The organism is Corallococcus sp. CA053C (assembly GCF_003611675.1).
Classification (GTDB): domain Bacteria; phylum Myxococcota; class Myxococcia; order Myxococcales; family Myxococcaceae; genus Corallococcus.
Genome location: NZ_RAWA01000002.1, coordinates 1 through 57671 on the forward strand (window position 1 = coordinate 1; position 57671 = coordinate 57671).

General features: G+C 71.2%; 41 protein-coding genes (1 of these 41 running past the window's edge). 25 read left to right on the forward strand and 16 right to left on the reverse strand.

The features are described 5' to 3' along the window. Positions 1 to 1780, reverse strand: a 1780-nt coding sequence (locus tag D7V97_RS00375) for a PAS domain S-box protein (RefSeq protein WP_233582424.1), incomplete at its 3' end; no start/stop codon positions are given. Between the two features lie 212 nt (positions 1781 to 1992). On the opposite strand from D7V97_RS00375, the gene D7V97_RS00380 reads away from it, so the two are divergent. The 10 genes from D7V97_RS00380 (at position 1993) to D7V97_RS00425 (ending at position 17083) form a co-directional block, all read left to right on the forward strand. Next, positions 1993 to 3381, forward strand: a complete 1389-nt coding sequence (locus tag D7V97_RS00380) for a serine/threonine-protein kinase (protein WP_120608569.1) — start codon at positions 1993 to 1995, stop codon at positions 3379 to 3381. Between the two features lie 348 nt (positions 3382 to 3729). Further along, a complete protein-coding gene (locus D7V97_RS00385; RefSeq protein ID WP_368668855.1) occupies positions 3730 to 4617 on the forward strand; it encodes a hypothetical protein in 888 nt (295 codons plus the stop codon). Between the two features lie 261 nt (positions 4618 to 4878). Next, positions 4879 to 5880, forward strand: coding sequence for a sensor histidine kinase (locus D7V97_RS44000; protein WP_147444621.1), 1002 nt, complete (start codon positions 4879 to 4881; stop codon positions 5878 to 5880). A gap of 25 nt (positions 5881 to 5905) precedes the next feature. Continuing rightward, positions 5906 to 6745, forward strand: coding sequence for a sterol desaturase family protein (locus tag D7V97_RS00395; protein WP_120608572.1), 840 nt, complete (start codon positions 5906 to 5908; stop codon positions 6743 to 6745). Positions 6746 to 6882: 137 nt separating this feature from the next. Further along, positions 6883 to 8406: an FAD/NAD(P)-binding protein gene (locus D7V97_RS00400; RefSeq protein WP_120608573.1), complete on the forward strand. Its 1524-nt coding sequence runs from the start codon at positions 6883 to 6885 to the stop codon at positions 8404 to 8406. Positions 8407 to 8565: 159 nt separating this feature from the next. After that, positions 8566 to 9852: a hypothetical protein gene (locus tag D7V97_RS00405; RefSeq protein ID WP_120608574.1), complete on the forward strand. Its 1287-nt coding sequence runs from the start codon at positions 8566 to 8568 to the stop codon at positions 9850 to 9852. Between the two features lie 238 nt (positions 9853 to 10090). Beyond that, positions 10091 to 12907 (forward strand): hypothetical protein, encoded by a 2817-nt coding sequence (locus tag D7V97_RS00410; protein ID WP_147444622.1) that lies wholly within the window; start codon positions 10091 to 10093, stop codon positions 12905 to 12907. After that, complete coding sequence (locus D7V97_RS00415; protein ID WP_147444623.1) at positions 12879 to 13412, forward strand: hypothetical protein; 534 nt, start codon at positions 12879 to 12881, stop codon at positions 13410 to 13412. Before D7V97_RS00410 ends, D7V97_RS00415 begins: the two co-directional genes overlap by 29 nt. 142 nt (positions 13413 to 13554) lie before the next feature. Continuing rightward, on the forward strand, positions 13555 to 15786 hold the full coding sequence (locus tag D7V97_RS00420) for a hypothetical protein (RefSeq protein ID WP_120608577.1): 2232 nt from the start codon (positions 13555 to 13557) through the stop codon (positions 15784 to 15786). A gap of 145 nt (positions 15787 to 15931) precedes the next feature. Next, positions 15932 to 17083: a bestrophin family protein gene (locus D7V97_RS00425; RefSeq protein ID WP_120608578.1), complete on the forward strand. Its 1152-nt coding sequence runs from the start codon at positions 15932 to 15934 to the stop codon at positions 17081 to 17083. Between the two features lie 9 nt (positions 17084 to 17092). Here the strand turns inward: D7V97_RS00425 and D7V97_RS00430 are convergent, their stop codons facing one another. After that, positions 17093 to 17881: a 2-keto-4-pentenoate hydratase gene (locus tag D7V97_RS00430; RefSeq protein ID WP_120608579.1), complete on the reverse strand. Its 789-nt coding sequence runs from the start codon at positions 17879 to 17881 to the stop codon at positions 17093 to 17095. A 195-nt stretch (positions 17882 to 18076) separates the two neighbouring features. On the opposite strand from D7V97_RS00430, the gene D7V97_RS00435 reads away from it, so the two are divergent. From D7V97_RS00435 to D7V97_RS45620, 8 genes are all read left to right on the forward strand, one after another. Next, a complete protein-coding gene (locus D7V97_RS00435; RefSeq protein ID WP_120608580.1) occupies positions 18077 to 19519 on the forward strand; it encodes an aldehyde dehydrogenase in 1443 nt (480 codons plus the stop codon). 16 nt (positions 19520 to 19535) lie between these two features. Continuing rightward, positions 19536 to 19964 carry a RidA family protein gene (locus D7V97_RS00440; protein ID WP_120608581.1) on the forward strand — a complete coding sequence of 143 codons (429 nt, stop codon included), beginning with the start codon at positions 19536 to 19538 and terminating at the stop codon, positions 19962 to 19964. A gap of 1 nt (position 19965) precedes the next feature. Further along, a complete protein-coding gene (nbaC, locus tag D7V97_RS00445) occupies positions 19966 to 20490 on the forward strand; it encodes a 3-hydroxyanthranilate 3,4-dioxygenase (RefSeq protein WP_120608582.1) in 525 nt (174 codons plus the stop codon). Continuing rightward, positions 20487 to 21503, forward strand: coding sequence for an amidohydrolase family protein (locus tag D7V97_RS00450; protein WP_120608583.1), 1017 nt, complete (start codon positions 20487 to 20489; stop codon positions 21501 to 21503). The genes nbaC and D7V97_RS00450 overlap by 4 nt, the downstream gene beginning before the upstream one ends. Next, positions 21500 to 22777, forward strand: coding sequence for a kynureninase (gene kynU / locus D7V97_RS00455; protein WP_120608584.1), 1278 nt, complete (start codon positions 21500 to 21502; stop codon positions 22775 to 22777). Before D7V97_RS00450 ends, kynU begins: the two co-directional genes overlap by 4 nt. After that, complete coding sequence (locus D7V97_RS00460; protein WP_120608585.1) at positions 22764 to 24161, forward strand: NAD(P)/FAD-dependent oxidoreductase; 1398 nt, start codon at positions 22764 to 22766, stop codon at positions 24159 to 24161. The genes kynU and D7V97_RS00460 overlap by 14 nt, the downstream gene beginning before the upstream one ends. Then, positions 24139 to 24876: an SDR family oxidoreductase gene (locus D7V97_RS00465; protein ID WP_120608586.1), complete on the forward strand. Its 738-nt coding sequence runs from the start codon at positions 24139 to 24141 to the stop codon at positions 24874 to 24876. The genes D7V97_RS00460 and D7V97_RS00465 overlap by 23 nt, the downstream gene beginning before the upstream one ends. Before the next feature lie 510 nt (positions 24877 to 25386). Beyond that, positions 25387 to 25965, forward strand: a complete 579-nt coding sequence (locus D7V97_RS45620; RefSeq protein WP_233582425.1) for a hypothetical protein — start codon at positions 25387 to 25389, stop codon at positions 25963 to 25965. 60 nt (positions 25966 to 26025) lie between these two features. Here the strand turns inward: D7V97_RS45620 and D7V97_RS00480 are convergent, their stop codons facing one another. Then, positions 26026 to 26376, reverse strand: coding sequence for a hypothetical protein (locus tag D7V97_RS00480; RefSeq protein ID WP_120608588.1), 351 nt, complete (start codon positions 26374 to 26376; stop codon positions 26026 to 26028). Between the two features lie 204 nt (positions 26377 to 26580). Here D7V97_RS00480 and D7V97_RS00485 point away from each other — a divergent pair, with 204 nt between their 5' ends. Then, the gene (locus D7V97_RS00485) at positions 26581 to 29781 is read left to right on the forward strand and encodes a TonB-dependent receptor (protein WP_120608589.1); all 3201 of its coding nucleotides are present in this window, start codon (positions 26581 to 26583) and stop codon (positions 29779 to 29781) included. A gap of 45 nt (positions 29782 to 29826) precedes the next feature. Further along, the gene (locus tag D7V97_RS00490) at positions 29827 to 30576 is read left to right on the forward strand and encodes a hypothetical protein (RefSeq protein WP_233582426.1); all 750 of its coding nucleotides are present in this window, start codon (positions 29827 to 29829) and stop codon (positions 30574 to 30576) included. Here the strand turns inward: D7V97_RS00490 and D7V97_RS00495 are convergent. Next, complete coding sequence (locus D7V97_RS00495; RefSeq protein ID WP_120608629.1) at positions 30548 to 31261, reverse strand: HAD family phosphatase; 714 nt, start codon at positions 31259 to 31261, stop codon at positions 30548 to 30550. The genes D7V97_RS00490 and D7V97_RS00495 overlap by 29 nt on opposite strands. A gap of 248 nt (positions 31262 to 31509) precedes the next feature. Here D7V97_RS00495 and D7V97_RS00500 point away from each other — a divergent pair, with 248 nt between their 5' ends. Next, positions 31510 to 33168 (forward strand): sigma 54-interacting transcriptional regulator, encoded by a 1659-nt coding sequence (locus D7V97_RS00500; RefSeq protein ID WP_120608591.1) that lies wholly within the window; start codon positions 31510 to 31512, stop codon positions 33166 to 33168. Positions 33169 to 33306: 138 nt separating this feature from the next. Next, the gene (locus D7V97_RS00505) at positions 33307 to 33663 is read left to right on the forward strand and encodes a hypothetical protein (RefSeq protein ID WP_120608592.1); all 357 of its coding nucleotides are present in this window, start codon (positions 33307 to 33309) and stop codon (positions 33661 to 33663) included. A 16-nt stretch (positions 33664 to 33679) separates the two neighbouring features. On the opposite strand, the gene D7V97_RS00510 is transcribed toward D7V97_RS00505, so the two are convergent. The 8 genes from D7V97_RS00510 to D7V97_RS00545 all read right to left on the reverse strand — a co-directional run bounded on the left by D7V97_RS00510 (position 33680) and on the right by D7V97_RS00545 (position 47538). Next, on the reverse strand, positions 33680 to 37180 hold the full coding sequence (locus D7V97_RS00510; protein WP_233582427.1) for a serine/threonine-protein kinase: 3501 nt from the start codon (positions 37178 to 37180) through the stop codon (positions 33680 to 33682). 178 nt (positions 37181 to 37358) lie between these two features. Continuing rightward, on the reverse strand, positions 37359 to 40382 hold the full coding sequence (locus D7V97_RS00515) for a DUF4215 domain-containing protein (protein ID WP_120608594.1): 3024 nt from the start codon (positions 40380 to 40382) through the stop codon (positions 37359 to 37361). 18 nt (positions 40383 to 40400) lie between these two features. Then, positions 40401 to 42173 (reverse strand): OmpA family protein, encoded by a 1773-nt coding sequence (locus D7V97_RS46570; RefSeq protein WP_120608630.1) that lies wholly within the window; start codon positions 42171 to 42173, stop codon positions 40401 to 40403. A 240-nt stretch (positions 42174 to 42413) separates the two neighbouring features. Further along, positions 42414 to 42830, reverse strand: a complete 417-nt coding sequence (gene rnk / locus D7V97_RS00525) for a nucleoside diphosphate kinase regulator (RefSeq protein ID WP_120608595.1) — start codon at positions 42828 to 42830, stop codon at positions 42414 to 42416. Positions 42831 to 43157: 327 nt separating this feature from the next. After that, the gene (locus tag D7V97_RS00530; protein WP_120608596.1) at positions 43158 to 44234 is read right to left on the reverse strand and encodes a nitronate monooxygenase family protein; all 1077 of its coding nucleotides are present in this window, start codon (positions 44232 to 44234) and stop codon (positions 43158 to 43160) included. A gap of 110 nt (positions 44235 to 44344) precedes the next feature. After that, complete coding sequence (locus D7V97_RS00535; RefSeq protein WP_120608597.1) at positions 44345 to 45289, reverse strand: serine hydrolase; 945 nt, start codon at positions 45287 to 45289, stop codon at positions 44345 to 44347. A 21-nt stretch (positions 45290 to 45310) separates the two neighbouring features. After that, entirely contained in the window at positions 45311 to 46513 is a 1203-nt protein-coding gene (locus D7V97_RS00540; protein ID WP_304988495.1) for a DUF819 domain-containing protein, read from the reverse strand. Further along, positions 46510 to 47538, reverse strand: a complete 1029-nt coding sequence (locus tag D7V97_RS00545) for a dipeptide epimerase (protein ID WP_120608598.1) — start codon at positions 47536 to 47538, stop codon at positions 46510 to 46512. Before D7V97_RS00545 ends, D7V97_RS00540 begins: the two co-directional genes overlap by 4 nt. 101 nt (positions 47539 to 47639) lie before the next feature. On the opposite strand from D7V97_RS00545, the gene D7V97_RS00550 reads away from it, so the two are divergent. Beyond that, a complete protein-coding gene (locus D7V97_RS00550; protein ID WP_120608599.1) occupies positions 47640 to 49034 on the forward strand; it encodes a M20/M25/M40 family metallo-hydrolase in 1395 nt (464 codons plus the stop codon). A 256-nt stretch (positions 49035 to 49290) separates the two neighbouring features. Continuing rightward, a complete protein-coding gene (locus D7V97_RS00555) occupies positions 49291 to 50187 on the forward strand; it encodes an aspartyl/asparaginyl beta-hydroxylase domain-containing protein (protein WP_120608600.1) in 897 nt (298 codons plus the stop codon). Between the two features lie 16 nt (positions 50188 to 50203). On the opposite strand, the gene D7V97_RS00560 is transcribed toward D7V97_RS00555, so the two are convergent. After that, positions 50204 to 50932 carry a class I SAM-dependent methyltransferase gene (locus tag D7V97_RS00560; RefSeq protein WP_233582428.1) on the reverse strand — a complete coding sequence of 243 codons (729 nt, stop codon included), beginning with the start codon at positions 50930 to 50932 and terminating at the stop codon, positions 50204 to 50206. Positions 50933 to 51174: 242 nt separating this feature from the next. Here D7V97_RS00560 and D7V97_RS00565 point away from each other — a divergent pair, with 242 nt between their 5' ends. Next, positions 51175 to 52206: a linear amide C-N hydrolase gene (locus tag D7V97_RS00565; protein WP_120608601.1), complete on the forward strand. Its 1032-nt coding sequence runs from the start codon at positions 51175 to 51177 to the stop codon at positions 52204 to 52206. Between the two features lie 30 nt (positions 52207 to 52236). Here D7V97_RS00565 and D7V97_RS46575 read toward each other — a convergent pair whose 3' ends face one another. The 3 genes in view from D7V97_RS46575 to D7V97_RS00580 are tightly spaced (each overlapping or abutting the next) and all read right to left on the reverse strand, a layout consistent with a single transcriptional unit that may run on beyond the window. Beyond that, positions 52237 to 55113 (reverse strand): HEAT repeat domain-containing protein, encoded by a 2877-nt coding sequence (locus D7V97_RS46575; RefSeq protein ID WP_120608602.1) that lies wholly within the window; start codon positions 55111 to 55113, stop codon positions 52237 to 52239. Next, entirely contained in the window at positions 55106 to 56320 is a 1215-nt protein-coding gene (locus D7V97_RS00575; protein ID WP_120608603.1) for a VWA domain-containing protein, read from the reverse strand. The genes D7V97_RS46575 and D7V97_RS00575 overlap by 8 nt, the downstream gene beginning before the upstream one ends. Beyond that, positions 56317 to 57671 carry the 3' portion of a DUF5682 family protein gene (locus D7V97_RS00580; RefSeq protein ID WP_120608604.1) on the reverse strand. The gene runs 958 nt beyond the window's last position, so 1355 of the gene's 2313 nt are visible here — the last part of the coding sequence; its start codon lies off the right edge, out of view — the gene reads right to left on this strand; its stop codon occupies positions 56317 to 56319. The genes D7V97_RS00575 and D7V97_RS00580 overlap by 4 nt, the downstream gene beginning before the upstream one ends.

Here is a 57671-nt window from a genome sequence, read left to right on the forward strand (position 1 = left end):
GCCCCGTGCCCACCCCCACCGCCTTGGTGGTGAAGAACGGGTCGAAGATGCGCCCCAGCACCTCGGGCGTCATGCCCACGCCGGTGTCGCGCACCTCCACCACCACCCGGCCGGGCTCGCCCTGACGGATGATGGCGCGAATTTCATGCTCCGTGACGGAGGTGGGGTCCTCCGGAATCGCCTGCGCCGCGTTGAGCAGCAGGTTCAGGAACACCTGGCACAGCCGCGCCTCGCTCGCCTCCACCGCGGGCACCGGTTCAAATTCGGTCACAAGCCGCGCGCGGTGACGGATGACGTTGTCCGCCATCTTGCACGCCAGCTCCACCGAACGGCGCACGTCCACCGGCATCGGCCGCGACTCCTGCTCGCCGCGCGCGAAGACCTTCAGGTCCCGCACGATGGTGGCGATGCGCTCGGCGCCCTCGGTCGTCTCGCGCACGAGCTGCTGGATGGCGGCCACTGGCTCCGCGGGCGCGCCTTGCGTCTCCAGCTTGTCCAGCCCCTCGCGGATGAGGTGCAGGTTCACCAGCATGTAGGCCAGCGGGTTGTTGATCTCATGCGCCACGCCCGCGCCCAGCGTGCCCACGCTCGCGAGCCGGTCCGCCACCACCAGCCGCGCCTGGAGCTGCCGGCGCTCGGACAGGTCGCGGTGCACCATGATGTTGGCGATGATGCGCCCCTCGGCGTCGCGCAGCGGCACCACCACCGACTCGCAGACGCACGCCATGCCGTCGTCGCGCCGGAACTCCAGCTCTCCGGACCAGCGCCCGTGCACCTCCAGCGCGGTGAGGATGGCGCCCGTCAGCCGGTCCGGCTCACCCGGGTGCAGCACGCTGAAGAGCGTCTGCCCCATGGCCTCCTTGCGGCTGCGGCCGAACATCCGCTCCGCGCTGGTGTTCCAGTCGATGACGCCGCCCGCGAGGTCCGTGATGACGACGCCGTCGGAGATGCTCTCGAAGATGAGCGCCTGCCGGTGCAGCTCCTGCTCCGCCTGCTTGCGCGCGGTGATGTCCATCACCGTGCCCGTCACCCGCGCGGGCTGCCCCGCCGCGTCGAGCAGCACGTCGCCCTTGCAGGAAATCCAGCGGTAGCCGCTGCCCGCGGGCTCGATGCGGTACTCCACGTCCACCTGCGACCGCTGCTGGAGCGCCGTCGCCAGCCCCGCGCGAAGCCTGGGCAGGTCCGCCGGGTGCACCACCTCCTCCAGGTCCATGGCGCGGCCGGACAGCTTGCCCACCGCGAGCCCCAGGAGCCGGTCCACGTGCTCGCTCCACGTCACCTGGCCGCTCTTCGCGTTCCAATCCCAGATGCCCACGCGCGCCGCGGACAGCGCCTGGCGCAGCTGCTCCTCGCGCTGCTCCAGCACCTCGCGCCGGGAGAAGCGGAACACCGTGACGGTGCCCACCTGGAGCCGGTCGCCCTCCTGCAGCTCCGCGGTGGACACCGGGAGGCCGTTGAGGAACGTGCCGTTGGTGGATTCCAGGTCGGTGACGTGACAGGTGCCGTCGGCGGCACGGCGGATGCGCGCGTGCTTGCGCGACACCCCGTGGTCGTCGATGCGGACCTCCGCCTCCGAGCCACGTCCGATGATGTGCTCGCCCGGCTCCAGCCGGTACGCCTTGCCGATGGCCGCCGGCGTCGTGGTGCTGATGAGGATGAGGCACGCCCCGGTCGAGGACGGGGCCGTCACCGACTGGCCCGCGCAGGTCGTGAGCTCGTCCAACAACGTCATCATGTATGCCAGCCCCCCGGCGTTCTCCTGCGCTCGGGCCGGCAACATCCTCGCCGCCTGTCGTGCATGACGCCGCGCTCCGTGAGGGCCTGAAGCCTCGGCCCGGGAAGCAACCATACCCCAACGGCCTCCAATGAACGTCCCTTCCACCTGGAGGGTGGGAGGGCTGACTGCTGGTGAACGGGCAAACGAGCAAGCAGGGGAGCAGCCGGGCGCGCTTCCCCGCGACCCACCCGGTGGATGGTAGGGTGGGCCCATTCATGGCGGCGGACTCCGAGAGCACCTTCCGCATCCAGGCGCGCGCGGCCGCGAACGCCACGGACAAGGCGCTCGACACACCCATCCGTTCCGAGCGCGGCCCCGGCACGCTCGCGGGCGAATACGTTCTCAAGTCGATGCTGGCCGCCGGCGGCCACGGCAGCGTCTATGAGGCAGAGCACCGCATCCTGGGGCGGCTGGCCGCGGTGAAGGTGCTGCACGCGCACCTGGCCGACCAGGGGGAGATGCTCCAGCGCTTCGTGCGCGAGGCGCGCGTGGTGAACCAGATCCACCACCCCAACATCGTGGACGTGTACGACTTCGGCCTGATGCCGGACGGCAGCCCCTACTACGTCATGGAGCTCCTGTCGGGGCGCACCCTGAGCCAGGTGGTGCAGGAGCGCGGGCGGCTGTCCGCGTCGCGCGCCCTGGCCTACCTGGAGCCCATCTGCGGCGCGCTGGAGGCGGCGCACCGCGCGGGCGTCGTCCACCGCGACCTGAAGTCCAGCAACATCCTCGTCGTGGAGGAGGGGGAGAAGCCCCGGCTGAAGCTGCTCGACTTCGGCATCGCGAAGCTCATCCAGCAGGAGCCCGGCCAGGAGGGGCTCACCACCGCCGGCCAGCGCCTGGGCACCGCGCACGCCATGGCGCCCGAACAGTTCCGCGGAGGCCGCATCGGGCCGCCCACGGACGTGTACGCGCTGGGCGTCCTCCTGCACCAGCTGCTGACGGGGCGCTACCCGTTCCAGTCCGAGGACCGGCTGGAGTTGGAGCGGATGCACCTGGAGGCCCCGCCGCCGCGCCCCAGCGTCCGCGCGCCGGTGTCCCCCGGAATGGACGCGGTGGTGCTGCGCTGCCTGGACAAGGACGCCTCCCGCCGCTACCCCAGCGTGAGCGCCTTCCTCACCGCGCTGCGCGAGGCCGCCGAGGAGCCCGGCCAGGTGGAAGGCCAGACACGCGACGTGCTCGCCGTGCACGCGGAGGTGGTGCTGCCCGCCACCGACCTGGACGACGACAACACCTATGCCGCGCTCGCCGTGGTGCTGGACACGCTGGAGCAGGGCCTGCGCACGCGCGGCTTCCTCCTGGCGCTCCAGACCGGCACCGCCCTCCTGGGCGTGCGGCCCCTCTCCTCCGACACCGCGCCCGCCGCCACGCTCAAGGCCCTGCGGGAGTTGCACGCGGAGGCCCAGCGGTTGGCGGAAGCCGCCCACGCCCACGTCCACCTCTGTCTCCACCATGGTGAGGCGGAGACACGCGGCGAGGCCGACGAGGCCGAGGTGGTAGGCGGCCCGGTGACGCATGTGGCAACCTGGAACGTAAGAGACCCGGGTGGCTTCGCCGTCACTCGCCCCGCCTCGCTGCTACTTGAGAGCCATCCCCCGCATTGAGTCGTCTTTCCCGCTGTGCCTCCCCCTCCCCCCGCTTCCGCGCTCCCGCATTTTCTGTGGTCCCAATCCCTACAAAGGCTGACATCGGCTTGCGTAATAATTGGACCCACACCATAATTTTTTGAAGGCGACGTATTTCTTTCCGATCGTGAATCCGTCAGGATTCCCCTGTCTGACAGTTCCGGCACCTTTCTAGGTGAATGCCGGGACTACCTGACATTCTGGAGGTCGGTCGTCCGACTTCCCTTGAGCGGGAGCCCCCAAATGCGCCTCACCCCTGCTTTTCAGCCTGGAAGTGGATGCAGCACGTGGTGGAACCGGAGTGCCTCACTCCCACCCCTGAGGGCGGTGTTGCTGACGGGGGCCCTGCTGGCCCTGGCGGGTTGCGGCGGCGCGGCGTTGGAAGACGCCCCGGACGCGGCGGCCTGGGCCGCGGTGGATCAGGCCCAGTCGGCGGACAACGGCCTGTCCACGAATGGCCTGTCCACGAATGGCCTCTCCACCAACGGCCTGTCCACGAATGGCCTGTCCACGAATGGCCTGTCCACGAACGGCTTCAACGACTGGTTCAACTCGAACGCGGCCACGGCGCCCACGCTGATGGCGTACATCGTGAAGTGCGCGGTGCCCGCCGGGCAGACGCGCACCTTCGTGCAGGCCGCCACGGGGGCGAGCTTCACGTGGCAGGGCAACCTGGGGCTCGCGCCGAACTGGGCGTCGGGCCTGCCCGCGACGGAGGTGGAGCAGCAGGCGGTGAGCGCGTGCCTCGCGGCGCACGCGAACAAGTTCGGCCTGCACATCTCGCTGTCGGTGCTGGGCCGCACCGCCGCGGGCGCGCCGCTGCCCTACTCCACGCAGGAATTGGCGACGTTCAGCGAGCGTGAGGCCTGCTTCTTCGGCAACCTCTTCACGACGGACGGCCTCTTCGCGGCGCGGGACCGCGACTTCTCCTCGACGGAGAGCACCACGCGCGCGTGCGGCCTGACGCTGAAGGCGGACACCTGCGCGCCCATCACCAACCTCGGCAGCTGCTCGCAGTTCTGCACCAAGGCGGACCCCAGCCAGCCCTACTTCACGCAGTGCACGTACAACGGGAAGACGTACCCGGCCGTCACCACGCGCGTGCAGCCCCAGGAGCTGTACCGCTGCGGCGACGGCACCTGCCAGTTCACCGAGCACTGCGGCACCGGCCTCACCGCGGACAGCTGCAAGGCGGACTGCGGCACCTGCTCCTGATGCACCCCTGAGTCCTTCCCCAGGCACCGGGCACGCACGGCCTTCCCCCGGAGGCCCGTGCCCGAGCATCCGGGCGTGCGTCGCCGTCCACCGCGCGCCCGAGCCGTGGAAGGAACGGTGACAGGGCGTGAACCGAGCGTTGTCGAATCAACAGCGGCGCGACCCCGCGCACCTTGCCCGTCGGGGGTGAGCGGTGTTGGATGCCCTTCGCGCCACCGCGACGAGGAGCGGTGACGGGCGCGGGTGGTGGAGCGGGCCGCGATGACGTTACGAGCGAAAGTCGAGCGGTTGACGGCGCTGACGCGACGGCGGGGCACGCTGCGCGAGGCGTTCTCCGGGCTCGACGGCGGGCACGGCTCCGGCATCCATGGGGGCCTGCGTTCCGGACGGGGCGCGCCCCACGCGGACAACCGCCTGCTGGAAGAGACGGTGCGCGAGCGGACCGCGGCGCTGGAGTCGGCCAACGCGAAGCTGTCCAGCAGCCTGGAGCAGCTGCACGCCACGCAGGCCCAACTGCTCTTCGCCGACCGGCTCATCGCCCTGGGGCGCATCGCGGCGGGCGTGGGCCATGAGATCAACAACCCGCTGGCCTTCATCCTGAGCAACCTGGAGTACATCCACCAGGAGCTGCAGCAGAAGGAGCGGCTGTCGGAGCAGGACCGGCAGGAGATCCTGGAGGCGCTGGCGGAGACGCGCGACGGCGCGGAGCGCATCCGGCTCATCGTGCGCGACCTGCAGACGCTGTCGCGCGCGGAGGACGTGGGCAGCGGCCCCGCGGAGCTGGCGTCGGTGGTGCGCACGGCGGCGAAGATGGCCATGCACGAGCTGCGGCACCGCGCGCGCCTGGTCGTGGAGTGCGACGGCGTGCCGCCGGTGCAGGGCAACGGCTCACGGCTGGGCCAGGTGTTCCTCAACCTGCTGCTCAACGCGGCGCAGTCCATCCCGCCGGGCAACGCGGAGGGCAACGAGGTGCGCGTGGTGGCCCGCCCCGGAGAGCCCGGGCACGTGCTGGTGGAGGTGCGCGACACCGGCTGCGGCATCGCGCCCGAGCACCGCGAGCGCATCTTCGACCCCTTCTTCACCACCAAGCCGCTGGGCGTGGGCACGGGGCTGGGGCTCGCGGTGTGCCACGGCATCGTCACCTCGCTGGGCGGGACGCTGACGATGGAGAGCGCGCCCGGTCAGGGCAGCATCTTCCGCGTGTGCCTGCCCGTGGCGGGCGCCTTCATGCAGTCCCCACGCGCGCAGGCCGACTGGACCTGACGGAGCACCTGAAGGAGCCTCTGGCATGCCGTGGAATCCCTCCCTGCCGATGTTGGCCCTGCTGGTCCTCCTCATCTCCGGGACGGTGAAGCTGCTGACCGTGGCCCTGGGCTGGCTCGCGTGGCGCACGCGGGCGGCGGAGCGCCTGCGGGTGTACCGGCGGGAGTGGGCCCAAGGGCAGCTGCGCAGCGAGGCGTGGGCCGCGGCGGGCGTGGTGCTGACGGACGCGGTGCTCATCACCGGCCTGCGCTACTACACTGGGCCCCTGCTGGCGCCGTTCCGCCTGTCCACGGCGCTTGGGACGTACGCGTGGATGTTCGTGGGCTTTGAAGTCTGGTTCTACGTCACGCACCGGCTCCTGCACCTGCCGCGCTTCTACCGCTTCCACGCGCAGCACCACGTGGCGCAGGTGACGGAGCCCCTCACCGCGCTGTCGTTCTCCGTGGTGGAGCGGCTGGTGCTGACGGGCGGCGGGCTGGGCCTGCACTTCGCGGCGCTCCACCTGATGCCGGGCACGCAGGTCGGAATCCTGGCGTACATGGTGACCAACTACGCCCTCAACGCGCTGGGGCACGGCAACACGGAGTGGCTGCCCCGGCGCTTCGTGACGTCCTGGGTGGGCCGCGTCTTCTTCACGCCCACGTTCCACGCGATGCACCACGCGCGCTACCAGGGGCACTACGGCCTCTTCACGGTGGTGTTGGACCGGTGGCTGGGCACCGCGTTCGAGGACTACCCGCGCGTGCATGCCCGGGCCCGCGACGCAGAGGGCCTCACGCGCATGGGGGAGCGGCTGCCCGGGGCGCTCGCACCCGCGCCTGTCCCCGTTGCCTCCGCCGTGCCCGGGGTGTCCGGGACGCGGTAGGTCCGCGGCGCCCCCACGTCCCACGGTGGGCACAAGGCTTCGCCGGGGCCATCCAGGCGTCGGCTGACGAGCAGGAGTGCGGGGCGCTCGTACCTGGAAGGGATGGCATCCGCAGGGCCCGGCCCTACAATCGTGCGGTGAACTTCCGGCAGGACGTGATCATCATCGGTGCGGGTGCCAGCGGGACGCTGCTGGCGGCCTGTCTCTTGCGCGGCGCCCGTTCGCCCCTGCGCGTCACCCTGGTGGAGAGGGGGGAGCGTGTTGGACGCGGGGTTGCCTACTCCACCACCAGCGCACGCCACCTGCTCAACGTGCCGGCAGGCCGCATGAGCGCATGGGTGGAGGACCCGGAGCACTTCCTGCGCTGGCTGCGCGCCACGGCGCCGGACACGCTCCCGTCCGCCTTCGCGGAGCGCCGCCGCTATGGCCAGTACCTGGAGTCGGTGCTGCAGGAGGCGGCGGAGCGGGCGGCCCCGGGCGTCCAGCTCCAGACACTGCGCGACGAGGTGACGGCGGCGGTGGACACGGCCGACGGCGTGAAGCTGTCGCTCGCGAGCGGCGCGAGCCTGGAGGCGCGCGGCGTGGTGCTGGCGCTGGGCAACGCGCTGCCCGCGGACCTGCGCGTCCCCGACGGCGGCCTGTACGCGAGCCCCCGCTACCACCGCTCGCCGTGGGCCTCCGGAGCGCTCGAGGGCATCGGGCCCGAGGAGTCAGTGCTGCTCATCGGTGCGGGCCTCACCATGGTGGACACGGTGCTGTCGCTGGGCGAGCGCGGCCACCGGGGCCCCGTGCATGCGCTGTCCCGGCATGGCCTGCTGCCGCACGTGCACCGCGCGTCCGGAGCGAAGGCGCCCGCCGCCGCGGAGCCGCTGCGGATCCGCGAACTGTTGCGCTCGGTGCGCCGGGAGATGGACCGCTGTCGCGACGCGGAGACGGCCACGAACGCCGCGTCCCCGCCGGACGAGGGCGCGGTGCCCTTCAGCACGCTGCGCATCCGCGACGTGCTGCGCGCGATGCGCCAGGAGGTCGACGCGCAGGTCGCCGCGGGCGCGGACTGGCGCGCGGCGGTGGATGCGCTGCGGCCGGTGACGACGCCGCTGTGGCAGCGCTTCACGGCCGCGGAGCGCCAGCGCTTCCTGCGCCACCTGCGCGCGCACTGGGAGGTGCACCGCCACCGCATGGCGCCGGAGATTGGCGAGACGCTGGACCTCTGGCGGCGCGAAGGGCGGCTGGTGCTGCACGCCGGCCGCGTGCTCGGCTTCGAGCTGGAGCCGGACGCGGTGGCGGTCCGCCTGCGCCCCCGGGGTCAGCGTGAGCCCCAGGTGCTGCGCGTGGGCCACGTCGTCAACTGCACCGGTCCGGAGTCGAGCCTCTCCCCCCGCAGCCAGCCGCTGCTGCGCGGCCTGCTGGAGGCGGGGCAGGCCCGCGCGGACTCGCTGGGCATGGGGCTGTCCACGGCCGGGGACGGCGCGCTGCTGGACGCGCGCGGCAAGCCCTCACCGCACCTCTTCACCCTGGGCCCGCCGCGCCGGGGCGACCTCTGGGAGACCACCGCCGTGCCGGAGATCCGCACCCAGGCGAGGGACCTGGCGGACCACCTGCTGCGCCACCTGGGCACCGCGCGGACCGCGTCGGAGACCGCGCCCGCCGCCTCCTCCTGAGAAACGCGGCGCGCACGCCTGCCCGGTAGCGGACCTGACAGGCGCCATGACCTGAAGGCCGGCTCCCCTGCTGGAAGGGCGGTGGGGCTTCCTCGCGAGAGGGTGTCGGGCCTGGGGTTTCGTGCGACATTCGCGCCCCCCTCCCGGAGTCCCATCCTGATGGCCCTGAAGCGCCCCATCCCCACCCTCATGGGAGGCGTGTTCCTCATCGTCCTCGCGTGCCTTGGGGCGCTCGCGTACCAGCACCTGCGCACCGATGCGCTCGAAGCGCGCCTCCTGCACGAGGTGAACACGCTGACGCACGCGGAGCACCCGCGTCCGGCGCACGTCACCCCCACCCGGCCCGGCACCTTCGGCACCGCCGTGTCGTCGCTGCTGCCCGCCCTGCTGCGGCGGACGCGCGACCTCCCGCCCCTCTCCGAGGAAGACGCCGCGCGCTGTGAGGCCGTGACGGAGGGACGCTCGCTCGTGACGGAGCTGCCCGCCGCGTGCCGCGAGGCGCTGGAGCAGGACCGTCCCCTGATGCGGCAGGTGCTCGCCGCCACCCACGCGGAGTCGGGCGGGCTGCCGGAGGAGCTGCGGCCGCTGTCCGGGCCGGACGTGGCTGGACGCGACGCGGCGGCCCAGGCCCTGCGCCGGGTGGTGGAGCAGGCGGCGCTGGAGACGCGGCTGCTGGTGGCGCGCGGTGAAGCGGACGCCGCGGTGGACACCTGCGTGGACGCGCTCGCGCTCAGCCGGGAGCTGGCCCTGGGCGGCGGACTCGTGGGACAGCGGCTGTCCGCGTACGGCTACGGGCGCACGTGGCGGGCCTGCGCGGACGCGCTCGACGCGGCCTCCGTGCCCCGCAAGCGCAAGGCGACCGCGCAGCTCACCCGGCTGCACGAAGGCTTCCCGCCCGTGTCCCTCTCGCTGCACGAGGAGTCCGTCGCCGCGCAGCTCACCACCTTCCGCGACCTGCTGTCCGACGACGCCCGCGCCGAGCTGCCTCCCGCGTGGCTGGACGCGCCCGCGCTTCCAGGCGCCCTGTCCCGGCGGCGCCAGTGGCGGCAGTGGGTGACGGACGCGGACCGCCTGCGCGCCGTGGTGGATCAACCGCCGGACTCGCGCCGCCGCGCGCTGGAGGCCCTGGAGGCCCAGCACCACGAGCAGGGCCTGCGCCACGACGACGCCCCGTGGATGCGCCAGGCCGCCGAGGACGCGGACCTGCTCGACCTGCGCGCGCTGCGCTCCGAGGCCCTCATCGCCCTGGCCGAAGTGGACGCGACCCGGACGGAGAAGGGCCAGTGGCCCCGGGCGCTCGCCACGAAGACGTCCTCGCTCGTGCTGGAGCCGGTGGACGCGAACCAGGCCGTCATCCGCTCCTGCGTGCGGGGCCTGACGCCCGAGGCCCTCCGCATCACCGCGGACGCCGCGCCGGGCCCCGAACAGGCCCGCGAACAGCCCTGAGTCCGGCCCCCAGGAATATTCCAGTTTTGCCGTGAATGCGGTTGTAGCCTGAATGGCTATGAGTTGTGGCCTTACCGGCTACAGTCCTGACTCCCGCCACGACCCTCCAGCCTTCGTCCCTCCTCGAAGCGGGCGTCTCCGTCCTCGCATGGCACCGCGAGTGCAGCGGAGGCGTTGTCACTCCATGACCGGGACCGGAGACGTTCACAGCCGGTTCCTTCCCCGCATCGGAGGTTCCGTGAAACGTCTCGCATGGCCCTTCGTGCTGCTCACCGCGTTCTCGACCGCGGCCCTGGGCAGCACGAATCCGAAGGGCAGTCCTCCCAACCTCATCCAGTCCGCCAACGCCATCTTCACGCCCGTGGACGACCGCGGGCAGCCCATCGACGTCCTGGCCGTGGGCGACTCGCTCACCGTGGGCGCCCAGGGGCTGGAGCCCAACACCGTCTACGAGCTGCGCTTCGCGGTGGACGCGGAGCGCATCCCCACGCTGAAGGAAGCCGTCGGCTTCGCGCGCGCGACGACGGACGCCAAGGGTGCGCTCGCGCCGCACATCCTCTGGTTCCAGTCTGGCGTCGTGGGCTGCCCGGAGCGCGCGGCCCCGCCCCAGTCGGCCTATCGCTTCCCCAGCTTCGAGCGCGCCCAGGCCGCGCTCGACGGCCGCACGCTGCTCGTCACCGCGCAGGCCGTGACGGCGGACAAGACCGGGAAGATTCCGCCCATGCAGCTGCCCGTGGGCGAACCGGTCGCCGCGTTCAACCTCCCCATCAAGGTGGGCGCCACCCCGCGCGTCTATCCGTCCACCGCCGAAGGCTGTCTGCTCAACGCCCATGAGACGGGCCGGGGCGACCTGTACGTGACGGGCTCCGGCTTCCGGGGCAACGAGACGGTGGAGGTCTCCATCGTCCCCAACCAGCGCGCGTGGCGCGACGGCGACGCCTTCGCGGACGTGACGGGTGACGGCTTCGCCTCCGCCCCCAAGAAGGTCGTCACCGACGCCTCCGGCCGCTTCACCATCCCGGCGTGGAGCGCCACCTTCCAGCGCCGTGGCGTCTACGACATCATCGCGCGCCGCCCCCTGTTCAACCCGCCCACGGGCGTCCTGAGCGCCAGCGACGTCGTGTCCTACGGCATCGACACCGGCGTGGTGCTCTACCTCATCTACCCGGTGGGCGGCCCCACGATGGACCTCGCGGGCCGGCCCCTGGGCAGCTTCCCCTACTTCGAGTTCGCCGACTCCTTCGCGGACACGGCCGACCCGGTGTGGGGCGCGGTGGATCCCACCTACGTGCCCGCCGCCCACCCCGGCGGCACCTGGGCGGCCTACTACGTGGTGAACCACCGCACCGTGCCGGGCTGGGCCCTCAACACCAGCCTCGTGGACGTGTCGGGCGGCATTGAGATCCAGCAGGTGAAGGCGGGGTGCGTGAACGGCACCGACGTCGTCATCTGGTATCCGCCGCTCGTGAAGGGCTCGTACGACGTCGTCGTGGACTTCGGCTCCACCGTGGCCAACACGCCCGGCGACTACGCCACCGACGGCAACTACAACGACACCGTCGACTTCCTGGACGGCGCCAACCAGATTGGCTTCCAGGTGGCGAAGGATCCGTACGCGCTGGGCACCTACCCCATCGGGCAGGACAGCTACTCCGTCGACGACTACTTCCCCACCATGGGCGGCGCCTCCAACGTCGACCTGCGCGCCGTCGTGCGCTACCCGGCCGTCGCCGCGGGCGTGGGCACCGCCGTCGCCGCGGGCACCTTCCCGCTCTTCGTCATCCAGCACGGCAACCACCGCATCTGCTACAACTCGCAGACCCACGCCGCATGCACCAACCGCGTGCCCAACCATCAGGGCTACATGCGGCTGCTGGACACGCTGGCGAGCAACGGCATCATCGCGGTCTCCATCGACGCGTATGACCTGTCCGGCTCCGTGCCGCAGTGGATCCCCGAGCGCGGCCAGCTCATCCTCAAGCACCTGGAGCTGTGGTCGCACCTCAACAACGCCGCCACGTACACCACCTACCCGAACTTCTTCGCCGGCCGCTTCAACGCCAAGCTGGACATGACGAAGATCTCCGTGTCGGGCCACTCGCGCGGCGGTGAGGCGTCGGTGTCCGCGTACATGCAGAACACCGCGTTCAACATCAACTCCGTGTCCTCCATCGCGCCGGTGGACGGCCAGCTCTACACGCTGCCCGCGGGCGTGCCCTACTTCGTCATCCTGCCCGCCGCGGACGGTGACGTGACGTCGCTCTCCGGCGCGAAGATCTACGACCGGGCGCTGGGGACCAAGAGCTCCATCGACGTGTACGGCGCCAGCCACAACCTCTTCAACACGGTGTGGGCGGCGGACGGCGACGACTCGCCCAGCACGCGCAACGACTACATCACCGCGCCCAACCAGCAGCGCATCGGTGAGGCGTACCTCTCCGCCTTCACGCGCATCTACCTGAAGAACGAGTCGGTCTACGCGGACATGATGCGCGGCCAGCTCACGTTCCCGTCCACCGCGGGCTTCAAGATCTACGCGACGCACCACGAGAACTCGCACACGCGGCTCAACAGCGGCTCCGCTGTCGGCTTCACGTCGGCCGGGCCCCTCACGCTGATCACCGCGAGCAACCCCGCGCCGCACAGCACCAGCGTCCTGCGCGCCACCTGGACGGGCAACACCGCCACCGCGACGTTCACGGTCCCCGTGGCCCAGCGCGACACCACGGGCTACGAGGTGCTGTCCTTCCGCGTGGCCCAGACGACCGCCGCGTCCAACCCCGTCAGCGGCACCCAGGACTTCCGGGTGGAGCTGGCCACGGGAGCGACCGTCAAGGCCACCTCCACCTCCCAGTTCGACGTCATCCCCAAGCCGTACGTGCGGCCGGGCAACATCGTCCTGCACACGGTGCTGACCACCGTGCGCATCCCGCTGCATACCTTCATCATGAACGGCAACGGGGTGACGCTGACCAACATCGACACCGTGCGCCTGCGCTTCACCAGCCCTTCCACTGGAGACATCTATGTCGACGACGTCGAATTCTCCCGCTAGCCGTCTCTTCCTCGTGGCGGCGGCCTGCCTGGCGCTGACGGGCTGCGCGGAGGAGTCCAAGGGCGCCGCCGAGCGCCCCGCGACGGCTCCGGCCGAAGCCCCCACCGCGCAGGCCCCCGCGCCCATCCGCGCGGAGCCGACGTCACCGGACGCGGCCCGTCCGGTGGAGGTGCTCCGGGTGTCCGCGCGCAAGGTGCGGGGGGACGCCGAGCTGACCCGGATGGCCGGGCCGGCCCTGCTCGCCCGCGCGACGGATCCGGTGGCCATCGAGGTGCAGACCCAGGAGCCCCTGGGCTCGCTGGAGCGCTCGTCCTCGCCGGAGATCTACCTCAACGGCGAGCGCGTGGGAGACACCTGGGCGGTGCCGCCCGACCGCCTCTTCGTCTTCCTGCCGGATGCCACGTCGCTCAAGGACGCGAACGAGGTCACGGTGGCCTGGCTGGGCAACGAGGCCCAGACGCGCTCCACCCGTCCGGCCACGCTGACCCGCCAGATGCTGCCCTGAGTCTGGGGCCGTGCTGACTCCGGGCGCGGGCGCTTCCCCTTCACGGGGAAGGGCTCGCGCCCGCTTCACGTCCCACCTCCAACGTCGGGACGGCCATGTACGATGGGGCCGTTCCTTGAAGGCAAAGGGGGAGGACTCCGTCATGGCCTGGAAGCTGGTGCTGCTGGACGAAGTGTCGAAGGTGCTGCCGGACGCCCCGCTCAAGGGCTCCGACATCCGCGTGGAGTTGCCGGGCGCCAGCTACGCGCTGCCCGCCGGTGAGAAGCTGGGGCCGCTGACGTTCGCGTTCGACGTGTCGGCCAAGGGGTTCATCGAAGGCTACGACGCTCCGTCGGACGTGGACGCGGCGGGCGTGGTGGGCAGTGAGCCCGGAGACCCGGCGACGCAGCTGGCCCCGGCGCTCGTCTTCGGAGGCGACCAGGCCTGGCTCAAGTACGCGGTGGAGACGCGCGTGAAGGCGGAGGTCGGCTTCCCGCTGCCCTACGTGGCGCTCTCGGCCAACGGGGACGTGCGCGTGCTGCTGGCGGACTACCACCGGCACACCCAGGACACGAACGCGCGCGCCGCGCTGAAGGCGGACGCGGGAGTGCTCCGGCTGCCGCTGCTCACGGCGTCGCTGGACACGCTGGGGGTGGGCGAGGCCTTCTCCTTCCAGGCGCGCGGCGAGCTGTCGGTCACCGCGACGCTGGACTGGACGGACGTCTACACCACCAACCTCCAGGCGCTGACGAAGCTCCTGTCCGCCAGCTCCCTCTTCTCCTTCGAGGCGAAGGCGGGCGCCACCGTGTCCGCGAAGGTGAAGGTGGTGGACGACTACGCCGTCATCTTCTCCCGCCCCGAAGCGGGCCGGGTGCGCGTGCAGGTGAAGAAGGTCGTGGCGCGCGAGGCGGGCGTGACGGCGGACCTCCACGTGGAGGCGAACCTCATTGACGCATCCAGCGTCGTCGCCCAGGTGGAGCACGTCCTCGAAGGGCTGCTGTCGGTGCCGCTCGCCACCTTCGAATCGCTGATGACGAAGCTGGAGACGCACACCCTGTCGGCCGCCGAGTCGAAGGTGCTGCGCATCGTGTTGGACCGGCTGGGCTTCCAGGAGCTGGAGGCCCAGCCCACGGCGCTGCGGCAGGCGTGGGAGAAGCTGCGCGGCGATGCCCGCACGAGCGTCCAGGCGCTCGCGGAGGCGAAGTTCTCCGCGGGCTTCCGCTACGAATACCTGCGCCTGCGCGAGCAGACGACGCTCCTGTCCACCGTGTGCACCGACGCGCAGGCCCGCGTGCTGCACCCCCTGCTGGTGGGCGGCAACATGGCCGGCGCGATGCAGCGGATGCAGGCGGAGGGCATGGCGCTGGAGCAGTGCCTCCTGAAGGAGGTCAACAAGGAGTCGCAGGCGTGGGGCTTCTCCCTGAAGCTGGGGAAGTGGTCGCTGGGCGGCAACGACGAGCGCCAGCTCACCCAGGTGGTGCAGCGCAACAGCCTGGAGAAGGAAGCGCCCCAGCGCATCTCCTTCCTGGGCGTGCGCAGCTACACGCGCGCGCTGCTCACGCCGGACGCGTTCTGGACGGCGGACTTCAAGGCGGACATGGGCGAGTTCCGCAAGTCGCCCACCGTGGCGGACTTCGACCTGGGCCTGTACCTGCTCCTGCGCCACGACGCGCGCAAGCGCGGCGAGGACGACCTGCGCCAGGCCGTGGACGAGGCCATCATCTGGGGCGCGCTGGACGACGCCGAGGAGGAGGAGGTCATGCGTCGCATCCGCGAGGCCTCGGGTGGCAAGGCCGTGGAGACGCGGGTGGAGCTGAAGCTGGACAACCGGACCCTGCGCGACGTCATCCAGCACGCGGCGGATCCCGACGCGCCGACCGTCTTCTCCCGCGCGCTGGCCCGGGCGCTGCCCTGGTACTCCGTGCCGTGCCGGGACCGGCCCACCGTGCGCGAGACGGTCTACGCGCCCCTGTGGCGGGCGTACCTGGACCAGAACTGGTCCGCGGCCGACGCGGCGAAGACGGTGGCCGCGCACCTCAAGACGAACCCGCTCGTCGGCCTCTTCGCGCACACAGAAGGGCTGCTGGGCAACGGCATGCTCACGTTCGCGGAAGTCATCCAGAAGAACCCGGGTACGGTGGCCAAGTGGCGCGACCTGCGCGCGGGCCTGCTGGACCTGCGCAACAACGAGCAGCGCTCCCCGTCCGTCTTCGCCGGTGCGTTCAAGGCCCTGTCGCAGTCGTGGGCGCAGTCCTTCCACCTGAAGGCCTCCGGCGCGTTCTTCCTGGAGCTGGCGGCGCGCGGCGGCAATGGCCTCGCGTCCGTGGAGCGCACCTTCACCGTGACGGTGCCGGACACCGGCACGAGCATCGTCTTCTCCAAGTCGCGGGCCTGAGCTCCGTCCGTCGGGTTCCGCACGCTCCCGTGGCGTGTGGAACCCCGCGGTGGATGCGGAGGTGACGCGTCGCATTGCCCCTCCGCGAGCGCGGCACTACATCCAGCCCGCACCGGGCGTTCTCCCGGCAGGGAGGGCCCGCGCGATGATCGTCGGTCGGATGTTGTCCTGGCGCATCGTGCTTCGCTACACGGGGCGGCCCGTCGTGGTCCACGTCATCGTCGCGCTGGCCATCGCCCTGGGCTACGAGGTGCTGGGCTGGAAGTGGCTGTCGGTGCCCGCGCTGCCGGTGACGGTGCTGGCCGCGGCGCTGGGCGTGCTGCTCGCCTTCCGCAACAACTCCGCCTACGAGCGCTGGTGGGAGGCCCGCACGATTTGGGGCGGGCTGGTGAACTCCTCGCGCACGCTGGCCCGGCAGGTCATCACCTTCCTGCCCGCGCCCCGCTCCCACCGCAGCGACGGCACCGTGGAGACGCCCTCCGCCGCGTCCCGGCTGGTCCGGATGGCGGTGGAGCCGGAGGGGCCCGCGCTGGCGCCCGCCTGGGCCCAGGTGGGGGACGGCGCGGTGCGAGACCCGTTCGGCAAGGCGCGCGACCTGCGCAAGCCGGGCGCCCCGCGCGCGAACCTGGCCACCTTCGAGCACCCGCCCGAGGGGGGGCATCCCCGGGGCATCATCACCGGCGTGTACGAGGGCATCACCGAGGACGCGCGCGAGCTCGTCTACGCGCAGATCGGCTTCGTGAACGCGCTCCGCTGCCACCTGCGCCGGCAGGACCCCTTCCCGGAGCTCCTGTCGTTCTTCCGGCCGTCCGTACTGGAGGCGCTGCGCGAGGAGCAGAACGTGCCCGCCGCCATCCTGCTGTGGATGTCCACGCGCATGCGCCGCGTCTACAGCGACATCGAGCACGCGGAGAAGGTCTACCTGCGCGTGGCCATGGACGAGACGCTCACCGAATTGACCAACTCCCTGGGCGCGTGCGAGCGCATCAAGAACACGCCCCTGCCCCGCCAGTACGACATCCTTCCGCACGCCATGGTGCGCGCCTACCTCACCATGCTGCCCCTGGGCGTCGTCGCGGACCTGGGCGTGCTCACGCCGCTCGTCACGGCCATCATCGCGTTCCTCTTCATCGCCATGGACGCGGTGGGCCGCGACGTGGAGGACCCCTTCGAGGACGGCGTCAGCGACACGCCCATGACGGCCCTGTGCCGCACCATCGAGATCAACCTGCGGCAGATGCTGGGCGAGGCGGAGCTGCCCCCGCCCCTGCAACCGAAGGACGGCCTGCTGTACTGAAAGCAGGCCCTACTCCGCCGCGGTGACCTCCACCGTGCCCAGCCCGTCCACGGTGAGCCGCACGTGGTCGCCCGGCTTCATGAGGTACGCGGCGGTGGCCGCGCCCGACAGCACCAGGCTCCCCGCGGGCAGCACCTGGCCGCGCTCCGCGAGCAGCGCGCACAACTGGATGAGGGACACCACCGGGTCGCCGGAGATGGCATCCGAGCGCGCCTCGCCCTCCACCTTGCCGTTCACCTCCATGCGCATCTGGAGCTTCGTGAGGTCCAGGTCGCGCGGGCCGCGCTCGGTGGTGCCCGGCACGAACAGCGACGACGACGCGTTGTCCGCCACCACGTCCGGCAGGCTGAAGTACTTGAAGCCGACGAAGCGCGAGTCCAGCACCTCCATGGCCGCGAACACCGCCGAGCACGCGTCCAGCACCTCGTCGCGCGTCACCGTGCCCTTCAGCTCCCGCGACGTGCGGAAGGCGATCTCCGGCTCGATGCGCGGGTGGATGCCCGCACCCACGCGCACCACGCCGCCCGCCGGCACGAGCATCCGGTCCGTGAGCACGCCGAAGATGGGCGAGCCCAGGTTCATCTGCTGGCGCTTCGCCTCGGAGGTGAAGCCCATCTTCAGCCCCACCCGCTTTTCCCCCTGGGCCTCGCGCAGCCGGATGCCCTCCGCCTGCACCGCGTAGCCGTCCTCCAGGGACAGGGCCGGGTGCGCGTGCGTGAGCGGGGGGATTTCACGCCGCTCGCGCCGCGCCGCGTCCAGGGTCCGAGCCAGGGCCATCACGTCCGCTGTCGAGGTCATCTCCAGAATCCTTTCTCTGCCCAACCTGTAATTCCACCGGCAGGGTTCACGGGCGGAATGGGCGCGGCAGCATCCGGGAGGCGGGACGGCCGCGCAAGCGAGCGCCACCCGACGTCCGCCGCTCGGAATCCTGGAGGCGGCTTGGGGGCACGGCATACATTGATTGCCTCGTGTCTCCCCCAGGAGGGCGCTGCCTTGAAACGAGTCCTCAACTACATCGGTGGCGAGCTGGTCCCCCCAGCGGGCGACCAGTGGCTGGACAAGCCGGAGCCGGCCACGGGCGCCCTGTACGCGCTGGTGCCGGACTCGCGTGAAGCGGACGTGCAGGCCGCCGTGGAAGCAGCGGGCCGGGCCTTCCCCGCCTGGGCCGCGCTGCCGGCGACGGAGCGCTCGCGGATGTTGCGGCGCATCGCGGGGCTCATCCATGAGCGGCTGGACGCGTTCGCGCGGGCGGAGTCCATCGACACGGGCAAGCCACTCGCCGTGGCGCGCACGGTGGACATCCCGCGCAGCGTGCTGAACTTCGAGTTCTTCGCGGACGCGGCCACGCAGTTCTCCACGGAGGCGCACCCCATGGACGGGGTGGCGCTCAACTACACGCTGCGCGCGCCCCTGGGCGTCGTGGGCTGCATCTCGCCGTGGAACCTGCCGCTGTACCTGCTGACGTGGAAGATCGCCCCCGCGCTGGCGGCGGGCAACTGCGTGGTGGCGAAGCCGTCGGAGGTGACGCCGATGACGGCCTTCCTCCTGTCGCAGGTGTGCCGCGACGCGGGCCTGCCGCCGGGCGTGCTCAACCTGGTGCACGGCCTGGGGCCGCACGTGGGCGGGCCGCTCACGCGCCACCCGGACGTGAGCGCCATCTCCTTCACCGGCAGCACGCGCACCGGCGCGGAGATCGCCCGCGTGGCCGCGCCCGCCTTCAAGAAGCTGTCGCTGGAGATGGGCGGGAAGAACCCCAACGTCGTCTTCGCGGACTGCGACTTCGAGGACGCGCTGGCCACCACGGTGCGCTCGTCCTTCTCCAACCAGGGGCAGATCTGCCTGTGCGGCCCGCGCATCTTCGTGCAGCGCCCCATCTACGCGCGCTTCAAGGAGGCGCTGGTCGCGCGCACCAAGGCCCTCAAGGTGGGCGACCCGCTGGAGGCGGGCACCGACCAGGGCGCGCTGGTGTCACGCGAGCACTTCGAGAAGGTGCTGGGCTACCTGGCGCTCGCGAAGCAGGAGGGCGGCCACATGCTCACCGGCGGTCAGCGCGCGAAGGTGCCGGGCCGCTGCGAGAACGGCTGGTTCGTGGAGCCCACGCTCGTGGAGGGGCTGTCCCCCTCGTGCCGTACCAACCAGGAAGAAATCTTCGGCCCGGTGGCCACACTGATGCCCTTCGACGACGAGGAGGAGGTGCTCTCGTGGGCCAACTCCACGCGCTATGGCCTTGCCGCCAGCGTGTGGACGAAGGACCTGACGCGCGCGCACCGCTTCGCCTCGCGGCTGCACAGCGGCATCGTCTGGGTGAACACCTGGATGCTGCGCGATTTGCGCACGCCGTTTGGCGGCGTGAAGGAGTCCGGCGTGGGCCGCGAGGGCGGCTGGGACGCGCTGCGCTTCTTCACCGAGCCCAAGAACGTCTGCATCAAGCTTTGAACCCGGGAGCGACACAGTGAGCGCAGGTGAGCGGATCGACTCGAAGAAGGCCCCGGAGCCGGTGGGGCTCTACCCGCACGCGCGCCGGGTGGGGAACCTCCTGTTCCTCTCCGGAGTGGGCCCGCGCGAGCGCGGCAGCAAGGCCATCCCCGGCGTGGAGCTGGACGCGCAGGGGAACATCGTCTCGTACGACATCGAGACGCAGTGTCACTCCGTGTTCCGCAACGTGCGCTACATCCTGGAGGACGCGGGCTCGTCGTGGGACCGGCTGGTGGACGTGACCGTGTACCTCACGGACATGAAGAAGGACTTCCCCACCTACAACCGGCTGTGGGCGGAGTACTTCAAGGACAACCCGCCGTGCCGCACCACGCTGGAAATCAACCGGCTGCCCACGCCCATCGCCATCGAGCTCAAGTGCATCGCCACCATTGGAGACACCTGACATGGGACGACTGACCCCCATCAACTTCAAGAAGTGGATCGACGAGCACCGCCCGCTGCTCAAGCCGCCCGTCGGCAACCAGCAGGTGTGGGCGGACCGGGACTTCATGGTCACCGTCGTGGGCGGCCCCAACGCGCGCACGGACTTCCACGTCAACGAGGGCGAGGAGTTCTTCTACCAACTCGAGGGCGACATCACCCTGCGCGTCATCGACGAGGGGCAGGTGCAGGACATCCCCATCCGCGAGGGGGAGATCTTCCTCCTGCCGCCCAAGGTGCCGCACTCGCCGCAGCGCCCCGCGGGCACGGTGGGGCTGGTGCTGGAGCGCCGCCGCCAGCCGCAGGAGCTGGACTCCTTCCTGTGGCTGTGCCCGAAGTGCGGCGAGAAGCTCTATGAGGAGTCGCTGCACGTCACCAACCTCGTGACGCAGTTGCCGCCGGTGTTCGAGCACTTCTACGGCAACCCGGAGCACTGCACCTGCAAGCACTGCGGCACGAAGGTGACACGGGGTGGTGCGCCCAAGTGAAGGTCGACATCCACACGCACCTCCTCCCCCCGGAGCTGCCCCGCTTCGCCGAGCGCTTCGGCTACGGCGGCTTCATCACGCTGGACCACCACGCGCCCTGCCGCGCGCGGATGCTGCGGGACGACGGGAAGTTCTTCCGCGAAATCGAAAGCAACTGCTGGGACCCCAAGCAGCGCGTCGTGGAGTGCGACGCGCACGGCGTCCAGGTGCAGGTGCTGTCCACCGTGCCGGTGCTGTTCAGCTATTGGGCGAAGCCCGAGCACGGCCTGGAGGTGGCGCGCTTCCTCAACGACCACCTGGCCTCCTCGGTGGCCACGGCCCCGAAGCGCTTCGTGGGCCTGGGCACGGTGCCGCTCCAATCCACCGACCTCGCGGTCAAGGAATTGGAGCGCTGCATGCGCACGCTGGGCTTCGCGGGCGTGCAGATTGGCAGCCACGTCAACGACTTGAACCTGAGCGACCCGGCCCTCTTCCCCTTCTTCCAGGCGGCGAGCGACCTGGGCGCCGCCGTCTTCGTGCACCCGTGGGACATGATGGGTGAGGCGAAGATGGCGAAGTACTGGCTGCCGTGGCTGGTGGGGATGCCGGCGGAGGTGTCGCTGGCCATCTGCTCGCTCATCTTCGGCGGGGTGATGGAGCGGCTGCCGAAGCTGCGGCTCGCGTTCGCGCACGGCGGCGGCGCGTTCCCTGGCACGATTGGCCGCATCCAGCATGGCTTCGAGGTGCGGCCGGACCTGGTGGCGGTGGACAACCCGGTGGCGCCGCGCGACTACCTGGGGCGCTTCTGGGTGGACTCGCTGGTGCATGACACGGAGGCGCTGCGCGCCATCGTGAAGCTGTTCGGCGCGGACAAGGTGGCGCTGGGCAGTGACTATCCCTTCCCGCTGGGCGAGGACCGGCCCGGCACGCTCATCGAATCCCTGACGGACCTGGAGTTGCCGGTGCGCGAACGGCTGCTCTTCCGCAATGCCCTGGAGTGGCTGGGGCGCTCGCACGAGGACTTCGCACCATGACGGCCCCTGTCTACGAGAGCACCGACGCCTTCGCGCTGAACCTGGATGCCCAGGATCCGCTGCGCCCCTTCCGCGACGAGTTCCTCCACGTCGCCAGCGCCTCCGGCGCCCCGTCTGTCTACCTGGCGGGCAACTCGCTGGGGGTCCAGCCGCGCAAGGCGCGCAAGTACGTGCAGATGGAGATGGAGGACTGGGAGCGGCTGGGCGTGGAGGGCCACCTGCACGGCCGCCACCCGTGGCTGCCCTACCACGAGCTGCTCACGGAGCAGGTGGCGCGGGTCGTGGGCGCGCAGCCGCTGGAAGTCGTGGTGATGAACACCCTGTCGGTGAACCTGCACCTGATGATGGTGTCGTTCTACCGACCCACGCGCGAGCGCTTCAAGATCCTGATTGAAGGCGGCGCCTTCCCGTCGGACCAGTACGCGGTGGCGTCACAGGCGCGCTTCCACGGCTACGACCCGAAGGAGGCCATCGTCCGGCTGATGCCGCGCGAGGGCGAGGACACGCTGCGCCCCGAGGACATCCTCGAAGCGGTGGAGCGGCACGGCAAGGAGGTCGCGCTGGTGTTGCTGGGCAGCGTGAACTACCTCACCGGGCAGGCCTTTGATTTGCGCACCATCACCCGCGTGGCGCACGCGCAGGGCTGCAAGGTGGGCTTCGACCTGGCGCACGGCGCGGGCAACCTGAAGCTGTCGTTGCACGACGACGGGCCGGACTTCGCGGTGTGGTGCTCGTACAAGTACCTCAACGGCGGGCCGGGAAGCCTGGGCGGCGTGTTCGTGCACGAGCGGCACGCGCGCTCGCCGGAGCTGCCGCGCTTCGAGGGCTGGTGGGGCCACAACAAGGCCACGCGCTTCGAGATGGGCTCCACGTTCGACCCGCTGCCGGGCGCGGAAGGCTGGCAGCTGTCCAACCCGCCCATCTTCCAGTTGGCGGCGCTGCGTGCGTCGCTGGATCTGTTCGACAAGGCGACGATGGAGGCGCTGCGCGCGAAGAGCGAGAAGCTCACCGGCTACCTGGAGTTCCTGCTGGACCGGCTGCCCTCGGGGTTCGTCACCATCACCACGCCGAGAGATCCGAAGCAGCGCGGCGCGCAGCTGTCCCTGCGGTTCAAGGGCGAGCCCCGGCGCCTGCTGCAGCGGCTGTCGTCGGCGGGCATCATCTGCGACTTCCGCGAGCCGGACATCATCCGCGCCGCGCCCGCGCCCCTCTACAACACCTACCTGGATGTCTTCCGCTTCGTGAAGGCGCTGGAGGCCCATGCCACCGAATGAGTCGAAGCCCACGCTGACGGTGGTGGGAGCCGGGCTCGTGGGCTCGCTCCTGTCGCTGTACCTGGCCCGCCGGGGCCACACGGTGGAGGTGCTGGAGCGCCGGCCGGACATGCGCCGCGAGACGCTGGACGCGGGGCGCTCCATCAACCTGGCCATCTCCACGCGGGGCCTGCACGCGCTCCGGAAGGTGGGGCTGGAAGAGGAGGCGCTGAAGCACGCCATCCCCATGCGCGGCCGGGCCATCCACCCGGTGCAGGGGGCGCTGGCCTACCAGCCCTACGGCAAGGATGACTCGCAGCACATCAACTCGCTGTCGCGCGGCTGGCTGAACCAGTTCCTGATGACGCAAGCGGAGGCCACGGGGCGCGTGCGGATCCGCTTCCGCCAGCGCGTCACGCACGCGGACACGGCGGCGGGCACGCTGACGGTGGTGGACGAGGCCACGGGCGAGACGCGCCAGGTGCGGGACACGGTGGTGTTCGGCACGGACGGCTCCGGGTCCGCGGTGCGGCAGGAGTTCCAGACGCACCCGGGCTTCCACGCGACGCAGGAGCCGCTGGGGCACGGCTACAAGGAGCTGACGATTCCACCGGGCGAGGGCGGGCGCTTCCAGATGGAGAAGCACGCGCTGCACATCTGGCCGCGCGGCACGTTCATGCTCATCGCGCTGCCCAACGAGGACGGCAGCTTCACCTGCACGCTGTTCCTGCCGTGGCAGGGGCCGCAGAGCTTCGCGTCGCTCCAGACGCCGGAGGCGCTGGAGGCGTTCTTCCAGGAGCAGTTCCCGGACGCGCGAGCGCTCATCCCGGGGCTGGTGGAGGAGTTCTTCTCCCGGCCCACCGGGCACATGGTGACGGTGAAGTGCGCGCCGTGGCACGTGGGCGGGCGCACGCTGCTCTTGGGTGACGCGGCGCACGCGGTGGTGCCGTTCTACGGGCAGGGGATGAACTGCGGCTTCGAGGACTGCGTGGTGCTGGACTCGCTCCTGGAATCGCGGCCGGGCTGGGCGGAGGCGTTCGCCGCGTTCGAGGGGCTGCGCAAGACGAACGCGGACGCCATCGCGGACATGGCGGTGGAGAACTTCATCGAGATGCGCGACAGCACGGCGGATCCGCGCTTCCTGTTGGAGAAGGGCGTGGAGAAGGTGTTGCTCAACGCCTTCCCGGGCGAGTTCGTCAGCCGCTACACGCTGGTGAGCTTCAGCCGCGTGCCGTACCGGCTGGCGTATCAGGTGGGCACGCTCGCGGGCGGCATCGTGTCGGAGCTGGCGCAGGGGCTGAAGCGTCCGGAGGACGTGGACCTGGACGCGGCGGCGCGACTCATCCGGGGACGGCTGACCCCTTTCATGAAGGAGCACGCGGATGGATTTCGGGCTGAAGGGTAGGCGGGCGCTGGTGACGGGAGCGTCCTCCGGGCTGGGACGCGCCATCGCGGAGACGCTCTTGAAGGAGCGCGCGACGGTGGCCATCTCCTCGCGCGGTGGGGACAAGCTCCAGAAGGCGGCGAAGGAGCTGGGCGCGGCGCTGGCGGTGCCGTGTGATTTGACGCAGGCGGGGACGGCGCGCGCATTGGTGCGCGAGGTGACGGAGAAGCTGGGCGGCCTGGACGTGCTGGTGGTGAACGCGGGCGGTCCTCCGTCGGGAGGCTTCGAGGCCATCACCGGGGAGCAATGGCAGACAGGCTTCCAGAGCCTCTGGCTGTCCACGGTGGATGCGATTCAAGCGGCGCTGCCGGGCATGAAGGCACAGGGCTGGGGCCGCATCGTGCTGGTGACGTCCACGGCGGCGCGCGAGGCGATGAACAACCTCACGGTGTCCAACGGCCTGCGCGCGGGCCTGCTGGGGCTGGTGAAGAGCCTGAGCAATGAAGTGGGGCCGTATGGCATCACGGTGAACGCGGCGCTGCCGGGCTATCACGCGACGGACCGGATGAAGGACCTGGGCCTGTCCGACGAGAAGGTGGCGCCGAACATCCCCGCGCGCCGGCTGGGAAGGCCGGAGGAGTTCGCCGCGCTGGTGACGTTCCTGGCGTCGGAGCCGGCCGCGTATATCAACGGACAGTCCATTGCCTGTGACGGTGGAGCGCTGCGCGGGTTCTGAGGTGTCGTGTGTGGCTTCCCGGGGGGGGGAAGCCATGGACGCGACGGTACGGGCGGTAGGCCTGGGGTTGCTGTGCTGGATGACGGGGTGTGCGACGGGAGCGGGCACGGTGGTGGAGGGCAGCCTCCAGCCGCGTCACTTCCGGTTCGTCACCATCGTGGAGCAGACAGGACCGGGAGCGGATGGTTGGCAGGCGGCGTGCGTCCGGGTGCCACTCCGGCGCGATACCGGTGAGGTCTTCCTGTGCGAGCTTGGCATCGGAATGCCCCTGGAAACGAAACCCCTGGGGCCCATTCCCGTGCCGCTGGCTCAACGCATCTCAGCGGACTGCGCGAACCTCGCGGCCCAGAAGGTCTTCAGTGCAGCCACGCCCGTGACGGCACTGGGCCTTGCCTGTGAGGAATTCAGGAGCACCTTCAGGATTGCCCTCTCCGGGGCAGTCTCCGGCTCGCGGGTGGAGAGTGTGTGCCGGCCCGAGACCACCCCTGTTCGACCCAGGTTCCGAAAGCCATGACACCGTCCGCGGAGGAACTGCTTGCGATTGCGCGCCGCTACTGGCGTGAAGACAATCTCTACGACTTCCGGCTTGACCACAGTCCTGAGACCGACCGGTTCCAGGCGCTCTGGAGCGAGAAGCTCAAGGAGATCGACCGCTGGCGGTCGTTGCTCAATGAACTCCGGAGAGCACTCCCGGGCTACAGCATCGGGAATGGCACGGCGCCCGTGAACGGCGGTTACGGAGCCCTCGTCTATCCCCCGGGAGAGGAAATCCTGGACCGTCCCCAGATCAAGTGGATTCTCGTCGCCTACCTCAGCATCCTGGCCCCCGTGTACACGGTGTACAGCGTCCGCCGGAAGTTCATCGGGAAGCAGTTCATGGGCGCCAAGGCATTCATGAGCCCCATCCCCTTCGACCTGCGCGACGCAGCCAGGAAGGTCTCCCAGCGCATCGAGGCAAACTACGGAGCCACCGCGCTCCCCCTCGAAATCGCCCAGACCCCCGTCCCCCTCTACGTCCACTTCATGAAGCCGCCAGAGACCACGCTCTTCCACGCCCTCTTCACTTCCGAGCCCTGGAACATCCCCTGACGGGAAGAGGTGCAACGGAGGCCCGCATCCACTTCGCGGGCCCCCGCACGCGGGAGAGTCTCAGCCGTCCTTGACGACGTCGCCGACGCGCGACTCGCCCATCGCGGTGACGCTGGCCGTCGTGAACTTCGGCGCGAAGTGGCTCAGCAGCGTCTCCAGGAAGCGCCCGTGGTACGCCGCGTAGGCCTCCGTCGTGACGGTCTTGCCCTTCACCGCGATGATGGTGAACACCACCCCGGCGCCCGGCACCGTCGTCGGCCGGAACCAGGCCTGGTTCTCCAGCGGCGCCGTCGCGGACGTCACGTCGCCCTCGGCGTCGTAGCGCCAGCCCGCCACCTTCTTCGAATCCACCGCGCTCTTGAGTCCGTCAATCAAGCCCTGCGGGTCCGTCGTCGTCACGAAGATCGCCATGAGTGCGTGCTCCTTGGATGAGTGTCCGAGACCTTCAACCCGCTCCCCCCAAACATCCAGTTCTCGGAAGCGGGCCCCGTCCACCCTGTTCGACGCAGTGGGTCGGGACTTCTCCGCCCTAACAGAGAAGGCCGGTTGATTGTAGCTGGTGGATTTCTCAGGATTTGCGACAAAGTGCGCCGCCTTCGCCGGGAGGGGCATTCCGTGTCCAGACGTATCCGTTTCATCCGTGGGCTGTGGCTCATGGCGCTGCTGTGGGGAACCGGGGCCATGGCCCAGGGCAACTCGGTCATCACCGGGACGCTCCAGAGCGCGGAGGACAAGCGCCCGCTGGAGGATGTCGTCGTCACCGCCACCTCGCCCCAGTTGCAGGGTGAGCGCACGGTCGTCACCGACAAGAGCGGCCTTTACCGCATCCCCCAGCTGCCGCCCGGCACGTACACGCTGCGCATGGAGGGCCAGGGCTTCCACCCCTTCACGCGGACGGACATCCTGCTGAGAATCGACCGCACCATCCGCTTCAACGCGGAGCTGGTACCGGACGCGATGAACATCAACGTGGAGGTGGTGGGTACTCCGCCCAGCGTGGACGTGGGCTCCAGCGCCGCGGGCGTCACCGTGGACCAGGAGTTCATCCGCAACATCGCCGTCATCCGCCCCGGCACCAAGGGCTCCGCGTCCCGCTCGTTCGAAGGCCTGGCGGAGCTGGCCCCCGGCGCCACCGAGGACCGCTACGGCGTGAGCATCAGCGGCAGCAGCTCCCCGGAGAGCCAGTACGTCGTGGACGGCCTGTCCGTGAACGACCCGGGCGTGGGCACGCTGGGCACGCCCCTGTCCGTGGAGTTCGTCAAGGAGGTCAACATCATCACCGGCGGCTACATGCCCGAGTACGGCCGCTCCACCGGCGGCGTGCTCAACGTCCTCACCAAGTCCGGCTCCAACGAGTTCCACGGCTCCGTGTTCGCCAACATGGCGCCCGGCGCCCTGCAGACCTCCGGCAAGGAAGTCCTCCGCGAGGGCAGCGTCATCTCCGCGCAGGGCAGCGCCCACAACCTGGGCGACTTCGGCTTCGACCTGGGCGGCCCCCTCCTCAAGGACAAGCTCTGGTTCTACGTGGGCGTCGCGCCGTCCTTCAATCGCATCCAGGTGGACCGCCAGCTCTCCACGTTCGAAATCTGCACGGAGAAGGACGACAACGGCTGCAGCAAGGCGGGCGACCGCCGCAAGGACCTCACCACCGGCTTCTCCCGGGCGACGCCCATCGAAGGCACCCAGGTGAGCCGCTTCGCGGACGAGCGCAGCGTGCAGTACCTGGGCAAGCTCACCTACAACTTCAACCCCGACCACAGCCTCGCGGTGTCTGTCTTCGGCACGCCGCGCTCGTCGGGCGGCAGCGGCAAGTACGCCTTCAGCGACGACGGCGAGCCGGAGGTGTGCTCCAGCCTGTCGTGCACCAGCTTCGTGCAGGGCGCCTATGAGGCCATCGCCACGCGGCGCGAGAACAGCGCGCTGGACCTGGTGGCGAAGCAGTCCTCGTCCTTCTTCGAGAAGAAGCTGCTCGTGGACGCGACGCTCGGCTGGCACCACCAGGCCGACTCCACCCTCCCCTCGGACGGCTCCGGCCTGAGCTCCGGGGAGGGCCTGTCCGCGCGCTCCAACATCTTGTGGCGCCGCAACCGCAACCCCGGCCCCCACACCATCAACGAGTTCGAGACCCTGCCGAACGCCGACGCCTGCGGCACCACGCCCGCCGAGCAGGCCCTGCGATGCCCCGTCACCGCGTATACGACCGGCGGCCCCGGCACCATCAGCATCCAGCGCCTGGACCGCGTGCAGGGCAAGGTGATGGGCACCTACCTGCTGGAGGCCCTGGGTCACCACATCTTCAAGGCCGGCGCGGACATCGAGCGCATGAGCTTCTACAACAACCGCGCGCGCACCGGCCTCGCGCCCCTGCAGGAGTGCACCGGCGGCGACTGCTTCACCAGCCCCAACCAGTACGGCTTCCTGGAGGCCCCGGACCGGCCGGTGTTCCTCACGAGCAAGGAAGGCACCTCCACGTCCACCACCGTGGGCGGCTTCATCCAGGACAGCTGGTCGGTGCTCGACAAGGTCACCGTCAACGCGGGCCTGCGCTACGACGTGCAGACGCTGTACGGCCTGGACGGGGAAGTGGGCCTGCACCTGCCCAACCAGTGGTCCCCGCGCCTGGGCGTCATCTACGACCCGACGCAGGCGGGCCGCGCCAAGGTGTTCGCCAACTACGCGCGCTTCTTCGAGAACGTCCCCCTGGACATGGCGGACCTGTCCTTCCCGCAGCAGCAGCTCCTGTCCGCCACCTACAACACGCCCCCGTGCACCCCGTCGCGCGAGGGCTCGCTGCTCACCGAATGCGACCTGGACGCCAACCGCCGGGCCATTGGCAGCCGCGAGAGCCCCAACCAGCTCTGGGACGCACAGGGCGGTGACCGCGTTCCGGTGGATCCGCAGATCCGCGCGCAGTCCGCGGACGAGTTCGTGCTGGGCGGTGAGTACGAGCTGCTGGCGTCCAGCCGCGTGGGCGTCACGTACACCAAGCGCTACCTCAACGACGTCATCGAGGACATGAGCCGCGACGACGGCAGCACCTTCTTCCTGGGCAACCCGGGCAAGGGCTACTCGGAGGACTTCCCGCTGGCGAAGCGCGAGTACGACGGGGTGAACGTCTACTTCCAGCGGGCCTTCACCGACGGGTGGCTCGCCCAGGCCAGCTACACCTGGTCCAACCTGCGCGGGAACTACTCCGGCCTGTTCCGCGCGGACACCGGGCAGTTGTCCCCCAACCTCACGCGCGACTTCGACCTCTTGACGCTCACCGTCAACCGCGAGGGCCAGCTCCCCGGCGACCGCACGCACTCCTTCAAGGTGTTTGGCGCGAAGGAGTTCGTCATCGGGCCGCGCACCAGCGTCAACGTGGGCGGCAACTACCGGGCGCGCTCGGGCTCGCCCATCAACTACCTGGGCGCCAACCCGCGCCGCAGCGGTTCGGAGACGTTCATCCTGCCGCGCGGCAGCGCCGGCCGGCTGCCCTGGGTGCACGGCGTGGACGGCCACGTGGGCCTCAACCAGCGGCTGGTGAAGGACTACGTGCTCACGGTGTCGCTGGACGTCTTCAACCTCTTCAACTTCCAGCAGTACACGGACGTGGATCAGACCTTCACGACCTCGCGCGTGTTCGCCATCGAGCAGGGCGGAACGCCGGCCGACCTGAGCGCGTGCCTGGATGCGCTCAGCAAGGACTGCAAGGTCCTCTCCACGACCACGAACGCGCGCATCACCTCGCAGGAAATCAACCCCAACTTCAAGCGGCCCACCGCCTACCAGGCACCGCGCGCCATCCGTCTGGGCGCGAAGCTGAGCTTCTAGGCACCCGCCCGCACCCAGAGGACACCCACGATGAACCTTCGATGGATGGCAATCAGTGCAGCCCTGGCGGGCGCGGTCGTCACCGCCGGGGCGTGTGGCAGCGAACCGGAGCCCGTGTGCGTGGTGGCTCGCGCCGTGTCGGACAGCTCCACCGGCTCGTTCGCCACGACGTACCAGCTCAAGCAAGGGCAGAACCCGGATCAGGTGTGCGCGCGGCTCAAGCCGGAGGCCGTGGGCCTGCAGAAGTACTTCAGCCAGGCCCCGGAGGCCCCCGACACGGTGGGCGTGCGTAGCACACGGCTGGGGCAGCTCTTGCGGGACTTCGCGAAGCGGCTTCCGGCGGGGGCCTCGGACACGGCCACGGCGGTGGGACCCTTCACGTCGGAGACGCCGGCGGCGGACCACTTCTGCTCGGTGACGGAGCTGACGCCCACGCGGCTGCAGGTGCCGCAGTCCACGGCGCCCGACGGCGGCGTGCTGCCCGCGCAGGACTTCGGCTACACGTGGAGCAACCTGCGCATCTACAACACGCCGGAGATCCCGGGCACGCAGTACACGTCGGACCTCACCTACACGGAGAACGGCTGCACCGCCGAGTACACCGTGAAGGGCATCTGGCCGGTGGTGTCGTGCCGGGGCTCGGACGCCGGGCCGGACGAGGCGCGGTGCGACCCCTACGCGGATCCGGACGCGGGACGGCTGCGCGGCTCCGGCATCAACCCGCTGTTCCCCGTGAAGTGCGACCCGGACGCGCTCATCTGCGTGCTCACGGGTGAGGTGCCGTCGGCGCCGTGAAGCCAGGGCTTCCGGGGCGCAGCGCGGCGGGCAGGTCCCGGAAGTCCTTCACCAGCCAGTCCGGCTGTTCGCGCACCAGGATGTCGCGCGGGAACGAGGTGGCGACGGCGACACACGCCGCGCCCGCGGCCCGCGCGGCCCTCAGGCCCGCCACCGCGTCCTCGAACACCACGCACCCGGACGGCGCCACGCCCAGCGCGGAGGCCGCCTTCAGGTACACCTCCGGGTGCGGCTTGCCCTGGACGACGTCCGTGGACGTCACGCGCACGGGGAACAGGTCCTCCAGCCCCACGCGCGCCAGGGCCAGCTCCGCGTTGTCCGCCAGCGCGCTCGTGCCCAGCGCCCAGGGCACGCCCGCCTGCTGCAGGGAGCGCAGGTAGGCGCCCACGCCCGGAACCGCGAACACCGGCTCGTTCACGAGCAGCCGGTGGAAGGCCATCTCCCGGTCGTACGTGAGGGCCTCCACCTCTTCGTCGCTCAGCATCGCGCCGAACCACGCACGCAGCGTCTCCCCCGCGCGCCGGCCGTTGGTGGCGAGCAGCTCCTCCCGCGTGGGCACGTAGCCCCGCTCCCGGGCGAACGCCTCCCAGACGCGGTAGTGCAGCTCGGTCGTGTCGATGACCACGCCGTCCAGGTCGAAGAGGACGGCGTCGAAGGGAGCGATGTTCGAGGTCGATGAAGACATGGAGGCTCGCGCTTTCTCGAAGATCCACACGGCAAAGTTCCACACGGCAGCCACTTCAACCCTATTCACGGGGGAGGCCCGGGGCGCGGCATTCGCCCCCACGGGAGACGCCCGGCATGCAAGCAGCCGAGGGGATGGCTTGCGGGCAACCCCTCTGAAAAGCACGGTTCCGAGTGAGGTGGGGGGTGGCGGGGCTCGCCTGGCCGGTCCAGCACCGACCGACCCGTTGTAGGCTCCCCCGGAGGTCCATGCCGCCCCCCAAGAACCCCGCCGAATTCTCCACCACCGCCGTGCGCACGCAGGGCACGCCCACGCAGGCCGCGCACCCCGTGCCCGCGCTGACGCTCATCGGGCATGCCCAGCCCCAGCGCATCGGGGAGCGGCTCCTGCTCGAAGGGCTGCTGTCGGCGGAGCGCTCCGTTTCGCTGTCGCGCAATGCCCCGGACTTCAGCCGGCCCGGCGGCGTGCTGTCACTGCCGCTGGGGGATCCGTTCCTCAGCCGCACGCCGGTGCGCTTCGAGCCCGGGGTGCGCGGCGGGGTGCGCCTGCTCGTGCCGGAGGACGGGACGCCGGTGCTGGTGGGCGGCGAGCCGGTGAAGGGCGGGCGCGAGTTCCCCGCCGAGGCCCTGGCGGCGGGCGTGCCGCTGGTGCTCGCGGGGCGTGTCGCGCTGCTGCTGCACCGGGCCTCGTCCCGCGCCCCGGCGCCGAACTCCGCGGGCTCCGCAAGCTCCGGCGACCTGGCGGCGCTGGGCATGGTGGGCGACAGCGAGGGCATCCAGCGCGTGCGCGAGGACGTGCTGCGCGTCGCCGACCTCCAGGTGCCCGTGCTGGTGCGCGGCGAGACGGGCACGGGCAAGGAGCTGGTGGCCCGGGCGCTCCATGCGCAGGGGCCCCGGCGCACGGGCCCCTTCGTCAGCGTCAACCTGGGCGCCCTGTCGAAGGACCTCATCGCCGCGGAGCTGTTCGGCGCCCTGCGCGGCGCGTTCACCGGCGCCACGCGCGACCGCGAGGGCTTCTTCCGCGCCGCGCACGGCGGCACCCTCTTCCTGGACGAGGTGGCCGAAGCGCCCCCGGAGGTCCAGGCGGCGCTCTTGCGCGTGCTGGAGACGAGCGAAGTGTATCCGGTGGGCGGGCACGCGCCCGTGCGCGTGGACGTGCGGCTCGTCACCGCGACCGACGCGGACCTGGAGGCGCGGATCCGCGACGGCCGCTTCAAGGCGCCGCTGCTGCACCGGCTCGCGGGCTTTGAAATCGCGGTGCCGCCGCTGCGCGAGCGCCGCGAGGACATCGCGTCGCTGTTCCTCCACTTCGCCCGCCAGGAGCTGGAGTCCACCGGCGAGGCCGGGCGCCTGACGTCCGAGGACGCGCGGGCCGAGCCGTGGCTCCCCGCCGCGCTTGCCGTGCGGCTGGTGCGCTCCGCGTGGCCCGGCAACGTGCGGCAGCTGCGCAACGTGGCCCGTCAGCTCGTCATCGGCAGCCGGGGGCTGCCCGGGCTGCGCGTGGACGCCCGGCTGGAGCAGACGCTGGACGCCGACGCCCTGCCCATCCCCGGACAGCCCCTGGCCCTGGAGGCGCCCTCGCCCGCCGACGGCGCCCCCGACGGAGCGCGCGTCCCCGTGCGGCGCAAGCCCGCGGACGTGAGCGAGCAGGAGGTGCTGGAGGCCTTGCGCGCCTGCGCGTGGGACCTGAAGGCCACCGCGGACTGGCTGGGCATCCCGCGCTCCTCCGTGTACGTGCTCATCGACAAGAGCTCGCTGCTGCGCACCGCGCGCGACCTGAGCCCGGAGGAGATCACCCGCTGCTTCCATGAGTGCGAGGGGGACCTGGACCGGATGGTGCAGAAGCTGGAGGTCTCCCGACGCGCGCTCCAGCGCCGCGTGCGCGAGCTGGGGCTGGAAGGCACCTGAGCTGACACGTCAGGCGCGCGCCATGACGCGCCAGGGACGTGTCCGGACCTCCGTGCCAGGGAGACTCCGATTGGAATCTTCCGAGCGTGGCCGCAAAAGCCTGCGCGCTGGTACGTGGGCTGCAATGCTGGGGGGCCTATGGCCAACATCACAGTCGACCTTTCCACGACCCCCATCAGCTATGCCCCCGGCCCCGAAGTGAAGCAGGGGGACACGGTGACCTTCACCCTGGGCAGCCTCCCCAGCTCCACCGAGGCCACCGTCACGTTCACCGACGGGACCTGCCTCACCGTGGCAGGCCCGTACCAACTGGGGGGCACCCACGCCATCGCGACGTCGCCGCTGACCGTCTCCAACACGGCGCAGAAGCGGCCCTACCCCTTCGACGTGGTCATCACCAACGCCCCGAAGGACCGCAAGGTCGGGCCGGGGGAGCATGACCGCAAGAACGGCGGCATCGACGTGACGAGCGAACCGCCGAAGGAAATCCGGTAGCTCGCGGGGTCCCTCCTCAGGGCCCCTGTGCATCGGCCGCGCGCTCCAGCACCGGGGCGCGCGGTCCGGCGCGAAGCCGAAGCAGCTCCTCCCGCACCGCGCGCGCCCGTGCCCACCGGGGACGGGCCGCCACCACCGCCTCAATCAGCTCCAGCCCGCGCGTCACCCCGGCCGTCGCCGTCTGGCCTTCGCCCCGTCGCCAGCCGGCCCACGCGCCGTGGAGCTCCGCCGCCGCGAGCCGGTACTCCAACCTCGGGTCTCGCTGGAGCGCCTCTTCGTACGCCTGCGCCGCGCGCGCGAAGTCACCCTCCGCCGCACCGTGGCCACGGGCCGTCCAGCGCGCCCGCACGCCCGCACCTTCCGCCAGGTAGCGCCACGCATTGCCCAGACGTGGGTTGAGCTCGCGCGCGCGGTTCAGCGCCGCTTCGGCCCGCGACAAGTCCTGGGCCGGGTCCTTGCCGCGTGACAGCGTCCACGTCGCCTGGCGCACCCACGCCTTGCCCACGTTCGCGAGGAAGTCCGCGTCGTCCGGCAGCCGTTGCAGCGCCTGCGCGTAGTGTTCCACCGCGGCCCGCAGCGCGGCGCTGGGGTCCTGCCCCTTCGCGAGCTGGAGCTCGGCGCGGAACACTTCCCACTCGCCCAGGTTGTTGAAGGCGAAGCCCTGCGTGGGCGCCAGTGTGCGGGCCTGCTCGAAGGACGCTCGCGCCTGCTGGAGCAGGGCCTCCGTGTCGCCGCCTTCTTCCGCGCGCAGCTCCGCCTGCCAGAACAGCGCGGAGCCCAGCGCGTTGTGCAGCGCGGGCTGCTTCGCGTTGAGGGCCAGCCCCTGCCGGTACAGCGCCAGGGCCCGCTCCAGGTCCACGCTCACGTCCTCGCCCCGGACGTGGTGGGCGCGCGCGAGCTGTTCGGCCACCTCCGCGCCGTTGAAGCACGCGCTGAAGTTGTCCGGGTTGAGGGACAGGGCCCGGGTGAGCGCGCTGTTCGCCTTGCGCAGGTCGCCCGCCGCGTCGGCCGCGTTCGGCAGGTCGGCCCGCTTGCGGTACGCCACGCCCAGGTTGATCCACGTGTACGGCTCCTGCTCGCTCAGCCGCAGGGCCTGGAGGTACGCGTCGATGGCCTTGTCCTGGAACGGGAGCGCGTCCCCTCCGCGCGCGGCCTCCGCGTCCGCCTGCCCCTGCCACGTCAGGCCCAGGTTGGCGTGGAACGCGTAGTCGCGGTCCTCCGGGCGCAGGCGCTCGAAGGCGGCGGTCGCGCGCCGCAACTGCTCGCGTGGATCCCCGCCGTACAGCTGTTGGTAGCGCGCCCACTGCCGGTGCGTCAGGGCCTGCTCCAGCGGGATGCGGGCGCTGGGCGACGCGACGGCCTCCGCGGTGCGCAGCGCCTCCAGGGACTTCTCCAGCAGGGCCTCCACGCCCTCCCCGCCCTGGTTCGTGCGCTGCTCCGCGAGCCGGCGGTGGAAGCGCGCCACCAGCACCAGCGCGCGCGCATGGTCCGGCGCGGCGGCGAGCGCGTGCGACAGCGCCTTGAGGCCCCGCTCGTAGTGCGGCAGCACGTTGCCCTCGCCGTACAGCTCCATCACCATCGCGGCCAGTTCCAGCCGGCCCAGCACCGCGTGCACGCCCGGCTGGCTCTCCGCGGTGGCGACGGCGGCGGCGTACGCCTCGCGGCTCAGGGACAGGTCCGCCTGCGAGCCCGCGCGGTCGCCGCCATTCCAGCGCTGCATGGCGCGCGCGAGCAGGATGTCGCCGCGCAAGAGGGGCGCCTCGTAGAACCACGGCACCTGCATGCCGGGCGTGCCCAGCAGCGACAGGGCCTCTTCCGGCCGGTCCTCGTAGAAGGCGAACAGGGCCTTCACGAACGCGGGCGGCGCGGGGACGTCCGGCCCCTCGGCCTGACGCAGGTACGTCAGCGCGGGGTCGCGGTAGCGCTGGTTCAACTCCTTGCGGCGGGCCTCGCGCTGCTCCGGCGCGCGGCGCTCCACGTCCAGCAGGAGCTGGTCGCGGTAGAGGTGGCCCAGCACCTGCGCCAGCGCCCACGCCACGCGGGGCTCGCGGTAGCCTTGCGTCCACGCGGCCTCCAGCTTCTCGCGGGCGCCATCCAGGTCGTCCAGCGCGAACAGCGCGCGGCCCAGCGCGTACTGCCCCGCGCCATCCGCCTGCCCTCCCGCGCGCCGCACCTCGGCCTCCAGCGTGGCCATGCTCGCGCGCAGCGCCTGCCGGTCCTCGCGCGTGTCGTGCAGGCGCGAGAGGGCGGAGTAGCGCACCGCGGACTCGATGCGCTCCACGCGTTCGGTGAAGGAGCGGGCCAGCCGCTCCCGCTCGGCCACCTGCGCGCGCGCGAGCGTCGCCTGTCCCAGCGCCCCGGCCACCACCACCACCACGCCCGTGCCCAGCATCAGGACCGAGCGGTGCTTGCGGACCTTCTTGCGCAGCCAGTAGCGCGCGCCGTGCCGGGCCTGCACCGGCTCGCCAGCCAGGAAGCGCTGGAGGTCGTCGGTGAGCGAGCGCACGGAGTCGTAGCGGAGGGGCCGCTCCTTCTCCAGGCACTTGAGGACGATGGCCTCCAGGTCCTCCGGGATGTCCGCGTCCAGGGCGCGCGGCGGCACCGGCGCCTCCGTCTGGAGCCGCGTGAGCACCTGCGCCTCGGTAGCGCCGGTGAAGGGAGGCTGCCCGGTGAGCAGCGCGTACAGCGTGCCGCCCAGGGCGTAGACGTCCGCGCGGCGGTCCAGGCGGTGGCCCTCGCCCCGGGCCTGCTCGGGCGGCATGTAGTGCGGCGTGCCCAGCACCGCGTTGGGGTGGCCGCCCTCGTCGCGCCAGTCCCGCGCGAGCCCGAAGTCCATCACGAAGGGGTTGAAGTTCCCGTCCTCGGTGCGCTCCACCAGGATGTTGCCGGGCTTCAGGTCGCGGTGGACGAGCCCCGCGCGGTGCGCCGCGTGCACGCCCTCCGCGGCCTGGGCGAGCACCAGCACCCGCTGCTCCAGCGTGAGCGTGTTGGAGAGCTGCCCCAGGGACGGCCCCTCCACGTAGCGCATGGCGATGAAGGCCTGGCCGCGCACCTCGCCCACCTCGTAGACCTCGCACACGCGCTCGTGGCGCACGCGGGCCTGGGCCCGGGCCTCGGACAGGAAGCGGCGGGCCAATTCCGGGTCCCCGTCCCGCACGAACTTGAGCGCCACGTTGCGGCGCAAGAGCGGGTCGTACGCCAGGAACACCGTGCCCATGCCGCCCTGGCCCAGGAAACGCACCGGCTCGTACCGGTCCCACCCGGGCACCGGAAACACGGGCGCGCCCTCTGTGTCCACCGTGGCGGGCGGCGCCGTGGACAGCGTGGGGGCCTCCTGGATGGGCGCGGCACCACCCCGGTCCGTGCGCTCGCGGGCCAGGTCCTTCCGCAGGAGGTCCAGGGTGTTCTCCGTCAGCAGCCCCCGCTCCTTCATCAACTCCAGGGGGCCGCGGTGCAGGCGGAGGGCCTCCTCGCGCAGGGCCGCCGCCTCGTCGGAGGACAGCAGCCCTTCGTCCAACGCGAGAAGGACCTCTTCCTCGTACAACTCCTGATGGCGGCCTGCCCCGTGCACGGACGGAGCATACGGGGAAGGCCAGAAAATACGGGAGCGCCGCCGGAAGGGCGCCGTGGGAGGGAGCGAGGGGGCGCTCCCGAAGGGGGAACGGCCGTCCCCCTCCGGCGGGCTCCGCGAACGACTAGGAGGTGCGGCGCGTCCTCCGGCGCAGCCCCAGGAGGCCCAGCAGGGCCAGCCACGAGGCGTCCGGCGCGGCGCTACAGCCACCGCCCGCGAAGGCACGCGTATTCACCACCGACCAGGTGTGCACCGCGGGCGAGGCATCCACGTTGCCTGACCCGTCCACTGCGCGCACGTGCAGGGTGTGGTCCCCCGGCCCGACGTCGTACGTGTCCTTGCACGGCACGAAGTCACCGCCGTCGAGGCTGCACTCGAACGTCACGCCCGGTTCCTGGGGCCCGTACTCGAACTCCGCGGACCGGTCGTTGGTGCGCGCGTCCGGTCCCCGGACGATGACGGTGTCAGGGGCCTGGGTGTCCACGATGAAGGGGACGGTGTTGGACACGGGGCTGGTGCCGCCGCCACCGGGCAGCTCGGCGGTGGACGTCACCACGTGCGGGCCTTGCGTCAGCGGGGTGGCGGGCACGCAGCTCCACGCCCCGGCCGCGTCGACGGTGGCGGTGCAGAGGACCTTGTCGCCCTCGCGCACCGTCACCCGGGTGCCGGGCTCGCCGGTGCCGGTGATGGGCGGGGTGGTGGTCGTCACCGTGGTGCCCGGCTTGGGGCCGGTGATGACGGGGGCCGGGACCGCCTCCAGGTTGCAGGTGGCCGAGCAGCCATCGCCCGGGGTGGTGTTGGAGTCGTCGCACGTCTCGCCCGGTTCGCGCACGCCGTTGCCGCACACGGGCACGGGCACGCACTTCTGGGTGGAGAGGTCGCAGACCGCGTCGCAGACGTTGGACGCGTTGCACGTCTCGCCCAGACCCAGCAGGCAGCGCGGCGAGCAGCTGTCGCCGCCCACCAGGTTGCCGTCGTCGCACACCTCGGCGCCCGCGCGGACACCGTCGCCGCACGTCGTCCCGCAGAGGCTGGGCTCGCCGTTGCACGAGTAGCCCGCCTCCACGGCGCAGATGGCGTTGCAGCCGTCGTTGTTGGCGGCGTTGCCGTCGTCGCACGTCTCGCCCGCGTTGATGACGCCGTTGCCGCAGGTGTTGAAGCACTGGGTGCCCGGCGCGGGGCAGCTCCAGCCCGGCTCCACCTGGCAGGTCGGGCTGCAGCCGTCCCCCGCGGTGGTGTTGCCGTTGTCGCAGGCCTCGGCGCCGGCGGTGATGCCATCGCCGCAGAGGGTGATGCAGGTGCTCGGCGTGCCCGAGCAGCTCCAACCCGGCTCGACGCGGCAGCCATTGGAGCAGCCGTCACCCGACTCCATCTCGTCGTCGTCGCAGGTCTCGCCCGTCTCGAAGGTGCCATTGCCACAGGTGTAGGCACACACGGAGGGGCCCGCCGCGGGCGTGGTGCAGGCATAGCCGCGCTCCACGCGGCACTCGGTGGAGCAGCCGTCGGTGGACGTCAGGTTGCCATCGTCGCACTGCTCACCGGGGTTCACGGTGCCGTTGCCGCACGTCAGGGCGCAGGGCTGGCCCGGCGTGGGGCAGGAGGCGCCCACTTCCAGGGTGCAGGCGTTGGAGCAGCCATCGCCCAGGGTGGTGTTGCCGTCGTCGCACAGCTCGCCGGGGTTGAGGACGCCGTTGCCGCACGTCAGGGCGCAGGTGGACGGGGCACCGGAGCACGTGTAGCCCTGTTCGATGCGGCACGCCGCGGAGCAGCCATCCGAGCTGAACGCGTTGCCGTCGTCGCACTGCTCGCCGGCGTTCACGGTGCCGTTGCCGCAGGTGAGCACGCAGGCGCTGCCCGGGGTCGGACAGGCATGGCCCGCCTCCACGCGGCAGCTCGCGTTGCAGCCGTCGCCCGGCGTCAGGTTGCCGTCGTCGCACTGCTCACCGGGGTTCAGGTTGCCGTTGCCGCACGTCTTGGCGCAGGCGCTGGGCGCACCCGCGCAGCCGTAGCCGGGCTCGATGCCGCAGCTGTTGCTGCAACCGTCGTTGTTGGCGGTGTTGCCGTCGTCGCACTCCTCGCGCAGGGAGATGGCGCCGTCGCCGCAGCGGTCGTCATACGCATCCACGAACAGGTAGCGGAAGGCATTCGGGGGCGAGGCCGCGTTCTCGTTGCACAGCTCGATGCGGTTGACGCCCGCGTGCCAGGGGGCGCTGGAGCCGAACTCGCGGAAGATGTTCTTCTGCCACGGCTGGCCCGGGGGCTCGCTGACCGTGACGGGGTTCACGGTCGTGCCGTTCACCTTCGCGCTGGCGAACTGGTTGTCATTGAAGGTGGCCAGGCGCAGGCGGAACTGCGAGATGGTCGTCGTCGAGGGCACCAGGAAGTCCTGGTACACGCACGTCTCTCCACCCAGGGGCGCCATGAAGCGCGCGGTCTGCATCTCCAGCGGCCAGTCAGTGGCGTTGCGCACGCCGGTGGTCGCACCGGTGTTGGTGCCCGCGTAGAACCAGTGCGGATCCGCCACGACGCCCTCCAGGCGGCGGTTCTGCGCGTCCACGCCGGTGTTGAACACCGCCACACCCGCCCTCACGCAGCGGCTGGGGCTGCCCGCGCACGCGAAGCCGGGCTCCACCTCGCACTGCCGGCTGCACCCGTCGCCCTCGAAGCGGTTGCCGTCGTCGCAGACCTCCTGCGCGAAGGACGGGTACTGGCGGTTGTCGAACGTGCCGTTGCCACAGAGGGACAGGTCACACGTGGCAGAACAGCCGTTGCTGCCGCTGGTGGTGTCACCGTCGTCGCACAGCTCGCCCGTGTTGGGGACGTTGTTGCCGCACAGGCTCGCGAGCGAGCAGGCGTTGCCGGGCACGTGGCACAGGTAGCCGGCCTCCACCGTGCCGGAGGCCGAACAGCCGTCGCCGGAAGCGGTGTTGCCGTCGTCACACTGCTCGCCGGGCTGGAGCCGGCCGTCGCCCACGAGCGCTGACGACTGGCTCGCGAGGACGGGTTCAGGCGTGGAGGGAGTCGAGACGGTCGTCTCGCATCCCATGAGGAGGAACAGGGAGCACAGGGCCGCGGCGGTGAAGCCCGCGCGCGCCGCCGTGCGTGACGCCTGTCCCCGGAAGAGGGAATCCATGACGTTCATGAACATGAAAGGAGTGCCTTGCTTCTAAAGGGGGTCCGGAGAGGAGGAGGCCGGCGTCGTCTGCACGCCCTCGGCCTCCCCGACGATCTTGAATTCGACGCGGCGGTTCTTCGCGCGGCCTTCGGCCTTGGCGTTGTCCGCGATGGGCTGCTGGGGACCGAAGCCGTGGCCTTCCAGGCGCTCGCGCTGCACGCCCTTGCTCACGATGTAGGCCGCCACCGCTTCAGCACGCCGCTGGGACAGGTCCAGGTTGTACTCGGCCTTGCCCTTGTTGTCGGTGTGGCCTTCGACGCGAACCTTCGCGATCTCCGGGTGGGAGACGAGGATGGCCGCGACCTTGTCGAGCACCGCGTAGCTGCGCGGCTGGATGACGTCCTTGTTGTTCTCGAAGAAGACGGCCTCGAGGATGGAGATCCGGTTCTGTCCCACGTCGATGCGCGCGAGCGGCGCTTCCTTGCAGCCGCCGTTGGCCACGGTGCCGGGCTCGTCGGGGCAGTTGTCCACGCGGTCGACGACCGTGTCGGCGTCGCGGTCAGGCTCCACGTCCGGGCAGCCGTCCTGGTCCTTGAAGCGGTTGACGGTCTCCGGCTCGCGCGGGCAGGCGTCCTTCGAATCGACGATGCCGTCCTTGTCGGTGTCGGGGTCGTCCGGGCAGCCGTCCTCGTCCTGGAAGCCGTTCTTGTTCTCCGCCTGGGCGGGGCACTTGTCGGCGAGGTTGGGGATGCCGTCCTTGTCGTCGTCGCCGTCCGGGCAGCCCTGCAGCTCGGTGAGGCCGGCGACGGCAGGGCACTTGTCCACGCCGTTCTTCACGCCGTCATGGTCCGCATCAAGGTCGGGACACTCGGCGGTGACATAGGGCTGTCCCTCGACACAGACGGGAGCGGGGGGCGCGGGAGGCGTCCCGAAGGCCACGCCCGCGAGCACGCGGAAGCGCGGCGTGCCCGGCGTCTGGCCAAAGCCCGGGCCGCCCATGACGTAGAACTCCGCGCCGTCCCCGGTAGGGACGCGCAGGCCCAGCAGGACCTCCATGGAGCTGGGGGCGTCCTTCACGGGCAGCGTGCCGCGCACGAGCACTTCCTCGCGCAGGCCGAAGAGGCCGGCGGACAGGTTGACGCCGCCGTTCAGCTCCGGGCCAATCTCATCGAGCGCGGGCTGCGTCTCGGGAGAGAGGGCATACGTCTGGGTGCGCACGAGCGCGCCCACGTCGGCGCCCACGCGGAAGGTGTTCGCCAGCCGCTTGCCCAGTCCCAGGCGCGGGGAGAAGGTGAAGCCCTTCTCGTCACGGGTGAGGGCCTCCTTGCTGCCCAGGGGCAGCGCCACGCCCAGGTGCAGGCCGAGGTCCAGCGGTCCGCCGCGGTCCTCGGAGAGGAACCCGACGCGGGCCTGGAGCCAGGGCGTGCCGAGCGCGCTCGTGGACGGGGGGGCCACGCCCAGCTGGGTGGTCTCCGGACCCCACTGCGACATGAAGGGAATCTGCGCGCCGACCTCCAACCAGTTCGTGAAGGCGTACGCGGCGCTCAGGTGCGCCGTGACTCGGTTGGAGATGATGACGCCCTGCCGGACGTCGTCCTCCAGGAGGACGAGGGGGCGGTTCTCATAGTGCGCGGTGAGCCCGACGCGGAACTGCCCCGCGGGGAGCAGGTCACCGGTGGACAGCACGAGGCTGTCGCGTGCGCCGGGGTTGAGCTGCAGGCGCTCCAATTCGATGCCCGGAACGGGCGTGCTCTGGGCCTGGGCGCTGAAGGCGCAGAGGACGGCCAGTCCTCCGAGCCCAAGGTGATGCCTTCGTGCGAACAAGCGTTCCTCCACACTTCACACGCGGACGTAGAGACGTCCGCGACCCCCCGCGTGCGAGGGGCCCGGGCACAGTTGCACGCCCGGGGCCAGGAGGTGTTGGGAGAACGACAGTGAGGAATCACGCGCGGATGCGGGTGCGCCGGGAGGAGGGCGCCGGGCGCTGACGCGTCAACGGAGGTCCGCTGACACACGAGACCCGGCGGCTGACACGTCAGACGCGCGCCGGGTCCCGCCGGGGCCTCACAGGTGGAAGTGGCCGGCGGCCTCGGGCTGGTAGGGCACGGCGACGATGCGCAGGCGGCGGGTGCGGCCGTTGGGCAGGGGCCACTCCACGGTCTGGCCCACGGACAGGCCGATGAGCGCGCTGCCCACGGGGGCGAGGATGGAGATGCGGCCCGCGTCGCTGTCGGCGTCCTTGGGGTAGACGAGGGTGACCTCGCGCGTCTCGCCGGCCTCCTCGTCCTCGAAGACGACGGTGCTGTTCATCGTGACGACGTTCGCGGGGATGGCGGAGGAGGAGGTGACGACGGCCCGGGCGAGCTCGGACTCCAGCTGCTCCACGAGCTCCGCGTTGCGGGGGGAGCCGTACTGTTCCACGACGCGCTCCAGGCGCTGGAGGTCGGTGTCGGTGACGATGAGGGGATGGTTGTGCGTCATGGGGGAGAAGCCTCCTGGCGATTTGAAGCAATGACGGCGCCACGCATTCCCGGAAAAGGGAGCGCATGGTGGGACGTCAGGTGAAGGAGTGGAGAGGACGCCGGACCGTCGCGAGCTACACGGGACGGAGGGCGTGGGAGCCAAGCCAGGCGGTGGCTCGGCCATGAGCAGGCAGCGTCCGGCGCACGGGGAACCGGCGCGGAGCACGCTGCATGCTGGCTGTGAGCGAAACCGTCATCTGGACAGGGACCCGGGACCGCGAACGGAAGTAGAGCCCTGAATGTAGCCGCCCCGCCCCTGATTGCAACCCGACCTCCCGGGGCCGCCTCAGCCGCGAGCCGCCGCCAGCGCGGCCTCGGTCTCCGCCACCAGGGTGCGCACCAGGTCGGCCGCGGAGCCGTCGCGTGACAGGCCCACGCCCTGCCCTGCCCACAGCGCCATGTAGCGCGTGTCTCCTCGCTGCGACGCCGCGACCTTCAACGCGCGCGTGGCGCCGTGAAGCTGCGGGTACGGCAGGAAGGCGCCTGCTTCCTCCAACGTCGTGGTGAGCACGTTGGGAATGGCGCGCGCGGGCCGGCCGGTGAGCGCACGGGTGATGCGCGGCGATTCATCCCGGGCCTCGCGCAACAGCTCGCGGTGCGCCGGCACCGTGCCGCATTCCTTGCACCGCAGGAATGCCGTGCCCAGTTGCACGCCCGCGGCGCCCAGCACCCGCGCCGCCGCGATGCCACGCCCGTCCATGATGCCGCCGCTGGCGATGACCGGGAGTCGCACCGCGTCCACCACCTGCGGCACGAGCGCCAGCGTGCCCACCAGCCCCGCCTCGAACGAGCCTCCGAAGGAGCCTCGATGTCCGCCGGCCTCGGAGCCCTGCGCGGCAATCGCATCCACGCCCGCGGCCTCCAGCGCCAGGGCCTCGCGCACGTTGGTCGCGGTTCCGATGATGAAGATGCCGCGCGCGCGGATCTCCTTCAGCACCGCCGCGGGTGGAATGCCGAACGTGAAGCTGAACACGGTGGGCGCGGCCTCCAGCACCGCCTCCACCTGCTGCATGAAGTCCGGCAGCGGCGACTCCGCCACCTGGGGCGCGGGCAGCCCCAGCTCCGCGTGGAAGCGCTCCAGCAACGCCAGCACGGGCCCGGGGTCGGCGGGAGGGGTAGAAGCCCGGGGCGCGAAGAGGTTGATGGCGAACGGCCGCGACGTGCGGGCCCGCACCGCCTTCGCCTGCTGACGGATGGCTTCGGGGGGTGCATCCGCGGCACCCAGGGAACCCAGCCCTCCTGCGTCCGCCACCGCCGCGGCCAGCTCGGGAGGCGACAGGCCGCCTGCCATCGGTGCCTGGATGATGGGGTGCTGCACACCGAGTCGCTCGGCGAACCTGCGCCACGCCTGGGGGTCCATCATGGGTCACCTCGCGGTGCGGATAAGGTGTGGCCGCGCTCCTGGCCTGGGAAGCACGCTCCCCAGCGTACCCGGTCCAGACCGTCCGCCGGGGCGCCCGCTCCCTCGTTCTGTCATTCGCAGTCGTAGTTCGGCGCGGGCTCCCCCGGCGCCAGCACCACCGGGGCCGGGCCGCCTGCCTTCGCCAGGGCGTCGCCACAGTCCAACGCCGGGTCCTTCGACAGGTATCGGTAGAGGACGCACGACGCGCGCTCCACCACGAACGCCTGCTTCGGCCAGTCCGGTCCGCGCGAGGTGAGGATGGCCACCGCGTACCGGCCGCCGTCCGGCAGCGTCACGTAGCCCAGCTCGTTGAGCACGTTGTAGCGCGCATCATCCGAGCAGCACCCCGGAGGCAGCCAGCCGCCCTTGTGCTGGAGCGTGGCGCGGGCGCTCGCGGGCAGCCGCGTCCCCAGCCAGCCGCCACAGCCCTCGCGGGGCGTCAATTGCATCCATTGCATCAGCCGCGCACCGCGCTCCTGCCCCAGCAGCATCCGCTGGTCCACCGAGTGCAGGAAGGACACGGCGTCGTTCGCGCAGAAATAGTTGTCGTTCTGCATCACCCTCGGTGAGTTCGTCGCCTGGCGCGGCTTGCCGTAGTTCCACTTCGTCAGCGCGCTGTGCTCCAGCCCCATTTCATACAGAAAGCGATTGATGGCATCCGGCCCACCCACCAGGTCGATGATCTCACCGGACGCCTCGTTGTCCGAGGTGCGGAACACCTTCTCCGCGAGCGGAGTCACCTCGTCCATCTCCCGCCGCGTGAGCGCCGCCGCCACCCAGAACACCTTCGCGGAGCTGGCGGAGATGTGCGGCTCCAGCCCCTTGAAGCTCGCGGACTCGCCCGTGCGCAGGTCCGTCACCGCCAGCGCCAGGTCCGTGCCCGGGGACAGCCGCGCCGCCTCGCTCGCCAGCGCATCCACCACGCCCTGCAACGACTCACGGGGCGGCCCCGCGTCCGGCTTCGTCGCGCACGCGCTCATCGTCAGCAGCCACGCCCAGGCCAGCACCCTTCGCATCCGCGACTCCTCTTCCACGCGTCAGTGGATCAGCCGGTACACCTGCTCCAGCACCAACGCCGTCACCAGACCGCAGTACGTGCCCAGCACGTACCCCAGCACCGCGAGCAGCACACCCACCGGGGCCAGCGCGGGATGGAAGGCCGCCGCCACCACGGACGCGGAGGCCGTGCCGCCCACGTTCGCCTGCGAGCCCACCGCCGCGAAGAACACCGGCGCCTTCAGCCACCGCCGCGCGCCCATCGTCACACCCGCGTGGATGGCCATCCACACCGCCCCCACCGCCACCAGCGCGGGCGCGTCCCACAGCCGCCGGAACTCCGCCTGCGCGCCAATCGTCGCCACCAGCAGGTACAGGAACAGCGACCCCACGCGGCTCGCCCCCGCGCCCTCCAGCTTGCGCACCGGGGTGAACGACAGCACCACGCCCACCGTCGTCACCAGCAGCACCACCCACGTGAAGCCCGTGACGATGCTGCCCAGGTCCGGCAGCACCTTCGCGAGCGCCGTGCACACCACCGTCACCCCGAACGCCACCGCGAGCATCGACAGCAAATCCGACAGGCTCGCGGGCCGGGCGGACGCCGCCTGGAGCAGGGCGGACTCCTCGCGCACCCGGTCCAGCGCCGCGCGGTCCGCGCCGATGCGTGCATCCATCGCCTTCTCGCGCCCGGCGAAGGACAGCAGCACCGCGGTCCACACGTTGGACACGCCCACGTCCACCACCACCAGCATGCTCAACGTGCTGTCCAGCGCGCCCACGCTCTGGCCAATCGCCACGAAGTTCGCGCTGCCGCCAATCCACGAACCGCTGAGCGCCGCGAGCCCCTTCCACGCCTGGTCCCCCAGCTCCGCAGGCACCAGCCACCCCAGCGCGAGGTACGCGAGCGGCCCGCCCACCATGATGCCCACCGTGCCCGCCAGGAACACGCCCACCGCGTTGCGCCCCAGCCGCGCGATGGCCGGCAGGTCCACCGACAGCACCAGCAACACCAGACTCGCGGGCAGCAGGTACACGCGCGTGAAGCGGTACAGCTCCGACTGGGTGGGGATGACGCCCAGGTTCGACAGCAGCGTGGGCACGAAGTACGCGAACACCAGCAGCGGCACGACGTTGAAGAACCGCTCCACCGCGGGCAGCCGCTGCAACGCATACAGCCCGGCCAGCACCGCGAGCAGCACGGCGAGCACCGCCATCGGATCCTGGATGAGCGGCGGCGTCACGGTGCCGCCCGGGGCTCCACGCCCAGGCCCGGGCCGTCGCCCAACTGGATGCGGCCGCCCACCACCGGATGCGCGCGGTACGGGTCCTCCGCGAGCAGCAGGTTGCCGTCCAGGTCCACCCAGTCCACCAGCGGCGCCAGGTGCGCGCCCGCCGCGATGCCCAGCCCCGTCTCCACCATGCAGCCCAGCATCACCTTGAGGCCACACGCACGCGCGGTCTCGATGATGCGCAAGGCTTCGCGGATGCCGCCGCTCTTCTGCAGCTTCACGTTGATGCCGTGGAAGCCCTCCGCGAGCTTCGGCACGTCCGAGGCCTTCGTCAGCGACTCGTCCGCCACCAGCGGCAGCGGCGAGCGCGCGCGCAGCCACTTCGCGCCTTCCACGTCCGCCGCGGGCAGCGGCTGCTCCACCAGCTCCACGCCCTGCGTGGACAACCACTGGATGTGAGCCAGCGCCTCTTCCGGCGTCCAGCCCTCGTTCGCGTCCACGCGGATGGTTTGCGACGTCAGCGCGCGCACGGTGCTGAACACCTCGCGGTCCTGACCGGAGCCCAGCTTCACCTTGAGCACGGGGAAGTCCGCCGCCTCGCGCACCTTCACCGCGAGCACCTCCGGCACGTCGATGCCAATGGACATGGACGTCACCGGCTGGCGCGTGGGGTCCACGCCCAGCATCCGGTACAGCGGCACGCCCATCACCTTGCCCGCCAGGTCATGCAGCGCCAGGTCCACCGCCGCCTTCGCCGCGGGGTTGTCCTGCAGCGCCGCGTCGAGCGCCTCGGACACGTCGCGGAAGTAGCGCAGGTCGCGTCCCTCCAGCACCGGGGCCAGCTTCTGGAGCGCGGCCTCCACCGACTCCCAGGACTCGCCATAGCGCACGTTGGGCGCGGCCTCGCCGTACCCCACGTGGCCTCCCGAGCGCACCTCCACGAACACGTTGCGCTTCACCGTGCTCGTGCCCCGGGAGATGGTCCAGGCGTGGCGCAGCGGCAACTCCACGGTGCGAAAGCTCAAGGGTGACGGCATGGGCGGGGTTCCTCCTCCAGGGCTCCCTCCCTTAACACGGCGCTCCCTGTAAACACCGCTTCCATTGCCTTCCGGGAGCCAAGGCGCGAGCCTTGCGCGCCATGCGTTTCCTGCCCCTCCTCGCCGTCCTGTTCGCGCTCGGATCCAGCCACGCCGCGTCATCGCGTCCCGCGCCGAAGGACGAGCTGCGGACGTTGCTCGCGGAGCTGATCGCTGCGGACACGTCCAACCCGCCCGGCAACGAGACAGCCGCTGCGCAGGTGGCGGCGCGCTGGCTGCGCGAGGCGGGCATCGAATCGGAGCTCATCGAACCGTCGCCCGGTCGCGGAAATCTCTTGGTGCGCTTGAAGGGCACCGGCAAGGGAAGGCCGCTGCTCGTGCTCGCGCACCTGGACACGGTGCCCGCGGTGCGCGCCGAGTGGGCCACCGACCCGTGGAAGCTCACGGAGAAGGACGGCCTGCTCTACGGCCGGGGCGTGCAGGACAACAAGGGCATGGCGGCGGCCAGCATCCTCGCGCTGCGCCGGCTGAAGCAGGACGCGGGCAACCGTTCGCGCGACATCCTCCTGTACCTGGGCGCGGATGAAGAGGTGGGTTCGGGGCAGGGGTTGGACTGGATGATGGAGCACCGCCCGGAGTTGAAGGAGGCGGAGTTCGCGCTCAACGAGGGCGGCCTCACGGAGCTGTCCCCGGACCGCAAGAGCGTGCGCTTCGTGGCGCTCCAGGCCGCGGAGCGCGTGTCGCGCAACGTGACGCTCAAGGCCACCGGGCCCGGAGGCCACTCCTCCGCGCCGCCCGTGGATGCGGGGCCGCTGGTGCGAGTGGCCGCGGCGGTGGCGCGCGTGGGTGCGCTCACCTTCCCCGCCCACCTGACGCCCGCGGCCCGGCTCCACATCCTGGGCCGCGCGCCCACGACGCCGGGAGAGTTGGGGGATGCACTGCGCCGCATCGCCGCCGCGCCGGATGCGCCACCGCAGGACGCGGTGGAGACGGTGGCGAGGCTGGAGCCCGCGCTGGGCGCCGTGCTGCGCACCACCTGCGTGCCTACGGTCTTCAACGCGGGCACGCGCTCCAATGTCATCCCTGCCACGGCCGAGGCCACCGTCAACTGCCGCCTGTTGCCGGACGCGGACGCGAAGGCCGTGCGCGAGCGCATTGTCGCGGCCGTGAATGACAAGGACATCCAGGTGGAGATGGATGTGTCACCGCCGGACTCGCCCATGTCGCCGGTGGGAGACAACGCGATGTTCCGCGCGGTGAAGGCCGCCGCCGCGAAGGTGTGGCCCAATGCCCCGGTGATTCCGCGCCAGTCCACCGGCACCACCGAGTCCGCCACGCTGCGCAGGGCCGGCATCCACGCCTACGGCATCGACCTCTTCGCCCTCACGCCCGAGGATGCGCGCACGGCTCACGCGCCCAATGAGCGCGTGCCCGTGGCCTCGCTCCAGCCCGGCGCAGAGTTCGTCTACCTCACCCTCAAGCACCTGACGCGCTGACGCGTCCTTCCGTGACCTGGACGGTGCGCTCGTCGACGCGCGATGGCATCGCGCCCAAGGAGAGGCCATGTCCGAAGGAAACCTGACGCGCTGACACGATCTTCCGTCACCTGGACGATGCGCGCGCGATGGCTTCTCCTCAAGGAGAGGCCATGTCCGAAGCGTCGCCCGAGGAAGCCTGACGCGCTGACGCGCCCCCCGTGACCTGGACGGTGCGCGCACCGACGCGCTATGGCTTCTGTCTCAAGGAGAGGCCATGTCCGAAGCATCGCCCGAGGAGATCACCGCGCAGGTGCGCCAGCGCATCGTCGAGCTGGCCATGCAGGGCGGCTACTTCGACACCGTCCTGCGCGCGGGCAGCGAGCTGGCGCGCCTCCAGGAATACCTGCGGATGCTGGCCGGACAGGTGCCCCTGCCGCTCGCGACGCCAGGGCAGTCCCCCACCATCTTCCCGCCGCTCCCCGGCCTGGAGGAGCGGCCCTGGCGCGACCCGCCTCCTCCCGTGGCGAAGGCGCTGGAAGGCTGCCTCGCGGCGGTGCAGCGCGACCTGGCGCGGCTGGAGAACGCGGACCTGCTGCACTACGACTCCGGCATCGTCGGCACGGGCCGCTGGTCCGTGCACCCCGTGTACTTCGCGGGCGAGCGCACCGACCGCCTCTTCTGGCCTGAGCTCGCGATGGAGGAGACAGCCGCCGCCGTGCAATCGCTGGACGGCGAGTGCACCGCGTTCCCGCTGGCGGACGTGCTCTTCTCCTCGCACGCGCCGGGCACCACGCTGACGCCGCATTGCAGTTGGGATGGCTTCCGGATGCGGCTCCACCTGGGGCTCAAGATTCCGGAGGGCTGCGGCATCCGCGTGGGCACCGAGTCGCGACACTGGGAAGCAGGCCGCGTGCTCGCCTTCCACGACTCCTTCGAGCACGAGACGTGGAACCGCGGTCAGGAGCGCCGCGTGGTGCTCATCGTGGACTGCTGGCACCCGGGCCTCACGCTGGCGGAGCGCGAGGCCCTGCTGGCACTGACGCGGAAGTTCGAGGTCCGCGCGCTGCTCGCCCAGCTGCGCGTCCCCGAAACCATGGCAGAGCCACTGCGGCTGCGCTTCGCCCAGGCGGAACAGACAGACGCCCAGGTGCGCCGCTTCTGGCGGACGTGAGCGGGCGACCGCTGCATCACGGGCCGGCCGGCCGGTACTCCTGGATCCACACCTTCTCCACCCCCCAGGTGAAGAGCATCCAGCGATAGGTGTGGCCCACGAAGCCCTCTGCTTCAATGGGCCGCGTCACCGTGACGATGCGCGTCCCGGGCTGACAGGTGCGCAGGTTCGCGATCAGCCGCTCCTTCGTCTCCGGCGTGAACGCCACCCAGTTGGTGAAGACGTGGGTGACGCCCATCAAAGGCTCGCGCGTCATGTCGCCCACGGTGAGGGTGATGCCCGCGGGCTCGAGCCACGGCGCCACGCGCGCCACGTGATCCGGGATGAGCTCCACGCCGTGCGCCTCCGCCTTCAGCCAGCGCGCGGCGATGAGCACCCGGCCCCGCCCCGCGCCCAGGTCCACCACGCGGCTGCCCGGGCCCACGCCCGCGCGCTTCAGGAAGAGCAGCGCCGTCAGCATCGGCGTCTCGCCATAGACGAGCTCGCGGAACACCTGCCCCGTGGCCTTCAGCGCCCGGGCCATCTCGAAGGTGCGCCGCGCGCTGTAGGGCGTGCGCAGCAGGCGCTGCCACCACAGCCCCAGGTACGGCCGCAACAGCCGGGGCCGCCACAAGAGGAGCAGCACGTCGGTGAAGCGCACGATGAAGGCGATGACGGTGCCCTGGAGCTGCAACGCCACGCGCTCGAAGAACGGGAGGTCGAAGTCCTCCAGCGAGTCGTCGCGCTGCGGAGCGGGTTCCGTCATGCGGCGCGGAGGCTTGCCGGAATCCGGCGCCCGCGCAATGGCTCGCGTCTGGAGGGAACGCGGGCGCCTCCCGCCCGGACGCAGCACGTCCGTGCTCGCGCGGCGCCTCCACCCAATCTCCTGGAATTCATCGGGTTTCTGGCTTCACCTGGAGTTGGTGCGCACCGTGCAAAGGGAGTCAGGCACCGTGGAACACTCCCACCCCCGTGGGAGTCCAGGCCTCCACGGACCGAGGAACGCCCATGTGCACCGACTTCCTGATCACCGGCACAGACTCCCGAGTCTCCACGAGCTTCGCCGTCAATGGCCGGAGCATGGAGTTTGGCAAGGACCTGAACTCCCAGCTCATGGTCCACGCTCCGGGTGAGAGCTTCCAGTCGAAGGCCCCGGACCTCAAGCCGGGCCTGGCGTGGACGTCTCGGTATGGCTTCGTCGGCCTCACCGCCCTCAGCGACGCGGTCCTCGTGGATGGCCTCAACACGCAGGGGCTCTCCGTGGGCGCGCTGTGGCTGCCGGGCGCCACCTACCCGAAGGTCACCCAGTCGTCGCAGGCCCTGGCCCTGGTGGACTTCGTGACCTGGGCGCTCGGCACCTGCGCCAGCGTGGCGGACGTGAAGACCGCCCTCACCAACGGGAGCGTCCAGGTGTGGGAAGGCGACCTGCTCGCGAAGCTGCTGCCACTGCACTTCCCCGTCCACGACGCGGCCGGCAACAGCGTCGTCGTGGAGTTCACCGACGGGAAGCTCAACGTCTACGACAACCCCGTCGGCGTCTGCACCAACAACCCGCCCTTCCCCCAGCAGCTGGAGAACCTGGGCAACTACGCGAACCTGTCGCCCTGGGACGCGAAGCCCACGGAGCTGGGCGCCCAGAAGTTCTCGCCCTCCGGCCACGGCAGCGGCATGCGCGGCCTGCCGGGAGACTCCACGCCCCCCGCCCGGTTCGTGCGCGCCACCTACCTCAAGCAATACGCGCAGCCCCTGTCGAGCTCCGGGGATGCCACCACCCTGGCCTTCCACCTGCTCAACACCGTGGACATCCCGCTGGGTACCAGCCGTGGCGTCGACAAGCTCGGCAAGGACACCGTCGACTACACGCAGTGGGCCGTCGTGAAGGACCTCACCGCACTGACCCTCTCCGTGCGCTTCTACGGCAACCCGCTCGTGTACTCCGTCAACCTCAACACGCTCGACTTCAGCGGCGCCGCTGGCAAGCCGTTCCCCGTCCCGGCGTCCCCCACCAGCATCGACCTCACCGCGAAGCTCTCCAGCTAGGCGCTGACGGGCCGGGGGTGCTGGGAAGGCTCACCCCAGCACCTTCTTCGCCAGCTTCGACAAGGCCTTGTCCCCGGACGCCGCGGGCAGGGCCATGAGGCGCGCGGCCACCTGCTTCCCGGCCACCGGGTTCTCCGCCGCGAGCTTCAGGTACACGGTCGCACGCTCCACGAAGTCTGGCCGTCCCTGCGCCGCGTCCAGGCGCGCCAGCAACTCCAGCATCAGGTCATCCGCGGGGAACTTCTCGAAGAGGCCCCGCAGCGCCTGCCGCTCCAGCGCTTCCGGGCGCACCTCCGCCAGGTTCACCGCGGGCTGGAGCAGCGCGAGTCCCAGCGTGCGCATGGCCTCCGCGACCACGCCGGGCTTCCACCCGTCCGCGAACGCCGCCAGCAGGGCCTCCGCGCCGCGCACGTCGCCCAGCATGCCCAGCGCGTACACGGCCGTCTTCGCCTCGTCGTCGTTGCCGCTCCGGCCCTGCACCAGGAGGACGAAGCGGTCGATGACGTCCGCGTCTCCCATCCGGGCCAGCGCCTGCGCCGCCTCCCTCCGCACCTCGCGCGAGGGGTCTCCGTACAGCACCTGGCGCAGCACGGGCATCGCCACCGCGCCCTGGTCCGCCAGTTGGTCCACGGCCTTCGCGCGCGCCTCCTTCGTGGACTCGGACAGCGCCGCCTGCGCCAGCGGCTGCACCTTCTCGCGGCGCTGGCGCAGCAGTTCGGCCACCGCGGCCTCGCCGGACTCCCGGGCGCGCACGTCCTCCAGCGTCTCCTTCGCGAAGAGGCGCAGCCCCGCGTCGTGGCCCTTGCGCGTCAGCGCATCCAGCTCGCGCCGCGCCAGGGAGCCGCCCATCGCGCCCAGCACGCGGATGGCCGTGCGGCGCACCATGCGGCTGTGGTGCTCGCTCAGCGCGACGCGCACGGTGTCCAGGGCGGCCTCTCCGCGCGTCGCCACTGCCCGCGCCACGAAGGCGCTCGCGGCCCCGTCGCTCCACGTCGGGTAGTAGTCCCGCATCAGCGTGTCCACGCCCAGGCTGGCGTAGTAGCGAGCCGCGTGCGCCGCCGCCTCGTAGCGCGTCAGCTCGCCGCGCGCCCGGCGCACCATCGCCTCCCCCGGCGTCAGCGCCACCTCCGGTCGCTGCACGTGGATGCTCGGGTGCGTGGGAACGGCCTCCAGGCCGGAGGTCTCCACCTGCACCGCGCCCGACAGCCGCACCAGCGCGATGCCCAGCACCTGGTACACCTTGATGAAGTCGTCCAGCCGCTCAATCGGATCCGGCCGCTGCGCGAGCGCCTCCAGCAGCGCCCCCGGCTTCTCCAGCCCCAGCTCCCGGAGCCGCGCCACCAGCGGCTCCACCGCCCGCGTCCCCACCGCAGCGAGGCCGCTGGCGAACGCGTCCGCCAGTTCGTCCCGCACCTCCGCCAACGCGATGGCCGCGCGCGAAGCTCCCGCCGACCGCGCCGCCTCCGCCCACCCGCTGCGGGGCAGCGCGCTCGGAGTCGCGGGGGGCCGGACCCGTCCTCGCCGCCGGGGTGACACGGGCACGTCCTCCGCCCGCCCCAGCGCGCGCAGGTCCAGCCCTTCCGGCGACTCCACCACCACGGCCGACGGGAACAGCGTGGGCAGCGCCGCCTCCAGCCCCACGTCACCCAGCACCGCCAGCAGCTTCGTGCCCTCCAGGGCCGCCGCCAGCGGCTCCTCCAGTGACGCATCCGCGGGCAGGAAGAGCGCCCGGCCCGCGCGGTCCACGAACTGCGAGCGGGCACCGCTGGCCAGCAATGAATCCACCCGCACCGCGACCGGCAGCAGGTCCGGCGCGAACACGTCCTTGCGGTGCTCCTGGAAAGCAGCCATCGCCGCGCTCACGTCCGGCAGCGCCACCTCCAGCAGCCGCTCCAGCGGCGCCCGGTCCACCGGCGTTCCGCCCGTCCACTCCTCCAGGTCCAACCGGTGCGGCGCGAAGCCCGGGTACTGCCCGCCCTGCGCCCCCTGGAGCACGTAGCCCGCGTGGCTCTTCTTGGGCGCCACCGTCTTCAGCATCGCGGGGAGGATCTGCTTCTCGCTGTAGTGCCCGCCCGACACCAGGTCCACGAAGCGACTCTCGCGGATGAGGAACCTGTCTGGCGTCACGCGCGAGGAGAACGCGTACTCCACCAGCGTCAGCCCCGTCACCGGCTTGCGGTCCTTCTTCGTCCACGTCTTGCCGATCAGCTCCTCGACGTGGCGGTCCTCCAGCGCCTCGCCGCCCAGGTGCTTCTCCACCTTGCGCGCCGTGAGCAGCATGTCCGCCACCAGGTCCGTGAACACCGGCGGCTCGAACGTCCCCGTGCGCGCCACCGCCGCGTCCAGCAGGCCCGCCAGCTCCACCGCCCGCGCCGACAGCCGCCGCAGCCCGTTGGCCCGGAGCGCTTCGCCCAACGCACGCACCTGCTCGGGCCGCTCCGCTCCCAACGACGCCACGCCCGACAGGCCCAGCTCCCGCACCAGCGTGGACACCTGCGCCACGCCGGCCTTCATCAGCTCGCCCGTCTCCGCCTTGCCCTTCTTCACGCTCTTCTTCGTGCCGGTACCACCCGGTGCCACCGGGGCGGACTCCGCCGTCACGAAGGCCTGGGGCGCCCGGGCCCACGCCACCAGCAGCGCCGCCGCGTGCTTGCAGTACGGGCGCGAGCGCGCCGCCATGCACGAGCACCGCCCCTTCACATCCGAGCGCGCCTCGCCGAACACCAGCGAGACCTTGTACGGCGTCGCTCCCGAACCCGCCGCGTCCGCGAACAGCCGGTTCTCGTAGCGGGACAGGTTGGCCAGCTGCTTGCCGTCGAACAGCGCCGCGCCCTTGGCCAGCTCCGCCTTGTCGCTGATGATCTCCGTCAGCGCTCCCATCCCGATGATGGGCCGTACGTCAGCCATGACGGTTCCCCTTCTCACTCGACGCAAGCAGCGGCGTCAGGTCCTGGTTGCGCATCACCCGCTCCACCACATCCACCAGCTTCCGGGGCGTGCACCCGAAGCACGGGATCCCCAGCGCGGTGAGCTGCTCCGCCATCGCATGGTCATACGAGGGCCGGCCGCTGTCCGACAGCGCCAGCAGACACAGCACCTTCGAGCGTGAGTCCACCAACTGCCGCAGCCTCGCCACCAGCTCCTCGGCGTTGCCGCCCTCGTACAGGTCGGTGATGAGGATGAAGAGCGTCTTCTCCGGCCGGCGCACGTAGTGCTCCTGCGCGTACGCCACCGCCCGGTTGATGTCCGTGCCGCCACCCAGCTGCGCGGAGAACAGCACCTCCACGGGGTCGGACAGCATGGGCGTCATGTCCGCGATCTCCGTGTCGAAGAGGACGAGGCTGGTCCGCAACACGTCCAGCGACGCGAAGATGGCCGCCATCACGGAGCTGTACACCACGCTCTCCGCCATGGACCCGGACTGGTCCACCACCAGCGTCACGTCCCATTCGTGGTGCCGCCGCTGGTTGGGCCAGAAGTAGAAGCGCTCCGGGATGAGCCGCTTGCGCTCCGAATCCCAGCCCTTCAGGTTCGCGCGGATGGTGCGCCGCCAGTCGATGTTCCTCGCGATGGGGATGGGGCTCGTCCGGTCCCGCCTCAGCGCCCCGAGCACCGCCGTCCGCAGCGGCGACTCCAGCTTCTTGCGCAGGTCGTCCACCACCTCGCGGATGATGCCGCGCGCCAGGTCCTTCGCCTGGTCCGGGATGAGCCCGCGCGCGCTCACCAGCGTCGTCACCAGCTCCACGTTCTTGTCCAGGAACGGCAGGGTCTCCGGCTCGAAGAGCAGCTGCGTGAGCCCCTTGCGCTCGATGGCGTCCTTCTGCACCAGCGCGATGACGTCGTCCTGGAAGAAGTCGCGCAGCGCCCCCAGCCACTTGGGCAGGTACGGCTTGGAGCCGCCCCGGCCCGCGGAGCGCTCGCCGTAGACGAAGGAGAGCGTGTCATCCAGCTCCTCCAGGTCGCCGTCGCCCAGGCCCACCGTGTCCGCGCCCGCCCTCAGCGCGCCCAGCGACGGACAGGAGCCCGTCTTCTCCGCCTCCGGGCCCAGCGCCAGGCGCCAGCGCAGCAACGCATCGCGGTCCTTCGGTTCCAGGTCCTTGGGGTCCACGCTCATAGCAGGTCGTCCAGGTCATCGAGCGCCTTGCCCAGCTCCGCGCTCATGTCCTTCAACGTCTCCTTGTCCTTCTCTTCCAGCACGGCCTTCACCGCGCGGCCCTTGTCCTTCAAGTGCCGCACGCCCATCACGTTCTCCATCAGGTAGCGCCGCTCCGTGGCGCCCAGCGTGCCCAGCGCACGCCTCAGCACCGGGAGCGTCTGCCGGAAGCGCTCCGGCTCCACGCCGCACAGGAACGCATCCAGCGCCTTCACCACCTCGCGGCTCTTCACCAGCACCAGCGCGTTCACCTGGAGGAAGCCCTCCAGGTACGCCGCCGCATCCGCCGGCTCCACCGCCAGCGACAGCCGCCGCCCCACCTCCAGCGCCACGTCCGACTCCGGCAGCTCCCGCGCCAGGTACAGCAGGCCCGTCGCGAGCCCCGCCGTCGCCGGGTGCACCACATGGCTCTCCATCAGCGCGCGCGCCTCCGCAAGCCATCCCGCCTTGTCCGCGCGCGGCTGGGACAGCGCCACCTCGTGCAGCGTGCGCAGCGCCTCCAGCACCTTGGGCACCGCCTCCGGTGCGCACGCGCTGGCCTCGCGCACGCGCAAGAGCGCCCGCCCGAAGGTCTTCTCTCCCAGCGACGCCACCGCCTCGTCCCCCACGGCCGAGTGCGCGCGCGAGGTGCCGTACGCCATCAGCCCCGACAGCGACCGGGCCGCCGACGCCAGCGAGGGCAGGTCCGCGTCCGTGGCCGCGTGCACGTCACAGGCCCGGAGCGCCGAGGCCACCGTCTGGGGACAGCCGGTGATGACGGACTCCAGCAGCACGTCCGCCGCCTCCGCCGTCGTCTTCGCCAGCGTCAGCCGCTCCTGGAGCACGCGCGTCGTCACGCCCTCCAGCGAGTCGCCGAGGACGATCTTCTCCACCAGCGCCACGTCCGTGGACGGCGTCCACTGCGCCTGCCAGGACTCACGCACCCGCGTGAGCGCCGCGTAGCCCCCGGCCTCGGTGGCCGCCTGCGCGCGCGAGCCCGTGCCCGACAGCGTCGCGTACGGGACGCCCGCCACACGCAGCCGGTGGAGGAACACGGACGAGCCCACCTCCACCTCGTTGTTGAGCCGCAGCGCGAACGTCTCCGCGCTGTCCGTGCGCGGCAGCCGCCGCTCGCCCACCTCGCGCCAGAACTCCGCCTGGAGCGAGTTCTGCCCGATGCGGCTCGCCACCTGCCCCACCTGGTGGCCGATGACGCTCTTCCACAGGAAGTCGTCCACGTGCGTCGCGTCGCCCCGGCACAGCGTGGCCACCGTCGCCTCGCGCAGCTCATCCAGACCCGGCGCGCTCTTCTCGCGCAGGTCCGACAGCATCA

Excerpts from the sequence above, each read along its gene's own strand:
- D7V97_RS00380 (WP_120608569.1), top strand. The coding sequence starts at position 1,993 with ATGGCGGCGGACTCCGAGAGCACCTTCCGCATCCAGGCGCGCGCGGCC.
- D7V97_RS44000 (WP_147444621.1), top strand. The coding sequence starts at position 4,879 with ATGACGTTACGAGCGAAAGTCGAGCGGTTGACGGCGCTGACGCGACGG.
- D7V97_RS00395 (WP_120608572.1), top strand. The coding sequence starts at position 5,906 with ATGCCGTGGAATCCCTCCCTGCCGATGTTGGCCCTGCTGGTCCTCCTC.
- D7V97_RS00405 (WP_120608574.1), top strand. The coding sequence starts at position 8,566 with ATGGCCCTGAAGCGCCCCATCCCCACCCTCATGGGAGGCGTGTTCCTC.
- D7V97_RS00415 (WP_147444623.1), top strand. The coding sequence starts at position 12,879 with ATGTCGACGACGTCGAATTCTCCCGCTAGCCGTCTCTTCCTCGTGGCG.
- D7V97_RS00420 (WP_120608577.1), top strand. The coding sequence starts at position 13,555 with ATGGCCTGGAAGCTGGTGCTGCTGGACGAAGTGTCGAAGGTGCTGCCG.
- D7V97_RS00425 (WP_120608578.1), top strand. The coding sequence starts at position 15,932 with ATGATCGTCGGTCGGATGTTGTCCTGGCGCATCGTGCTTCGCTACACG.
- D7V97_RS00430 (WP_120608579.1), bottom strand. The coding sequence starts at position 17,881 with ATGACCTCGACAGCGGACGTGATGGCCCTGGCTCGGACCCTGGACGCG.
- nbaC (WP_120608582.1), top strand. The coding sequence starts at position 19,966 with ATGGGACGACTGACCCCCATCAACTTCAAGAAGTGGATCGACGAGCAC.
- kynU (WP_120608584.1), top strand. The coding sequence starts at position 21,500 with ATGACGGCCCCTGTCTACGAGAGCACCGACGCCTTCGCGCTGAACCTG.
- D7V97_RS00460 (WP_120608585.1), top strand. The coding sequence starts at position 22,764 with ATGCCACCGAATGAGTCGAAGCCCACGCTGACGGTGGTGGGAGCCGGG.
- D7V97_RS00465 (WP_120608586.1), top strand. The coding sequence starts at position 24,139 with ATGGATTTCGGGCTGAAGGGTAGGCGGGCGCTGGTGACGGGAGCGTCC.
- D7V97_RS45620 (WP_233582425.1), top strand. The coding sequence starts at position 25,387 with ATGACACCGTCCGCGGAGGAACTGCTTGCGATTGCGCGCCGCTACTGG.
- D7V97_RS00480 (WP_120608588.1), bottom strand. The coding sequence starts at position 26,376 with ATGGCGATCTTCGTGACGACGACGGACCCGCAGGGCTTGATTGACGGA.
- D7V97_RS00490 (WP_233582426.1), top strand. The coding sequence starts at position 29,827 with ATGGCAATCAGTGCAGCCCTGGCGGGCGCGGTCGTCACCGCCGGGGCG.
- D7V97_RS00495 (WP_120608629.1), bottom strand. The coding sequence starts at position 31,261 with ATGTCTTCATCGACCTCGAACATCGCTCCCTTCGACGCCGTCCTCTTC.
- D7V97_RS00500 (WP_120608591.1), top strand. The coding sequence starts at position 31,510 with ATGCCGCCCCCCAAGAACCCCGCCGAATTCTCCACCACCGCCGTGCGC.
- D7V97_RS00505 (WP_120608592.1), top strand. The coding sequence starts at position 33,307 with ATGGCCAACATCACAGTCGACCTTTCCACGACCCCCATCAGCTATGCC.
- D7V97_RS00515 (WP_120608594.1), bottom strand. The coding sequence starts at position 40,382 with ATGTTCATGAACGTCATGGATTCCCTCTTCCGGGGACAGGCGTCACGC.
- rnk (WP_120608595.1), bottom strand. The coding sequence starts at position 42,830 with ATGACGCACAACCATCCCCTCATCGTCACCGACACCGACCTCCAGCGC.
- D7V97_RS00530 (WP_120608596.1), bottom strand. The coding sequence starts at position 44,234 with ATGATGGACCCCCAGGCGTGGCGCAGGTTCGCCGAGCGACTCGGTGTG.
- D7V97_RS00535 (WP_120608597.1), bottom strand. The coding sequence starts at position 45,289 with ATGCGAAGGGTGCTGGCCTGGGCGTGGCTGCTGACGATGAGCGCGTGC.
- D7V97_RS00545 (WP_120608598.1), bottom strand. The coding sequence starts at position 47,538 with ATGCCGTCACCCTTGAGCTTTCGCACCGTGGAGTTGCCGCTGCGCCAC.
- D7V97_RS00550 (WP_120608599.1), top strand. The coding sequence starts at position 47,640 with ATGCGTTTCCTGCCCCTCCTCGCCGTCCTGTTCGCGCTCGGATCCAGC.
- D7V97_RS00555 (WP_120608600.1), top strand. The coding sequence starts at position 49,291 with ATGTCCGAAGCATCGCCCGAGGAGATCACCGCGCAGGTGCGCCAGCGC.
- D7V97_RS00560 (WP_233582428.1), bottom strand. The coding sequence starts at position 50,932 with ATGACGGAACCCGCTCCGCAGCGCGACGACTCGCTGGAGGACTTCGAC.
- D7V97_RS00565 (WP_120608601.1), top strand. The coding sequence starts at position 51,175 with ATGTGCACCGACTTCCTGATCACCGGCACAGACTCCCGAGTCTCCACG.
- D7V97_RS46575 (WP_120608602.1), bottom strand. The coding sequence starts at position 55,113 with ATGGCTGACGTACGGCCCATCATCGGGATGGGAGCGCTGACGGAGATC.
- D7V97_RS00575 (WP_120608603.1), bottom strand. The coding sequence starts at position 56,320 with ATGAGCGTGGACCCCAAGGACCTGGAACCGAAGGACCGCGATGCGTTG.